Raw genomic sequence first — 57,671 nt, 5'->3', positions numbered from 1 at the left:
AGCGCGCGGTGCCGAGCGCCTGCCGCAACTCGGCGCGCGCCGCTTCGCCGCGCGCGCCCGCCGCGTCGAGCATCGCGGCCCAGCCGGCCGGGTCGCCGTCCGTATCGGCGAAAGTGGGAAACGTCGACGTCGCGCAGACGTCCCAATCACGCACCGCGCCGAGCAATCCGCCCAACCAGCGCAGGTCGGCGGAAAACGCCTCCTTCCATCCGGCATCCGCATACCGCGGAAACAGCCGCGCAAGCGTGTGCAGCCGGCGCAGCGCGACACGCATCTGGTGCACATATTCGGGGTCACTGCTCGCGCGCACCCCCGCTTCGTTGCCGAACCATTGTTCGGTCACGTTGCAGCCAAGCGCGAAGACCGCCGCACGCTGCGCGCGCATTCTCGACAAATCGACCGGTTTCGCTTTGAGCGGCGCACCGAGGATATTGGGCGCGTCGGCAGCGCATGCGCGATCGAGCACGCTCGCGAGCGCGGGAAACGCCGGCCACGCACCGCTCAATTCGCGCGCCGCGCGGAACAGCGCCCGCAATGCGGCGATGCGGGCCTCGGGCGTGCGCGGGTCGGCAACCGAAAGACGCAGCTCGCAAATGCGGTGTAGTGCGGGGACGATGCTGGCCGTGCCGGCCGCCGACGAGACGCAATGAGCGGCAATCGCGCCGCCAGCGGCGGCACGGCTCACGCTCCCATTCGCGGCCGCGCCGGCGTGGCGGACTCCGTCAGCCTTGGCCTTTTTCCCCGACGGCCCGGCAGCGGCAAAAGTCGCGGAGTCAGCAGCCGCGCCGGCATCGGAACTCGCGGCATCCGCCGACGTAGCCGCACGGGGCGGCGCGCCTGCGTCGGCGGCAATCGTCCCAGTCCGTGCACCATCAACCGCGCGAAGGCCGGCGGCAACAGCCCTGGCGGCAACGTCGCCGCCAAACGGCAGCGCACGCACATTGGCAGCGGCGGCAACGCCGGGCGCGCTCGCCAACGTGACGTCATCGAGCGTCAGTTCCACTTCGACGCCGTGCGCATCGAGCCAGCGCCCGCGCCGACGATCGACGACAAGCTGCTGCCCGCGCGCGGGAGCGGGAGCGGGAGCGGGAGCGGGAGCGGAAGCGGAAGCGGGAGCGGGAGCGGGAGCGGAAGCGGAAGCGGAAGCGGGAGCGGGAGCGGAAGCGGAAGCGGAAGCGGCAGTATCACGCTCTTTCGCCGATGCGTCGGCCCGCACCGCATCCGCCGGCACAGCCGTCTCCGCGGGCTGCATCGCGGGCGCGGCGACGTGCACGTTCTTGCAAGCGCCATCGAATTGCTCGCGCACCGTCACGCCAGGCGCGAGCGCATGACTACGAACGGCAAGCACGCGCCGCGCTTGCGCGGTGGTCTCGGTCCAGGTTTGCCAATGCCAGCCATCTCCGGATTCGGGTTCGGCTTCATCGAAACAGCATGGCTCGATCGTCACGCGCTCGTGGCCGCGACGCATTTTTACCGTCGAACAGAGCCGCCACGCCTTTGCCAGCTCCGCGACGAAATCCCGCGCGGCGCGTGAGCGCGCATCACGCCCGGTTTGCCCGGCTTGAGGCTGGAAGTGCAAAACGATTTCCAGAACACGCACCATGAAGTAAAGCTCCGGAGTTGGCTGAGCCGGCCCCGCGCATTGCATGCGCGCCGTGCCCCCCGATGCTCTACATAGTACACGGCCCCTTTTGCGGCCGATGTGGCTGAACGCCGCTCAACAGCCGCCATCCGTCGTTTATGTCGCCGTCCGCCGCATGCCTGCGGCGTTGAGCGCAGCGGCAACGCGGAGCGCAGCCGGGCCGCCGAGCACGCCCCGCCTGCGCAGCGGGACTGAACGCCACGCCCCGCGCCCGGATTTCCGGGCGTTCAACCCGGCGCACCCTGCGATCGTTCGGCGGGCAGAGGTCAGCCCTTAAATCGCGTATTGCGCGATTCCGTTTCCGAACGACCAATTTTCTTTCAGCACCTCGACAAGATTGATAAACACATCCTCACGGCGCACGCCGGGCGATTCGGCGAGCTGATCGGCAATCAGCCGGTACAGCTCGCGCTTCTGGGCAAGCGTGCGCGTATTGTTCGCGGTGATCTGGATCATCACCAGATCGTCGCTGCGCGCGATGCCGAGATAGTCGCGGCCGTAGAAGAAATTATCGGCGCCGTGCTCAGTGATGGTCATGAAAATGTCGTCGACGGGCACGTTGAACGCCTGCTGCAGCGCACGATGAACGCCGGCCGACAACGCCTGCCGATATTCGGCGGATTTGCCTTCGCGCAATGCGATCCGGGTGAACGGCATGGTCTTCCTCCTGGTGGAATGAACATGCATGCAGCTTAGATTCAGTTATCTATAATGAACAGATATCAATCCATATTTCATCTATTTTCATTTTAAATGAAACCGCTCGATCTCGACGCCGTCCGTGCATTCGTGCTGGTCGCCGATCTCGCCAGCTTCACGCGCGCCGCCGATGCGCTCGGCACCACGCAATCGGCCGTGAGCCTGAAGCTCAAGCGGCTCGAATCGCAGTTGGGGCAGCAGCTCGTCGAGCGCACGCCGCGGCGGGTCATGCTGTCGGCCGAAGGCGCGGCATTCCTGCCCGCCGCGCGCGATCTGCTCGACGCGCACGAGCGCGCGCTCGGCACGCTGTCGGCCGGCCCGCGGCGGCTGTCGATCGGCGTGAGCGAACACGTCGCGGTGCCGGATCTGCCGGCCGTTCTCAGCAGCCTGCACCGGCACGATCCGGGGCTCGTGCTGGCGATGCATGTCGGTATGTCGGCGGGGCTGCTTGCGCAATACGACGAACGCCGCCTCGACGCCGTGTTCGTTCGCCACGAACCCGGCGAAGATCCGCCGCGCGACGATGCGACAACGCTCTTCACCGAGCCGCTCGCGTGGCTCACCGCGCCCGGCTGGGTGCCGCGCGCGGGCGAGCCTCTGCCGCTCGCCGTGCTGGCCGGCCCGTGCGGCGTGCGTGCCGCCGCGTTGCGCGCGCTCGAACGGGCCGGAATTGCGTGGAGCGAGCGTTTCACGGGCGGCGGCGTCGCGGCTGTTGCGGCGGCGGCCGCCGCAGGTCTGGCCGTGTGCCCGCTCGCGCGCCGCGTCGCGCCGCGCGAGCTGGTCGACGTCGGCGCGCGCCTGGGGCTGCCCGCGCTGCCGGATTCGCAGATCGCGCTCTATTCGCGGGTGCGCGACGCCCGCTCAAAAGACACGCTACGCCGCTTTGCCGGCAGCCTCGCAGGCCCGGCGCAAACGGCCGGACACCGGTAGACTGTCGGATTTCGCCGACCTGTTCGACGCCTGTCATTCGCCTTCCACCGTTGACTGCATGAATCTCGACACCCGCAAACATCTCCGCGCCAATCTGCTGATGCTCCTCGCCGCCGCGATCTGGGGATCGGCATTCGTCGCGCAACGGCTGAGCCTCGACGTGATCGGCCCGTTCCTGTTTACCGGGCTGCGGTTTTTGCTCGGCGCGGCGGTGCTCGTGCCGCTCCTGCGATTCAACGGCGCGGCGCGCTCGCAGTGCGCGGCGATCGCGCGCGATCGCACGCTGATGCTGCCAGGGCTGGTGCTCGGCGCACTGCTCGCGGTGTCGATCTCGTTGCAGCAGGTCGGCCTGCAGTACACGAGGATCGCAAACGCAGGCTTCATCACGTCGCTCTATGTCGTGCTCGTGCCGGTCATCGGCGTATTCTTTCAGCACCGCACCAGCATCGGCACCTGGCTCGGCGCGCTGCTCGCCGCGATCGGCCTCTATTTCCTGAGCGTCGACGAGCGTTTCTCGATCCTGTACGGCGATTGGTTCCAGCTCGGCAGCGCGATCGTGATCGCGATGCATGTCATGGCGGTCGGCCGCTTCGCGCGCCGGCACGATCCGCTCGTGCTGTCGTTCATGCAATTCGCCGTGTGCGGCACGCTGTGCCTGCTGCTCGGGCTCGCGATCGAGCCCGTCAGCGTCACGGCGCTCGAGCACGCGCTGCCGACGGTGCTGTACGGCGGGCTGCTGTCGGTCGGCGTCGGCTATACGCTGCAAGTCGTCGCGCAACGCGACGCGGCGCCCGCGCACGCGGCCGTCATTTTCAGCATGGAAGGCGTATTCGCCGCGATCGCCGGCTGGGCCGTGCTTGGCGAAACGCTGTCGGTACGTGCGCTGCTCGGCTGCGCACTGATGCTCGGGGGGCTGCTCGTCTGCCAATTGCTGCCCGATCACGCGCGCCGCCGCGCCGGCGACAAAGACAACGACGTGCTGGCCGCCTGAGGCGCAAGCCGCTCCCTATAATGTCGTTTCCTTTGTCTTCCTGACTATTTCGCGAAGGGAAACACCGTGACTCCGTCCGTCGTCGACCCGGCCAAGCCTGGCGCCGCGCTGCTGCACGAGCGGGCCGCGCGCTTTGCCGCCGAAGTGGCCCTGTTCGTGCGCGATCATGCGCTGTCGATCGCGTCGCACGATCTGCGCAGTCCGCTCAACGCGATGCAAAGCTGGGCATATGTGCTGGAACGCCGGCTCACGCCGGGCGACGACAGCCTGCAACGCGCGCTCGCCGGTATTCGGGCCGGCATCGAGCAGCAGACGGCGCTGCTGGAAACGATCGTCGATGCGCCGCGCGCCGAAACCCGCACGCTCGCGCTCAAGCGCGCGAGCACGCCGATCGCCGCGCTCGTCGCCGAATGCGTCGCGCTCGCGCGCGCTGCACTCGGCGATGCGCGCGGTACGGCGATCGTAATCGCGTCGCGCGTGCAGCCGGATAAGGCGCTCGACTGCGATCGCGAACGGATCGCCCAGGCGCTGTGGACCATGCTGACGTTCGCGATCGACGCGAGCGCGCCCGGCGGCGAAGTCACGCTTGCATGGGAAACCGGCGCGGACGTGATGCGTTTCGCCGTGACGTTCGCCGCCCAGCCGCACGTGCTGACTGACGCAACGCTGCCGCACGCGTTCGAGGCGTTCGCGCGGCGCGACGCGCTCGCCGAGCGCCACGGCAAGCGCCCCGCAGCCGTGTTCGCGCTATGCGACCGGGTTGCGCGCGCGCACGGCGGCGCGTTCGCGTCCGATGCGCTCGCGAGCGGCATGCAGACGAGCATCGCGCTGACCCTGCCCGCACCGTATAAATAACCACGCCATCCGCGCCACGAAGCTGCAGCATGTTGACTGGCAATCATTACATTTTCCTTTCCAGCCTTATACTGACGCTTCGTTCATTTATGGAGTCCCTTCGTTGATTCAGATCGTCGCGCTCGCCGGCGCGCTGCTTCTTGTGGCCCTCAACGGCTTCTTCGTCGCCGCCGAATTCGGTCTCGTGAAACTGCGCGCTACGCGTGTCAAAACCCTTGCCCGCCAGCACGGCATGCGCGGACGCATCCTGAAAGTCGTCCACTCGCGGCTCGACGCGTATCTGTCCGCGTGCCAGCTCGGCATCACGCTCGCGTCGCTGGGCCTCGGCTGGGTCGGCGAGCCCGCGTTCGCACAATTGCTCGAACCGGTGCTCGCGCTTGCCGGCATCGAATCGCAGCGGATCGTGAGCCTGATCTCGCTCGTCTTCGCGTTCTCGGTGATCTCGTTCCTGCACATCGTCGTCGGCGAACTCGCGCCGAAATCGATGGCGATCCGGCAGGCCGAGAAGACCGGCCTCTGGGTCGCGCTCCCGCTGTATGCGTTCTATTGGGCGATGTACCCGGCAATCTGGGTGCTCAACGCCAGCGCGAACGCGGTGCTGCGGCTCGCGGGCCTGTCCGCGAGCCACGACAGCGACACGCATTATTCGACCGACGAACTGAAGCTGATCCTCAAGAGCCGCCGCAACGCGAGCGGCGCATCGAAATCGCCGAAACTTGCGTACAGCTCCGACGAATGGAACACGCTCGCGCACTCGCTCGATTTTTCGTCGATGACCGTATCGGACCTGATGCGCCCGGCTCACGAGATGATTGGTCTGCGCCGCGACGTGCCGCTCGCGGCCAACATGGAAGTCGTCGCGCGGCACCGCTTCAGCCGCTATCCGCTGTTCGACAACGGCGCGCGTGAACGCGTGAGCGGCCTCATTCATCTGAAGGATCTGCTGCTTGCGCGGCACGCGAACGCGTCGCTCGACGATCTGTCCGCCTACGTGCGCCCTGTCCAGTACGTGAAGCCCGATACACCCGCGCTCGACCTGTTCCGGCGCTTCCGCAAAGGCGCGCCGCACTTCGCGCTCGTCGGCGAGCGGCACTCGAAGCCGATTGGCTTTCTGACGCTCGACAATCTGCTCGGCGCGCTCGTCGGACAGATTCACGACGAATTCCGCCAAGGCGACGCCGAGTGGAATCGCCTCGACGACGGCACCTTGATCGGCAAGGGCAGCCTGCCCGTCGTGTCGCTCGAGCAGGCGCTCGGCATCGACATCGACGAGGGCCGCGCCGAATCGGTCGGCGGGCTTGTGATCCAGGCGCTCAACGATCTGCCGGCCGAAGGCCAGCGCGTGTCGTTCGAACGCTTCGATATCGTCGTGAAGAAAATGAGCGGGCCGCGAATCGTGCTCGTGCGCGTGTATCCGAAGGTGCTCAAGGATGCGGACGAATGAGCGGGCAGGCTCGACGCGACGCCGCGCCCTCGCGCTTGGGCCGGTCGCGCCGCCGAGTGCGGGCGGTATGAGCGCGCCGCGCGCATCGCGGGCGCATGCCGGATGTATGACGCATTCGTTGTATCCGGTTCGCCGAGCGTGGCGGTTTCGCGGCGAAGCATGGCGGCCCGCGCCAGCCCGTTATCGCCACGAACCGGCCAGAGGATGACGCAATGCCCTCCCCGCTCGTGCTGCCGCCGCACTATCTGATCACGCCCGAGCCCGCGTCTGATTCGGACGCGGATCTCGCAGCGTTCGTCGAGCGGCTGTCGGCCGCGCTCGCGGCGGGTTGCTCGCTTGTCCAGCTACGCGCGAAAACGCTCGATGCCGCCGCTTACGCGGCGCTCGCCGTCGAGGCGATCGCACGCTGCCGCACGAGCGGCGCGCGGTTGATCGTCAACGGGCCGCTGGATGGCGACGCCGCGCTCGCGCTCGGTGCGAGCGGCGTGCATCTGGGCAGCGTCGCATTGCGCGCGGCGCGTGCACGCCCCATCGCGTCAGACGGTTTGCTCTCGGCCGCGTGCCATTCACTCGACGATCTGCGGCACGCGCAGCGTATCGGCGTGGATTTCGCGACGCTGTCGCCCGTCCTGCCGACGCTCACGCACCCCGGCGCACCGACGCTCGGCTGGCCTCGCTTCGCAGACTATGCGGCACAAACGCGTATGCCGGTCTACGCGCTCGGCGGCATGACGCGCGAACATTTGCCTTTGGCCCGCGCGCATCGTGCGCACGGTATCGCGGGAATTCGCGGGTTTTGGTGATCGAGCCGGCCGCGTCGACTGATCCGCGCATCACATGCCGCGCAGCGAGGCAGGCGCGACGTCCGCGTACTGCCGCGCATCGTGCGTCAGCGCGTAACGGTTGACGTCGCCCGTCAGCCACGCGACGAGCGCATACGGCGGCAATTCGCCGTCCGCAACCCGATCCCGCGCCCGCGCAGGCGTCTCGAACACGATCCGCCCTGCCGGCGCGTTGCGAAACGGCAGCGGCCGCGGCGACAGGTTCAGCGCAATGCTGAGCGTCTCGCCGTCGCCGAGCCGCCAAGCCGCGATCAGCGCATCGGCCTCGGCACCGTCGGCCGTGCGCAGCATGTCGGTGCTGCGCGGACGCACGTCGACGAGCCGCGGCGCGATCAGCTTCGCGCGCACCGCAAGCGCCGATTGCACGAAGTGGCGGCGCGACGGGTCGCCTGCCACGCCATCGAAGATCAGCGGAATCTGCGGCGTCAGCAACGACAACGCAAGCGCGACGAGATCCGCCTCGCGCACGCTGCGCACGATGCCGTCGGACAGCACGAGCGACGTCAGCGGCAACGCGATGTCCGCCATTGCGCCGTCGCAGCCGGCCGCGCGCGTGCGTTGGAACACCGCGCCGCCCGCCGTCAGCGCACGCGCGAGCGCATGAATCGACTGATGCGTCGATACGCCGTCGCCATGCGCGCGTTCGCGGCGGCCCGTGAGCCGGTACAGCGCGCGTTCGCCGCAACCGTTCCATTGCGCGTCGAAATGCGTATCGGCAAGATGCGACGGATGCCGTTCGCTGCCGAGCACGAGATGCACGATCCGGTCAGCCGGCAATGCCGCGCGCACCCGGTCGGCAATTTCGCGCAGCCAGACGTTGCCGATACGGTCCGCTTCGCGAATACGCAGCCCGTCGAGGCGATATTCATCGAGCCAAAACAACGCGTTGTCGCAGAAAAAATCGCACACCTGAGGATGATCGAGCGCGAGCGGCGGCGCTTGCAGCGGATCGTCGCGCGTATGGAAAAACGGCTGCGCGTATGCGCGCAACGCGTCGGTGCCGCAGCCAAAGCGGGCGTAATCGAGATCGAGCAGCACCGCGAGGCCGTAGCCGTGCGCATCGTCGATCAGGCGCTTCAGCGCGTCATGGCCGCCATGCGCGGCACACGGAGCGAACGGCAAACTGTCGTCGCGCGCGTGGGGCGCGGCGAGCAGCTCCAGCGCCGTCACGCCAAGCTGCGCGAGCTGCGGCAAGCGGCGGCGTATACCGTCATAGCCGCCTGCCGCGCCAGGTTGAACCGCGTAAAGCGCGATCTCCTCCCAGGGCCGGCCGCGCCAGAACGTGTGACGCCACGTGAACGCGCGCGGATCGACCACCTCGCTCGGGCCTTCGATGCCGTCCGGTTGCGAGCGCGACGCGGGATCGGGAATGATCAGCGTATCGTCGAGCCGGTAACGATAGCGCGCATGTGCGCCGCAATCGGCAAACGTCTCGAACCAGCCGTTGCCCGCGGGCGTCATCGGCTGCTCGCCGGCATCGCCGTCGGAGGTTTCGATCAATAGCGTGACGGCCGCGTATGCGGGCGCCCAGATACGGAAATGCGTGCGAGTGGTGGCGCAAGCCGCGCCGCACGGCTGCGCGCCGAATGGCAGGCAGTGCGAATAATGACGCGCATACGGATCGTGAGGGCATTCGGACATGACGCACTCCTCCTGCGTTCAGAGGCATGGCGAAACGCCGCGTGCGGCGCGCATGCATGTAACGCTTCAGTCCGACGAAGAAGGGCATTCAGTATGCGCCGATTCGCACACCGAAGCGAGCGCCGGAGCGCTGTTTTAAACATGGAACGACCCCGAAAGCGCGGGATTCGGCTTGGTCTGCTGGCTAATCTCACCCGACAGCCGGCATTCGCGAACCGGGCAAACCGACCGTTGGCCGCTTCGCCAGGCCCGCGCATCGCGAAGCCGACGAATCAGAACGAAAACGGCCAGCCCGCGTGAATCCGGCAGCGCGACCGGTCGGTGCAGCAAAACCCGCGACGGCGGCCATTACGCGACTCCGCAATGCGCCACCGGGATGACGCAGGCACGCTTGCCGTTCCCGCGGAACGCGAGCGCGAATGCGCGGGCACGGGCTGCGCGGCGTCGAAGCTCGGTCAGTAGTCCGATAAGACACAGCGTGCGCGGCGATGCGCGTAGCCAGCCGGCCGCATCGCCGCGCCCAGCCGACGCCCCGCTCGACGCGCGGCGACGCCCGGTTCCATCGCAGGCCGATCGCGCCGGACGTGCGCGTGCGCCATCGCTTCTCCACGCGCTCGCGGCCAACTTGCGCGTCCGCCTGCACTCGATCAGCCGAGCAGCCCCGCCGCGACGTTCACCGACAAACCTAGCACCGCCATATTGAAATAGAACGACAAGATGGACTGCGCGAGCGCCGCGCGCCGAATCGACCGGCCGCGCAGCGACACGTCCGACGTCTGCGACGCGACTGCGATCGTGAACGAAAAATACAGGAAATCCCAATAATCCGGCTCGTGATGACTGTCAGGATACGACAGCGCCCGCTCGTCCTGCGGCGATTGATAGTAGAGCCGCGCGTAGTGCAGCGTGAAGATCGTCGGAATCAGAAACCACGCGCCGAACATCGTCGCGCCCGTCACCGCGTAATGCACGAGTCCCGAGCGAAAGCCAATGCCTTTCACGCTGACGAGTTCGACCACGATCGCCGCGATGCTCGCGACCGTCGCGACGCAAATGATGGTCAGCAAGATCGTTGCTTTCTCGTCGTCGCGCATGGCGATCTTGCGCACCTGATCGTGATGCGCGCGGATCATCTGCGTCCAGATCAGCGCGAGATACAGCCAGACCGTGCAGTCCCAGCCGATCAGCGCGCGCACGAAAGGCCGCAAAGGCCCCGGCAGCAGCAGGTCAACCGCGATGCCCGCGGCGAGCGCGAGCATCATGCGCGGACGGTTGCGTAGTACTTGCGGGTAGAGCGTCATAGTCGTGGAGAATTAACGTTCGAAAGTGGAATGAAAGACCGTGTCTGCGGCGTTGCGCAACGCTGCGATTATTGTGTCCCCGCAACGGCTGCGCCAAGCGCGACTGTGCCCTAAGATGGGCGGATGGATACTGCCCCGCTGATTTTTCATCACGAAGCCAACCGCGCAGGCCGCGATTTCGTCGTCGGCGATCTGCACGGCTGCGTCGATCCGCTGCGCGTGCTGCTGCGCAATGTGTGTTTCGATCCGGTGCGCGACCGGCTGTTCTCGGTCGGCGATCTGATCGATCGCGGCGAGCAATCCGAGCAAGCGCTCGCGCTGCTCGAGCGCCCGTGGTTTTTTTGCGTGCTCGGCAATCATGAGGACGTACTGTGCTCGGTCGCAACCGGCTCACTGCCGATGAGCGTCTGGCAGCGCATTGGCGGCAGTTGGGCGGCCGGGTTGCCCGACGCCACGCTCGCGCGCTATCAGCGGCGGCTGCGCGAATTGCCGCTCGTGCGCACCGTCGGCGAAGGCGACACGCGCTTCAACGTGCTGCACGCCGAGTTTCTCGGCAGCGACGCCGAACTCGATCGCGGCGAATACGCCCCGGACGTGGCGACGCGGCTGCTATGGGGCCGCGAGCTTGCGTATGGACGCGCCGATCCGGCGCGGCAAGCCGGGCTGTCCACGACCTATTGCGGACATACGCCCATGCACGATATCGTGCGCATCGGCGCACAAACGTTTATCGATACCGGCGCGTTCGACCCGTCGGGCCGGCTCACGCTGCTCGACACGAAAAGTGGCGAACATTGGTCGCTGTCGGTCGCGGCCGCGCGACGTCAACGCGCTGCTGAGATTGCGCTGCCGTAGCGCGGCGGCGGGCCGGGCCGCACGATGCCGTCAGCCAACCTGATTCAGCTCGAACACGGCATCGACGGTCGCGCCATTCCAGTTGTATTCGAGGTATGCGGCGTGATGGCAATCGCGCAGCAGCGTTGTCCTGAACGCCGCCAGGCATTCGCCGCCGGGATCGCGCACCGACGGATAGACGATGCCCGCACCGCCCGCGTTTCGCACCGCGCGGCCAAGCGCCCGGCCCGCGGCATAGTCGTCCGGATCGAGCAGCGCCGGATCGCGTGCGCGCCAGGCCCGCACGTCGGCCACGTCGCCTTGCGCGGCCACCGTATAGAGCCGCATCTGCTGACGCATCGGCGGCTCCCTGGTCGCCGCGAGAAATAATGACGTGTGGTAGCGCGTCTCGGCAATTGCCGTGGTCCGCGAGCGCGCACAATAGAACACGCCGTAGCTGCCATCCGAGAAACGGCTGCCGTCCGGGTTCAAGTGCGTAAACGCTGCCATGATCGGCCCGTAGCCGGGGCCGAAGCGGCGCTCGCCGGGCGGCACGAGTTCGAGCGTGCCGACCTCGGCGCGCACGCGGTCGTTGGTCAACGCCTCCAGCGCGTAGAGCGCGTCGAAATCCTCGGCCGATGCAACGCGGTCGAACAGATTGATCGCGGGAAAGCGCGTGGGGATCACGCGGTAGGCGGGCGTCCAGCTCAGCAGCGTGGTGGGCCAAGGGGGCTGCACTCCGGAGACAGTCACGCCCATCCGCCTCGCGCCGCATCGAGATATTGCCGAACCGCGACGAGATCGCTGATGTTCCCCGCAAGCATCCGGTCGATCGCGCGCTTACCGTGGAACGGCGCGGCATCGTTCGGCCGCTTGACCCATGCGTCAGCCGCGGCGGATTGCGGCAGCAGAATCTGCAGCGCCTTGTAGATGCCGAGCACGAGCGACAGGCGCTCGAGCGTATCGTGCGTAAGACGCGCGGTGTGCGGCGACGCCTTCCATTTGAAGAACGTCGAGCGGCCAGGCGAGCCGAGCAGCACGATCTGCTCGTCGGTCGACAGATCCCAGTCTCGAGCAATATTGAAAAAGGCGCGCAAGCCGGCTGCCGACATTTGCGCCACCGTGGCCTCGGGAGGATTCGGAAGCGGATTCGCAGCGGAACGGGGCATGACAGTTAGTCTCAAAAAAGATTCACTAACAAGATTAGTCCATTTTGAGATCTTTGCAAGAAAAATGGTCGCCGCCCCTTCAAAATCGGAGGGAGAAAAATAGAGCCAGTTCGGGAGCGGGATACGCGACCGCTATTGCGATCGCACAAATCGGTTCGCGCAAACAAACCGCGCGAACCGCCTGGACGAAATCGAAATCGAATGAGATGAAATTGAACAGATACCCAGAGCCGATCAAGCCGGCCGCGCCGCATCAATAGCGGCGACCGGCGGCGAAAAGCTCCGCGCGTCGCGTGCGCGCACCCTCGCCGCAATCTCATCGACGCGCGACAACTGATGACGGTTGTCGAAATCCCACGGATGAAAATCGGGCCTGAAGAAACTCAGCCACTCGCGCGCGATATTCGGAAACATCCCGTGGCGCGGGCCGTACAGCAGCTTGACCACGCGCCACAGACCGCGCACGCTTTTGTCCGACGTGCGATCCCAGCGAATCAGCTGCGAATGTATCAGGAACACGTTCGGCCAGAACGTCAGCGTCGTCACCAAATACGTGCCGACGCGAATCAAATAGCGCGCCGGCCCCGGCTTCATCACGGCGTTCCAGACGTCGAACGACACCGCCTTATGCTCGGTTTCTTCGAGCGCGTGCCACAGCCACATCTGAGCGTAGCTTTCGTGCGAGCCGGCCAGCGCAGACGGCTGGGTCAGCAGCCAATTGGCCAACATCGCCGTGTAGTGCTCGAGCGCAACCGTATGAGCGAGTTGCACCGAATGCGGCAGTACTTTCTTCATCCAGCGAGTCACGCTCCACACGCGCTTGTCGATGCGTCGCGCCGGCAGCCGGTTCGCCTGCATCAGTTCGTTGTACTCGACATGCTCGCGCGTATGCATGGCCTCCTGGCCGATAAAGCCGAGCACTTGTTTTTTCAGCACCGGATCTTCAATGCGGTCGCGGTAATTGCGCACGGAATCCATGAAGAAGCGCTCGCCAGCCGGGAACAGCAGCGACAACGCATTGAAGAAGTGCGAGACTTGCGGACCCTGTCCGTGCCAATTCTTCGCGCGCTCGACCGGCAAATTGAAGTGCAGATCGCGGCGAACAGGCATCGCGAACACGGCGTCCGCGGAAGTTACTGAATGCTCCATCGCTGTCTCCTATTTTGCTTGCTCTTTCAGCAGAATGGACGCGCCGGATTCGGCCCTGCGTCCGGCGCTCGTATGCCCACGCGCGGCTTCGTCGCAGCACGGCAGCACAACCGCCAACTACAGCAAACACGACAATTGTTACATCATTAAATGTAACAATATGGCGTGAAAGCGCGAATCCGCAAGACACTCGTTAGTAGCTGTCTTCCAAACGCCGCCGTCGGCATGACGCACCGGCAAATCCAGCCAGCCCGCCACGGCTCCCCTACAATAGCGGGTCATTTCATTTCAATTCAGGAGCATCTCATGGCAGTCGTCACCACCGCATCGGGCCTCCAGTACGAAGACCTGACCGAAGGCTCCGGCGCACAAGCCCAAGCGGGCCAAACGGTGAGCGTCCATTACACCGGCTGGCTCACCGATGGTCAGAAATTCGATTCGAGCAAGGACCGCAACGATCCGTTCGCATTCGTGCTGGGTGGCGGAATGGTGATCAAGGGCTGGGATGAAGGCGTGCAGGGGATGAAAGTGGGCGGCGTGCGGCGTCTGACGATTCCGCCGCAACTCGGCTACGGCGCGCGCGGCGCCGGCGGCGTGATTCCGCCTAACGCGACGCTGGTGTTCGAAGTCGAATTGCTCGACGTCTGACCCGGTGTGACCAGGCGGCCCCGCCCAAACGATATGGTGCCGGGCCGCCGATACCGGGCCGCGCGAGCGCTCGCCCACACCGCCGGCCCCGTCATCGCCCATCCTGCCGCCCTGTGACATTTCGCCAGATCATGACCCGCCCTGCTTCTCCGACCTTGTCGCTGCGCCGTTACGGCGCGGTGCAGGAATCGGACGTACACGACTTCCATCAGATCGTGCTGGGCGTCGAAGGCACGATGACGATGACCGTCGACGGCGGGCAGGCGCAGATCGACCGCCGCCGCGCATGGCTGATCCCAGCCGGCTCGCGGCACGAATATGCGGGGCTCGGCGAAAACCGCCAGCTCGTGCTCGATCTGCCGCTCGGCTCGCTCGCGATACCCGAGCGGCTGTTCGAGCGAGCGAAAACCATATCGATCGAACCGGCACTCACATTGCTCGTCGCCGAACTTGCTTCGCGCACCGTGCTCGATTCGCAAGCCGATGCGATAGGCGTGCGACGCTCGCACTGGCAAGCGGCCGCGCAACTATGCGGTGCGCTCGTCAACGACAACCGCGTGCCGCTCTCACCGGCCACTGGCCTCGATTTCACCCGAATCGACCGCTGGCTGCGAGCACGCGTGGCTGAGCCGCTGCGCGTCGCCGATCTCGCCGCGCATTGCGGCTTCGGCATGCGGCGCTTTCACCAACTCTTCTGCGACGCGTTCGGTGAAACGCCGCATCGGTATCTACAACGGCTAAGGCTCGACGCCGCAATCGTATTGTTGGGCAACTCCCAATATTCACTTAGCGAAATTGCCGGCGAAGTCGGCTTCGCCGACCAAAGCGCATTTACGCACGCGTTCACCAAACGGTTCGGACTCGCGCCGGGACAGTGGCGCGGCCGCCGATGAGCTTGCATGCAGATGCCGGCGCGCTGGCCAAGTTGCGGGCACAGGGTTCGCCGGCGTAACCGTTTCGGAAGCCGAATCTCCCTCTCTGCACGCCCTCCACGCTTCAAATGCCCTCCGTGCGAATGCGCTCGCACGGCCGATCGCACAGCGTCATCACCGTTAGCGACGCGCGTCTTCCATGCCGCCCCACCCCGCCGATGCATCAGCCCCCGGAGCGAATCGCTTCCTGATAAACCGCGGCCACCCGCTGCGCAATCACCGCATTGTCGAAATGATCGATCGCATAGCGCCGGCAAGCATCGGCATCCGGCAATGCGAGCGAACCCGATAGTACGTCGATCAGCCCGCCCGCAATCGCGCCGGCGCCGGTCTGCGGCAGTACGAGCGACTCGGACAGCCCGGCCACCGCCTCCGGCAATCCGCCAACGGGTGTGACGAGTACCGGCGTACCGGATGCAAGCGATTCGACCGTGATGAGACCAAACCCTTCGAGCGCGACAGTCGGCACGATGCTGAGCATTGCCGCGCGATACAGCGTCGCCAGATGGTTATCCGGGACGAAGCCGAGCAGCTTCACGTTGCCGTTGACGCCGGCTTCGTCGATCCGCGCTTGAAGCTCGCCTGCAAGCAACCCTCTGCCTGCGATCAATAGCAACACGTCCGGATGGCGACGCTTGACAATCCGCATCGCATCGATCAAATCCTCGAGCCCCATGCGCCGCACGAGCCTTCGCACCGCGAGCACGATCGGCCGGTCCTGCGGCAATTGCAGCTTGTGGCGCGCATCGGCTCGCGTCATCGGCAAATCGAACCGCGCCGCGTCGACGCACCCTGGCACGACGCGCACGCGCGCCGGATCGATCCCGTAGCATGACGTCAGGATCTCTCCGAACGCGCGCGACAACACGATCAAATGCGACGAGCGCGCATAGACCGCCCGCTCGAGCCGGTACTTGAGTTTTCGCCCGATCCTATGCGCGCCCTCCACGCGGCTCTCGTCGGCCCATGGCCCCTGAAAATGCGACACCTGCGGAATGCCGCGCGTCACGTCGAGACCGGGAAACGTATACAGCGCAAAGTGCGACGAAACGACATCGGGCCGCTCCGCGCGAATCACGTCGCGCAACGCCCGGCGAGCCGCAACCATCCGGCGCGGCAGCGACTGCGTCGCCAGCCCGAAACCGCGAATCGCGCCGCCCGTGTCGGCCGCCACGCGCGGCGAGCCCGCGACGACGCCGCACACGGCAACACCCGCCGCCGGCAGCGCGCCGATGAGCGAGTAATACATCCGGTCGAGCCCACCCGCTCGCTCGGGAAACCAATGCATGCCAATCTGCAGTGACTTGATCGCAGTGAGCTTGTGGGTCGGACTCATCGTGACGGCTCCTGTGTAGCTGCATGTTCGGTACTGCCGAGCAACGGCCGGGATCACGGCCGCGACGACTGATATAACCGCCGGTACAGCGCGACGTACTGCGCACCCATGCGCGCCCAGCCGAATCCTTCCATCAACGTGCGCGCGGCACGGCCCATCGCGCGGCAGACGTCGCGCCGGCCAGCGAGGCGGCCGATCGCGCCGGCCAGCGCGTGCGGATCATCGGGATCGTCGAGCACGATTCCGCATTCCGGTGTGATGATTTCCGCGCCGCCCGCGGTATGGGCGGTCACGACAGGCAGGCTCGCGGCCATCGCCTCCAGCAGCGACAAGCTCATTGCTTCGTATCGCGAAGGAAACACATACGCATCGACCGACGACATCAGCGCCGGCATGTCTTTCACGAGTCCGAGAAAATGCACGCGAGAATCAAGCTTCAACACGCGCGCCTCGCCCGGATACGGACTGCCGGGCAAATGGCCGGCAACGGCAAGATGCACGCTCGAAGGCAATTGCGCGAGTGCCTTCAGCACGGTACCAAGATTCTTGCGCGGGGTGCGTAGATCGCCCACGAACAGCAACATGAACACATTGTCCGGCAGTCCGAACGTCGCGCGCGTGGGCGCCGCGCTCGCGAAAGCGCGGGTATCGACGCCGTTGTAGATCACGGCGATCCGCCCGCCGTCGATACCAATCCGCTCGATCTCGCCGGCAACCTTGCGCGAGACCGCGACGATCGCGCGCGAACGCCGGTATGCCCAACGCTCGAGCCTCGTATTCACACACGTATAGACGTACTGATATGCGGACCACCATCCCTTCGTCAATCCAAATGGGTAGTAGCGGCTTGCGAACCAGCCAGCGTGTACGAAGTGTGCGGTATTCACATCCGCGCGTATCCATGAAATGAAGCCGTTCACGTGCAGAACGTCATAGGCGTTGCGATGATTGCGCAGCCACCACGCGCTCTTGATCGCGAACACCTGCTGCTCTACGAGTTTCGACGGGCAGAAGCGGCCCGCTCTCACCGCAATCCAACGCACACGTGTGTCGGTAAGCAACTCTGGCGCGACGTGCGACGCCACGAGCGTCACCTCGCAATTCTGCGCGAGCGCCGCCCGCGCGATTTCGTAATTGACGCGCCCCTGCCCATCGTTGTGGCGCACGACATGCGTGACGATCGCAATTCTCACTGACAATTCCCCGTAAAATGCGCGGCGCCTATCTTCTGTAGTTTTTGCCAATGCACCGCCGACAAGATCGAAAAGACACTCGTGTACAGCAACAAGCCACCCGTTCCGATAAACGAGTTGGTGAAAACAAGCATCGCGAAGATCGACAGGCACAGGCTCAAACACGCGGTGGCGAACTTGTCGCCGCGCAGCCTGAACGACGCGCGCACCGCTCGGACGAGAAGCCATACCAAGCCACACAGATAGAGCAGCGTGCCGGGCCAGCCGAGCACGAACGGCACATTCATCACGCCGCTGTCGAAGCTGCCGTACTTGCCGAGGCCGCCGCTGTCGCTCGACAGCTTCGTCGACGCGCCGGTCGCGCCGAGCCCTTCGCCCTCGACATCGGTAAACGCAGTCTGCGCAAACGCCGCAAAGAACTTGTTTCGATCGTCGTAGCTGCGATCGTCCTTCAGGCTCAAAATCGATTGCAGACGCTGCCCGAGCCGATCACCGATCGGGCCCGCCGTCAGAATCGGCAAGCACAGCGCACCCAGCACGATCGCGCCGCCGATGATCCGCATGCGCGCGCGATTGCTCGACTTCACGAGCTGGATCAGCAGCGCGATTGCCCAGCCGCCCCACGCCGAACGCACGAGACAAAGCATGAACGAAACAAATCCGGCTGCGCCAGCGATCCAACGCAAACGCTCGGTTGCGGCAAACATGAATACGAGCGCCCCCATCATGACGAACGCGAACGGGCCCGACGAATTCATTGTGCTGAACACGCGCACGCCATACGGCACTGGATCGCCCTGCGAGTTCATCTGCGAGCCGATCATCCATAACGCATCCCAGCTCGGCATCGCAAAGAATTGCACGGCGCCATAAATGCCCATCACGAGCATGCCCCAAATGAAGGTCGACAAAATCGTCGCGCGGTACAGCGGATAATTCCGCACATGCACGGTGATGTGAAATCCGATCAGCACCGGGTAAAGCCAGTTCGCGAGATCGTAGGTCGCGGCAAGCAGGCCGTTCGACACGATGCCGACAAAATATGCATAGGCGATGCCCAAAAGGATCAGCAGCACCGGCAAGCCGCGCCGCTCGGCCAACACCCGATGGTGGCGAACCAATCCGAAGCACGCGATCATCGTGACCGCGAGCGGCGCGATCTGAATCAAGCTCGTCGGCGCATACGCACCTCGCGACCAGTCTGCGAGCCGCCGTACCTCCGGGCTCAGAAACCATATCCACCAGATGAAACCGACATAACGCGCGGGACTCCTGAAATACAGCCACAGGCCAGCCGCCACCGCGATGCATGGAAAGGCGTATGTGAGCAGCGCGCCCTGTCTGGCCGCGATCAGCACTACCGTGGTCGCCCATAAACCAGTCTGCGCAACCCAATGCTCAGGATCGCCAAAAAATTTCCTCAGCCCCAAGCCACTGTCGCCAGCATGGACGGAAATCGTGCTTGCATGCATCGGTTGCGCCCTCATCCACTCGAACGCGTACTTGGCTTCGTCGACGCCAACGACGCTTCGTCGGCCGCATGCGCGCGGCGGCGCTTCATCAATTCGCGCGTGATCCGCACATGTTGTGCGGCAAATTGCCGAGTGGTCAGATTCCGCTGCACAATCCGTCGCGCGGCAGCTTGCGCGCATGCGAGCGCCTGTTCGGGTCGCGCGGCGAACGCGTCGGCCGCGCGCCGCAAAGCGGGCGCATCGAACGGCGGTACATAGACCGCGGTGTCAGCGGGAAAATAATCACGCAATCCGCCGACATCGGCGACGATCATTGGCTTGCCCAATGCCGCTGCCTCGAGCATCACCGTGATGCCCGACGCATGGAAATTCGGCCGCAGCGGTACAACGATCAGATCCGCCCAGTCATAAAGCTCGCGCTGCCCGGCGATCCCCGACACCGGCGCGATCATGATATTCGGCGCGTGTAGCGCACGCGATATCCGGCGCCGTGTTGCAAGACGCACCTTATATTTGTCATCGTCGCGGAACGCCGTGACGAAGGTTTTCCAATCGCGATCCCGATCATTGCCGATCGCCGCGATCCGCAGCGGCCAATGCGGCGTCCACGCGCCGGGAATGCACACCGGAAAGTCCCGCGTATCGAGCCCGTAATACACGTGTACCGCGTCGCGGTGGAGATAACGGCGGCACAATCCGCCGTTATCGCGCGCAAGCGTCGTCAGCACGTCCGCACGGCTCAGCAGCGCGCGATACAGCCAACGTCGGGCGCAGCCGTAATCCGGCCATCGATCGAACAACCAGACGCTCTGCGCGAGCAACAGCGGCCTCGCGCCACGCTTTCCCGAAAGCCGCAGCGTCAACGCCGCTGCGAGATGTTCTTGTTCAGTATGCGTCCAAATGACGTCGCTATTGAGAAGAGCCTCACGATTGCGCCACGCGTGAACCAAATCAAAACCGAGTGCGATCTTCAGCGCGCGCCGGCCGATGCCGGCGAGCAGCCCTTCCCGTGCATCGCGCGAATACGTCAGCGCGAATTCGTCCGATTCCGCGTGGTGATAGCCATATAGGCAGCCGATGCCGTCGCCGCGGCGATATGTGCGCGGATCGGCACCATAGAACAAATGAACGTGAACCCTCGTAGCCTTCATACTGCGGACTCCAGCCAGTTCGAATCGGTTCGGCATGCAAATCACTTCGACAGATATCCGGTCATGCCTGGCGCCGATGTGCAGACAGCGCCGCGCGCCGTGCGTCGCGTGCGCCCCGCCGCACTGCGCGCCAGTGCTCGCGCGTAATCGCGCCGTTGCTCGCCGCCAGTGTCAGCACGACATGCACGAGCCCCGGATATAAGCGCGTGCCGACGAACGTCCACCACCACCACGCGATCTCGCACCGCACGGGCGACAGATGCTCGCGCAAGGTCAAATGCAGGTTGTAGGCCGCGTTCGACAGCGCGGTTATCGATGCAGCGCCGCGCCGGTCGTCGTCGAAGCGCTCGGCCGGGTAATGATCCACGGCAATGGCCGGATCGTAGACGAGCTTCCAGCCCGCACGCTTCACGCACATACTGAACAACGTGTCGTTATGCGTCTGCGCACCGGCTCCGCGCAGACGCGTATCGAAGCGCAACCTGCCGATTGCCGCAACGCGATAGCTCATATTGGCCCCTTTCAGCGTATCGACTTCACGCGCCTGCCCGACACCGAGATGGTGATTGCCGACGATCTTGCCCAACATGGTCACCCGGCCCACCAGCGCATGCTTCCCATTGAGCAAACGCCCGTTCTCATACACCCAGTCCCGACCGCCAATCGCGCCGAGCCGCACATCGGAGGCAAACGCCGCGCCGATTCGCTCGAGCCAATCGGCGCGGGGCACGGCGTCGTCGTCGGTGATCGCGACTACGTCGCCATTTACGGCGTCGAGTCCGCGATTCAACGCCGCCACCTGCCCCGGCACGTCGATCGCGACGACGCGCAGCGCGAGCGCGCCGCGCACGAGCGGATCGGCGAGCCGCTCATGGGTTGCGGCGTCGTCGGAACGCGCGACGACGATCACCTCGTCAGGCGCCACGCGCTGCCGTTGTAACGCGATCAGGCAACGCGCAAGATCCGCGGGACGTCGATAAGTCGGCACGAGTACGGAGAGTTTCATCGTTATTTGGTTGATTGACGAACGAGCCGGTGTCATGGGCTCAGGTATTCGTGCATGGCCGCATAGCTTCGGCCGTAGCCGCGCGTGCGCGGCGGCACGCCGTTGAAGATTCCACCTTGCAGATACACACCCGCCGTGCGCAGCCGCTTGATCGCATCGCCGATTTCGGCTTCGGTGTGCATGCCGGAGCGCAGCACCAGGAAGGTCGCGCCTGCGAGTCCGCCAAGGATCGCGGCATCGGTGACGGTAAGGATTGGCGGTGAATCGACGAGCACCAAGTCGTATCGCTTCGCAATACCGTCGAGATATTGAGGCAGCCGTGGCGACATCAGAAGCTCGGACGGATTCGCCGGACAGGCGCCGGACGCAATGAACGACAGCCCCGGCACCGTCGTTTCACCAATTGCCTCCTCCAGCGCGGCCTGACCGCTCAGCAGTTCCGATAAACCGCCTGCCGGCCCGGCATCGAAATAGCGCTTGAGCATGCCGCGCCGCATATCGGCGTCGATCAGCAAAACCCGCTTACCCGAATGCGCGACGAGTGCGGCAAGATTGACGGCAAGAAAACTCTTGCCAATGCGGGGCGTCGGACCGGTCAGCACGACCACGCGGTTCTTCGTCTCCGTCAAGACGAACTGCATCGCCGTGCGCAGGCTGCGCAGACTTTCAACGCTCATATCCTTTGGCTTCACACACGCGAGGATCGGCCTCGGCACATGCCCAGCCGCATGGCTCGCCGATGTATCGAGACGCGCTTGCTCAGCGCTATGCGGCACGATGCCGTAGAGCGGCAAATTGAATATGCGTTCGACACGATCCGGGTCCTCGATACCATGCAACAGATTGCGACGCAGGAATACGACACCCGTGCCGACGATCAAACCAAGCAGCATCGCCGCTGAAAAGATCAGCGCCTTCTTCGGTTTGATCGGCTGGCCGGGACGCAGCGCAGCATCGACGAGCCGGATATTGCCTCCCATGCCCGCTTTTTGCACCGACAGTTCCTGCACGCGGTTCAGCAGTAGCACGTAAATATCCTCAGCAACTTTCGCATTGCGTTGCAATGCCACGGCCTTCGCTTCCGTCGAGGGCAGGCTGCGGAATTTGTGCTCGTACCTCGCGCGCTCGGCTTCGAGTTGACCGAGTTGCCGGCGCGCCGCGACGACGAGCGGATGCTCGTCCGTATAACGCTGCGCAAGCGACGCGAGCTGTAGCCGCTGAGCGGCGATCTGCTGCTCGTACAGAACGCTGCCTTCGAGATAGACTCTCGCCTCGTCACTCGCGTTGATTGATCCGGACCTGCGTTGATATTCGGTCAACTGCGCTTCCGTTCGTTCCAGATCTGCCTTCAGGCGCGGCTCCTCGCTTTTCAGAAACTCGAGCATCTTGGTCGCTTCCGCCTGTTTGCTCGTCACGTGTTGATGCAGATACGACTGTGCGAGCGCATTTGCGATCAGTGCCGTCTGTTCGGGGTCCTTGCCTTCGAGCGAGATCTGAATCACTCCCGTCTGCTTGCCCTGTTCGCTTACCTGAATACCGGACTGAAATCCGGTGATTGCATCGAGATCGTTCAGCCGAACCACGACGAACTGCGTGCCGGGCCGCGCGATAAGCTTCGTCACTTTCATCGTCACCGCAGCACCACGTTCGATTTTTCCGAGCTTGCCTCGCAGCAGCAGCCTGCCGTCCGGATCGGTAAGCGTAAAATCGTCTGCTGCCCCCGCCGTCAGCGTCAGCTTCCTGCCCTCGAACGCGGGCGCCACCATGATCGAATCGATCGCGGCCTCTTCGCCGCCCCATCCGTATGACGGCATGCCCAGCCACGGATTCGCCGGATGCCCCGGCGTCGCAAGCCGCACGGCGATTGCACCGAGGATCGGAAACGTCTTCGGCATCACCGACACATTCAGCTTGAACCGCTCGACAACCGGTGCGACGACGCCGCGGCTCTTGATGATCTCGATTTCGGCATCGGTCTGCGGCGTCGGCGGGCCGCTATTAATCACGGCGCCCGTCTGCGTCTGCGTGAGCGCCTGAGAAGTGCTGTCGCCCGATTCCACGCGCACGTGCACATCCGCCGAATACACCGGTTTCGCGACATAGCAGTAGAGGCCGGCGAACGCAACGACAACGAGCGCGATACCGAGCAGCAGCCAGATATCGTCTACGATCACCTGGAGCAGATGGCCGAGTACGACATCCTCCTCATCGGTCTTCACCGCGAGGCTGGCATACGGATGTGGCGCTTGCGTATTCACCATGCTTTCCCGTTTGAGGTTGACACGGACCGCACGGCAGCCCGGCGGCCGGTCAGTGCGTGATCTGCTTCATGTAATAAATCGACTGAATCGTCGGGAAGATTTGCTGCAACATGCGGTTGAAGTGCGCCGATCCGGCCGTGCCCACATAAACGACATCGAGCGGCTTCAACTGAAAGCGGCTCGAGAGCATCAGCGCATCGGGCTGTGTCATGTCGAGACGGAAAATGTCCGGCGTATTGGGCTTATCCTGCAGATCGCGCAGCACGTATATCTGGCGCGGGTTTGCATCGGTATCGAGGATTCCGCCGCCCGCCGTTAGCGCGTCAGCGATCGTCAATCGGCCTTTGAGCATTGGCACCGTAACGGGCATTCTCACTTCGCCCATCACGAACACGCGGCTGTCGGCGCGATCCGGTACGTTGACGACATCGCCCGCTTGCAACATCACGTTCTGCGTGACGTCGCCGCGGTCGAGCATTGCATTCGCATCGAGCTGATAGAACTTTCCGCCGCGCGTGAGACGCACGCGCTGCAGATCCGCTTCGGCAGTCGTGCCGCCCGAGCGTGTGAGCGCATCGACCAGCGTGAGAGGCACATCCGTCATAGCGAGAGGGCCGGGGGTCTTCACCTCGCCCGTCACCTGTATTTTCTGACTGCGATACGACAGCACGCGCACATCAATCTGAGGGTTCCTCACATAGCGTGCGAGCCGCGCGGCCAGTTCGTCGCGCACCTGGCCGACCGGCTTGCCCGCGACCATCAGGCGGCCGACGAACGGAAAATAGATCGTGCCGTCGGAGCCGACCGTTTGCCCGTAAGGATCGGCCTGGCCCGGCAGCGCAGTCGTATAAGGCTGCTGCAGCGCGCCAGCAATCGTCTGCGTGGTGTTACCGCCGCTGGAGAACGACTGACCTTGCGGCGTCGTCAGTTCGGGATGATCCCAGACCGTAACGCCGAGAATGTCCTGCGGCTGGATTCGGTACACGTATTGCGATGCATCGGCGTAGCGCGCCGGCGGCAGCGGCTGATCGGTGCGTTGCGCTTCTGCCTGCGACACGATCAACTCGGCGGTGACGAGCCGCACGCGGTAGTGCATATCCGGTTGCTTGTCGTTGTCGTCCAGCCGCGACGTATTCAGATAATGACCTGGCGCGGTCGAGCATGCCTGCAACAGCGACGCGAGCGCGACGACAAGCACCATCGGTCTAAGCGAGCGATTCATCATGGTTTTTGCAGCCATCCTCCTTGGGCCAGGCATTCGATCAATTGGCAGCGCTCGCGCGCCGGCGATCTCCGCCCTCCCTTACCTACAAGGTCACTTTGCCGCCTGACAACGGTTGCGCCGATTCGAAATAGCGGGACATGGTCTACGCCATGCGTTCAAACTCCGATGCGCGCAGCCAGTGAAAATCCGCCGCCCGACGCGACGGCGCGCGACAGCGCGCCAGTGCGCCCGATCGCGTGATATTCGATGCCCAGTTCGCGCATCGCGAGCGGTTCATACAGATTGCGTCCGTCGAAAATCACCGGTGTTTTCCAACGCTTGCGGAGTGCATCGAAATCCGGGTTCTTGAACACTTTCCACTCAGTGACAATCACGAGCGCGTCCGCGTCCTGTGCGACCTCGCTCTCGTCGTCGACGAACGTAAGACGCGCAAGCGCCTGCGGCCATGCGTGCAAATCGAGCGCGAGCACGCGCTCAGCTTCGGCTCGTGCAATCGGATCGTAGGCGGTGACGTGCGCGCCATGCGTAAGCAGTTCGGCGATCAGCATGCGGCTCGGTGCATCCCGCATATCATCGGTGTTCGGCTTGAACGCGAGTCCCCAAACGCCGAAGCGGCGGCCCGCCAGGTCTTCGCCGAAGCGCGCGATTACCATCTTCGCGAGCCTGCGCTTCTGCTCGTCATTGACCTTCGATACCGCCTTCAGTACGCGCAACGGCTGCCCACGCTCGTCCGCGGCGCGAATCAATGCTTCGATATCCTTCGGAAAGCATGAACCGCCATAGCCGCAGCCCGCATACAGGAAGTGATAGCCGATCCGGGGATCTGAACCGATTCCTCGCCGAACCGCTTCGATATCCACGCCGAAATGGTCCGCGAGATTCGCCATCTCGTTGATCAACGAGATGCGCGCCGCCAGCATCGCATTCGCCGCATACTTCGTGAACTCGGCCGAACGCACGCTCATGTACAGCGTGCGCTCATGATTGCGGTTAAACGGCGCATAGAGTTTTTTCATCAGCTCACGTGCGCATTCGCCCGGCACATCGTCGTCCACGCCAATCACGATCCGTTGCGGCCGCGTAAAATCCTCGAGTGCCGCGCCTTCCTTCAGAAACTCCGGATTCGACACCACCGAAAACATCGCCCCGTCCTCGCCGCGCTTGCGCAGTTCCTCCGTAACCACGGCATGCACACGCTCGGCAGTGCCAACGGGCACTGTCGACTTGTCGACGATGACCTTGAAGCCCGTCATATGACGGCCGATGTTGCGCGCGGCTGCCAGCACGTATTGAAGATCGGCCGAACCGTCTTCGTCGGCAGGCGTGCCGACCGCGATGAACAGCACGTCGCCATGCCCAACCGCCGCCTCGATGTCAGTCGAAAACCGCAGGCGGCCCGCCGCGCGATTGCGTGCAATGATCTGCGCGAGCCCCGGTTCGTGGATCGGCACGCCACCGCTGTTCAGGATGCCGATTTTGCGAGGATCGACATCGAGACAAAAAACATCATGGCCGATATCGGCAAAACACGCACCCGTGACAAGCCCTACATATCCACTGCCGATGATTGTCAGATTCATCCGTCGAACCTCTTAGCCAGTGAGCCGTAAAATTTGCCGCGCTCAATACGCGTTGCTACAGGTAAAGCCCTTCCATAACGTCAGCGCGACGATCTTGATGTCGAGCCAAAGCGACCAGTTCTGCATGTAGTACAAATCCAGCTTCACGCGGGCGGCCATCTGCTCGATGCGAGCCGTTTCGCCGCGAAAACCGTTGATCTGCGCCCACCCCGTGATGCCCGGCTTGATCCGGTAGCGAAACATGTAGCCGTTCACGAGATCCTTGTAGATATCGTCGTGTTCCAGCGCGTGCGGGCGCGGGCCGACCACCGACATCTCACCCTTCAGCACATTGATGAACTGCGGCAATTCGTCGAGACTCGTGCGGCGCAGGAACCGGCCAACGGGCGTCACGCGCGAATCGTTCTTCGCGGCCTGCGTGATTTTCCCGGCCTTTTCCTGATGAACCTTCATCGAGCGAAACTTATAGATTTCGAACTCGCCTCCGTCGACTCCCTTGCGCTTTTGCCGGAAAAACACGGGCCCGGGCGAAGTCGACTTGACGAGCGCAGCAATCATCAGCATCACCGGCGCGAGCAATACGAGCGCTGCGAACGCAAACATCCGGTCGAACACGAACTTCGGCAGAATCCGCATGTCGGTGATCGGCGATGCGGCAAGGTTGATCGCCGGCACGCCAAGCAACTCGACCACGTCCTGATTGAAAAGCGATACGCTACGCACATCAGGAATGAAACGAATGTTGACGAAATCGTGGCGAAACTCGGTCACGATCCGTTGAATCTGCGGCTCCTCCGACAGTGGCAGCACGAGCCATAGCTCGCGAATCTCGCGGCCCCGCACGCGCCGCACCAGCTCGGCAAAGCAGCGCTCGATCACGATGCCGTCCGGACCAAACGGCATCGGGCAATTTTTCGCATCGGCGGCATCTCCCGATGCGTCATAGATACAGACAGGCTTGAAGCCCGCATCCGGACGCGCACACATATACGCAATGAGACGCTTCGTCGCGGCCGCATGCACGCTACCGACGATCGCCACCGCTTTGTGGTTGTAACCACCGCGCCGCAATCGCCGCAGCACCGCATACACGCACGCCTTCGATGCGACCAGCAATGCAATCGTCGCAACCGCCCAATAACCGAGCCATAAATACGAAAATTCGCTCGCGTGATGCACGCTGAAACTCATTAAAATGCCCGCTCCTTCGACGACGAGCCAAGCAACCGGCACGCGCCACATCAGACCGAACATCGGCATGCCGCGCCAGGATTGATAAATGCCGAACGCGGGAAAAAGCACCACAACGAGCATGCAGTCGAACACCAGCATTGTTTGCTGGAGATCATCGAGCCACATGCACTCCCGCCGGTACAGCAGCGCGGCGATCAACGCGCCCGCGACCGCCATCGCGATATCGATCACTCTGGCCTGTACGCTCAACATGGTTACGTCCTCGCGCTGCCGAACAGCATCTGGTCAAAACAGTGCACGACGCTATTGAACCCTCAATAAAATTCCCGCTGCAAGGGCAGAATTATTAAAAAAATAAGTCGCTAGTTTTTAAAAATTTTTCATGTCGATATTTTTTATGTCTTTATCTTTGACAAAACCGACCGAATCCGAGATTTCTTGTCAATCCCAAGGTCGCATTAATTCCATAAAATTCAAAGCATTTATTTTTTATATCATTGCGCTCAACATGGTCGGACCCGACGCCGACCCGTGGGATGCGTTCCGGCAGCTCAGCAGCAAAGACGGCAACATCGCACGCGGCCACCTGTGCATCGGGCACGCCTCATCGACATTCGCGCATTCGGACGAACGCCTGTTCGCATGTGTCTGCACACGCAATCGAGTCGTGGTCGAAATCTCCGACGCGATTCTCGTCGCCAGTAGCACACATCTGTAGGAGGCCAAGAAAATCGCCAGCCGCCTGAAGGGCGAGTCTGGCGCGCAAGCATTAGCTCACCGCAAAGTTCACCGTCCGTGGCAATGCTGCGATTGGGTCGATAGCGGCTGACGTTTTCGGTGCAAGCGAGTCGTCGTCAAGCCGGGCGCTCGGCTGCCGTTGTAAATGCATCACCCTCGCACCGAACACTGGCTCGTCGTGCGCAACACCGCCGCACATCGCGCGTGGCGATGAAACGTTTTTCAACCGATCCGATATTCGGCATATTCATGCCGATCAAGTTGGATTTTCGGCGCATCGTCGCGATTATCCGCCGGGCGGCACCACTCGGCCGCAAGGTGTGTAATCTTGGATTCGGCCGAAGCGATCCCGGATAACTCCGCGATCGTCGCCACCGTCTGGTCCGCAGCGCAAGCAACTTCGGTCTTCGCCTTCTCGACCGGCGTAGCGTTTCCCGATGGGCAATGCCGGTCAATCCAACCGCGCGCCCAATCGAGGGCATAATGCTGCGCCGATTCCGCGTCGGTGAAGCGCGGCCCAATAAGCCCCGAGCGTTCGACTCGGCGATCTACCTGCACGATCTCGGCCCACGCGCGATACATCAGGTTTCGCACCGGCCGTGCGCCTCCGTACACGGTATAGCCGCGATAAGTTTCGGTCTGCTGCGAAACGCGCGTCGCGTCATGGAACGACGTCTGGTGAGTTCTACGATGTCCAGGTCGGCCATCGTGCATTACCGTCGCGCGTGCGGCGGCAACGCTGCGGTCATTTCGTGAATCGTTGTCGCGATCATCGTCACTCACGAAGCGCCTGACGCTCACGGCTACCTCGGTAGCCGCCATACCCGTTTGAGCGAGCGGCAAACGCCACGACTGCGGATTTTGCCAAAACACACCGCGCAGCCGGTCGCAATCGGCCGCCGCCTCAGGTGGTGCCCGGCGCACCGCCGCACCCGGCGCGGGCGGCGGTGGCACATACGCGAACCTGCGGCCGCTCTCGTCGGAGAGCACCTTCACCATTTCCGCAAGCAAACCGCTCGCGAGCCAATCCTCAAAGCGCCGCCGGCACGTCGGGCCGGACGGATAGCGGCTAGGCAATTTCGACCATGGTTCACCAGTCGTGAGAATCCACAACACGGCATTCGCGACAATTCGATTCTCAGCACGCGGCCTGCCTCGCCGATTCAGCCGGACGGGTTCATCCACAATCAATGTCGAGAGACGGGCCCACTCGGCATCATTTAGCTCATCGAAGAACATAGGTTTCTCCACGCAGCCAGGCCGGGCTGCGATTGGCCGCAGACCGCAAGCACCCCGTGCCTGCCGCTGTAACCAGGTTGCACATGAACGCCAGGGTTGTGCGCGCCGGCACGTCAAGCACTGGCACAATGCCGGCATTTTCACCTCCGATGCACAAGCCTCTGTCTCCCTCGATGCAATTCTTTTTATGCATGGAGCATATCATCACCCAGTTTTATAGCAATATATAGCTTGCTCGACATTACCCATCCAAACAACAATCAAAATCATGAAGAAGTGGTTGATTAATATTTTTATTTTTACATACACTCCCAAATGATACCGCTCTAAAAAAATAAATACGAAATTAAGCACCACACTGAAGATAGCATCGGTCACAAACCCTGGTCGCACTCGGAATCAATTTTCCGATTTATGCAACAGCGGTAAATTCATAAAATCAGGTGATATTTTTTATGGATCGGCAACCGAATAATTTCCGCAACCCATTATCTTCGCTTCATGCGATATCAGAACCACTTAACTTCGATCAATGATATGTCACGTTGACCGTGCAGGATGGAATTTTGGCACTCAATCGGGATCGCTCGCGAGCGACGGCGTCTGAGTCGATCGGTGCGGCTTCGCTGAACCTTAATCACACGAAAAGCACGGCGGATGTTTTCTTGTTCGCGCACCACGCACCTGGCACGGCACGTGATACGGCACTGTGCCAAGCTCATTCTTGAAATCGGTTTTCAATAAGCCGTCGCGATGGTACGCAACTATCTATTCGAATGGGCTCCAGAACGCATCGGCAAGCGTGTGTATGTCAGGATCATCGGGAAACATCGGCGGCAATTCGCTCTTGTACATCAGCACGTAGCCCGCGCGCGGATAATCGGCAAGCGCAGGAATGTTCACCGCTTTCTTCTTCGCGACGATTTCGAGATTTACCTGTTCGAGTGGGCAACGATATTCCGCAACACGTGCCGCTCTTGATGAGTTCATATGGAATGCCGTTGTGTTCGAGCAGGGTAAGCAAAATCATGACCGATGCCAGGCTCGTTGCAGATCACGTAACAAGCCGCATGGTGCCCCCAGACTGCCTTCTCGGTGAGACATCGCAGGCTCCATCATGTCGCAGCCGCAACGCGCCGAACAGCAAATCCGTCGCCGGATCGCCGACTGTCTCCAGATATTCGAGATAGCGGCGCGCATGGCTGGTCTCGCCTTCGGCGGTCGAACGAAACAACGCAGCGACATCGCTCTGCCCGTCGCCGTCCGCTTTAGCCGAGAAATACAGATAGCGGCGATTTGCCAGTGACTCGTCCGCGAACGCTCTGCTCGGTCTCGCTGCCCTCGAGCTGTGCCATTTACGCCTCTCCGGATCGAGTGCCCACGCACGCGGCGCCGGACGGGAACGAAGACGGGAATGAATATTGTGGGGAATGATCGATGCACGTCAGCGATAGCCGTCCGCCAGCGTGCATTCCAATCTAGACGGTCGCACGCGTGCTCCCAATAGGCTTTCTTAAAGCCGGTGATAGTGCGGCAAGCGTGGTGGAGGTGGCTTGAGATAGCAGAGCCGCAGCGATGACCACGATATCCGCGTAACGGCGGAAATGGCCATGTTGAAAATGGACAAATTCGCGGGTTTGGGCGCGCAACGGCAACCTGGTACCGCTCGCGCAAACATCGGCCGCGCTGCCGATTCGTGCCGCCGATTCGCACGACGCGCGCCACTGTCATGCGGCGCGCGTCCCATCGGCAGCGGGTCAGCGCGGTGCGGCAGGAAGCGGCCACACATCACCGCCCTTTTCGCCTGTCGGCACGCTCGGCAACAGTTGCCGATTGATACTGAGCGAGCGCGGCCGGTTGAAGTATTTCTCGAGCAATGCATCGAGAATGGCTACGGTTTCGACATCGGGCACACCGTCGTAGCGAGACGGCCGGAAGTGCATCTGGAACGCCGACACGACGTTGACCGTTTGCGCATCGAGCAGGCCGGTTTGCGGCGTGTCGTAGCCGTATGCAAGCAGCTTCGATTGCAAGCTCGCGATATCGCCCGCGAACGGCCTGCTGCTCCGGTAATATGCGACGGCCTCGGCCTGCGGCCACGCACCGATACGGAATTCGTCGTAAAGCCGCTTCCACGGAAACAGCGGGCCCGGATCGGTCTTGCGGCCAGGCGCGACGTCCGAATGACCGACGACCTTGTGCGGCAAAATCTGGTGCCGCGCGACCACGTCCGCGGCAAGCCTGCCGAACACGGCCACCTGTGCATCCGGATACGGATACCAGCGCCGGTTCATCAGCGGCAGCGTTTCATCCTCCGGCGGAAAGCCAAGATTGACGATCTCGATGCCAACCGAGCCCGCGTTGAGCATCCGGTCGCCTTGCCAGTAACTGAGCCCCGCATGCCATGCGCGGCACGCTTCGGGCACGAGTTCGAATACCTTGAAACGCCGGCCGTTGTCCGGCGCGTCGGGCACGAGATAGTGCGCGCTGACCTGCTTGTTCTGATCCGTCAAGGATGCCAACGAATCCGCCAATGTCTGTGCGGTATAGTGCAGCACCAGCGTCCGAACACGCGAATCCTGATTCGGCGATTTGATCGACTTGTCGATCGTGTAGCTAGCGTTGCTGGTAGCCCCGCCCGCCGACGCAGAATTCTCTGCATGTGCATTCGAGATCACGCCGTCGCCACATCCCACGAGCGACGGCAATGCCAATACTCCCGCCGGCAATGCCGACGAACGCGCGAGAAACCCGCGCCTGCCTTCATTGATGATTTTCGTTTCCTCTTCGGCCATACCCTTTCCGTTCAAGTCGTCACCTGCGATTGATGGTCGGCGCATTGCGCCGGGCGAATGACATGCGCAAGAAAGTGTCGCGCGACTCTCTGAGTCGTTAGCTCAACGTAAGTTCAAGTTCGTTGCGCGGCTCGTTTACGCATCGCAGATACATCGAGGGATAGGACGGATAACGGAGGATGCCCCTGTGCCGGCCGGCGCGAAATCCCGCGCGATGCGCGCCGTCATTCTGCCGCGCGTGCAAGCAACAGCTCGCGCTCGCGCGCATTGCGCGTCAGCTCGGCTGCGCGGCGAAATTCCGCTTGCGCCTCATCGCGGCGGCCGAGCTTCGCAAGCAGATCGCCGCGCACGCTCGGCAACCAGTGATAGCGCGCGAGCGCCGGGTCCGCAACGAGCGCGTCGACAATCTCGAGCCCCGCGGCCGGCCCGAAAGCCATGCTGAGCGCCACGGCCCGATTCAATTCGACGACCGGCGAAGGCGCGACTTGCGCGAGCGCGTCGTAGAGCGCGACGATCTCCATCCAATCGGTTTGCGCCGCGCTGTGCGCCCGCGCATGGCATGCGGCCAGCGCCGCCTGCAACGCATAGCGGCCGCGCGCGCCGCCCAACGCTTCGGCACGCGCGAGCGCGGCAAAACCGCGGCGGATCAGCAGCGGGTCCCAGCGGCTGCGATCCTGATCGAGCAGCAGCACCGGACGCCCTTGTGCATCGGTACGCGCATGCATGCGCGACGCCTGAAGTTCCATCAATGCAACGAGCGCGTGAACCTCGCTCTCGTGCGACGCGAGTTCGGCGAGCACGCGAGCGAGCCTCAGCGCCTCGTCGGTCAGCGCGGGCCGCATCCAATCGTCGCCCGCCGTCGCCGAATAACCCTCGTTGAAGATGAGATAAATCACTTCGAGCACCGAAGCAAGCCGTGCCGCGCGTTCGGGCGCCCGCGGCACCTCGAACGGCACCTTCGCGGCGGCCAACGTTCGCTTGGCACGCACGATGCGCTGCGCGATCGTCGGCTCGGGCGCCAGGAATGCGCGCGCAATCTCGCCCGTCGTCAGTCCGCCGAGCAGGCGCAGCGTCAGCGCCACGCGCGCGTCGGTGGACAGCACCGGATGGCATGACGTGAACACGAGCCGCAGCAGGTCGTCGCCGATGTCGTCGTCGCGCATGGCCTCGAACACGTCGGCCACGTCGAGTGCGACGTGCGCGCCGAGCGCATCGAGTTCGAGACCGAGTTGCTCCTGCTTGCGCGCATGCAGCGCGCTTTGCCGCAAATGGTCGAGCGCGCGGCGCTTCGCGGCCGTCATCAGCCACGCTCCCGGCTTGTCGGGCACACCCTCGCGCGGCCAATGCTCCAGCGCCGCGACCAGCGCATCCTGCGCAAGCTCCTCGGCAACACCAACGTCACGCACGAGCCGTGCGACATGCGCGATGATCCGCGCGGACTCGATCCGCCAGACAGCGTCGATGGCGCGATGAACGGCAGCCGCGGTCATGTGCGCCCTTCGGCGAGCCTCGTTGCACTCACCGGCCCGGTGTAGAGCAGGGCCTGCCCACGCCGCGCGCCACCGTGCACAGCCGGGCCGCTGCCAAAGTCGCGTGAGCGCACCGCCGAGCAACGCGGTAACGCTTCAACGAATGCAACCATGTTCATCACCTGCTCCCCCGCCCATCGAATTTGCGTTGCACTCACGTCAGCCGAGCTTGCTTTCGAGCTCACGGCACCGTTCGAGCGCGGCGCTCGGCTCGAAATCGTCGAGTTCAAAAATCTGCCGCACCTCGATCTCGCCGTCTTCGTCGGCGCCGAACGGCGCAGGAAAGCGGCGCGTCCATTCGAGCGCCTCGTCGCGCGAGCGCACCTGAATCAGCGTATAGCCTGCGATCAGCTCCTTCGTTTCGGCGAATGGCCCGTCGATGACCGAGCGCTTGCCGCCCGAATAGCGGATACGCCACCCTTTGGACGACGGCTGCAACCCCGACGCGTCAAGCAGCACGCCCGCCTTCGCCAATTCCTCGTGATAGCTCGCCATCGCGGCGATCAGCGATTCGTCGGGCACCGCGCCGGATTCGCTCGTCGCATTGGCTTTCACCATGATCATGAAACGCATCGCACTCTCCTTGCTATCGTGAACGGGCACCGGAAGCGGCGTCCTATCGCTACGACGTGCGAGGCAATGTCCGATCGACACGTGACGCACCGAATCAGGGAAAACCCGAGTTTTGTCCACGCCGGCGGCAAGCGGACGCAGCATAAAGAAGCGATCTCACCGTTTGGCTCGGCCAAGCGCGCGGCGAACGCCGCCCACCGCGCCAGTCACAAAAAGCACGGTCCGATCTCCCGCACCTCCACCGTGCACCATTCGGCAGCCGGACACTCCTTCGCAATCGCAAGCGCCTCGCCTTGCGTTTGAACATCGAGCAGAAAGAAGCCGCCGATCATTTCCTTGGCTTCGGCAAACGGCCCATCGACGACATGCACCTCGCCGTTGCGCGTCTGCACTCGCGGCGAATCGTCATCCGATGCCAACGATTCGGCCAGGCGCAGCACCCCACGCGAGCTTAGTGCGTCCGCCCAGTGGCGCATCCGTGCATATAACGCCTCGCCTTCTTCACGCGTGCGCGCCGCACGCTGGCCGCGCGGCTCGACGATCAATAGCAGATAACTCATCAGTATCTTCCTCCTAACGATCCGACAGAGCGTATCGCACTGGCTAGGCGACACGCGTCAGCCCAGGCTGGCGGCGCGTGCAACCCACCACCAGCCTATTCTGAACGGGTGGCGCATGTCGGTCCATCCATGAAAATCGGCCAAATTACACGGTCCTGTCCAACTTTTACCAAAAACTGTCAACATGCACCGCTAAGCTTTCGTCATCCTCACCACCAGGACCTTCCGTCATGCGCACTCCAACGCCTTTGATTTCCGCCCTGTCGCTTCTGCCCGCCGTCGCAGCCATTGCGTGCTCGCCGGCGCTCGCGGCCACCGCCGCGCCCGTCAGTCCGACCTGCGGCGGCGGCGCAACGCCAATCGCCGACATTCAAGGCCCCGGCACGTCATCGCCGCTCGCTGGCCAGAACGTATCGATCGAAGCCGTGGTCACCGCCGATTTCGGTGGCCCCGACGGCTTCGGCGGCTTCTTCGTCCAGCAAGCCGATCCGCAACGACGCAACCAGCCCGGCGTCTCCGAAGGGCTTTTCGTCTATGCGCCGAAAGCACGCGCGCAGGCCGGCGATCTCGTGCATGTGACAGGCAAGGTCGAGGAGAAGTACGGGCAAACGCAGCTTACGCTCGCGGGCGGTATCGCGGTCTGCGCGAGCGGCCAGTCGGTCACGCCCGCGACGCTCACGCTGCCGGTCGACACCCCGAACACGTTCGCCGCGTATGAAGGGATGCTGGTGCGGCTGCCGCAAACGCTAACCGTCACCGATGTCTACGAACTCGGCCGCTACGGCAGCATGCTGCTCAGCAACGGCCGCCTGCGCACGCCGACGAGCGTGGCGCCGCCCGCTCAAGCGCAGGCGCAAGCCGACGCGAACGCGCGCAACCGGCTGATCCTCGACGACGGCTCGAACAAGCAGAACCCGCCAACCGTGCCGTATCCGGCGCCCGCGCTCTCCGCCGCCAATACGCTGCGCACGGGCTACACGGTCAGCAACGTCGAAGGCGTGCTCGAAATGCGCTACGGCGCATGGCGTCTGCAGCCCGTGCCCGGCACGAGCGCGCCGGCATTCAACACGCGCGGCAATCCGCGCACCGCGGCGCCCGCACGCGATCCGCATTCGAACCTGCGGGTTGCGTCGTTCAATGTGCTCAATTATTTCAACGGCAACGGCCTGGGCGGCGGCTTCGACGATCCTGCCAATCGCGGCGCGAAGAACTATCAGGAATTCCTCCGTCAGGATGCAAAGATCGTCAGCGCGCTGAAGGCGCTCGACGCCGATGTGATCGGCCTGATGGAAATCCAGAACAACGGCTACGGAGACTTGAGCGCGGTGCGCCAGCTCGCGGCAAAGCTTGGCGACAGCTGGCGCGTCGTCGATCCGGGCACGGCCAGGCTCGGCGGCGACGCGATTGCGGTCGCGCTGATCTACGACAGCCGCAAGGTCGAGCCGATCGGCCGCGCAGCCACGCTTGCGATCGACGACAAGAACCGGCAGCCGCTTGCGCAAACGTTCCGGCGCGTGGGCGGCAAGCAAGCGCTGACGGTCGTGGTCAATCATCTGAAATCGAAGAACTGCCCGGACGCGGCGGCCGACGATCTCGATCAAGGCGACGGTCAAGGCTGCTGGAACGCGACGCGCACGCGCGCGGCAGCGAAGCTCGCCGACTGGCTCGCCAACACGCCCACCGGCGTATCGGGCCAAGGCGTGCTGCTGATCGGAGATCTCAACAGCTACGCGTATGAAGACCCGATCCGCCTGCTCGAATCGCGCGGCTACCGGAATCTCGTGTCGCGCTGGATAGGCGCCGACGCGTATAGCTACGTGTACAACGGCGAAGCAGGCTATATCGACCATGCGCTCGCGACGCTGCCGCTCGCGGCGCACGTGAAGGCCGTGCACGAGTGGCACATCAACGCGGACGAGCCGGTCGCGTTGCAGTACCCGCTCGCGTACAAGACAGCCGAGCAGCAACGCACGTATTACGCCCCCGACGCATATCGCTCGTCGGATCACGATCCTGTGCTGGTCGACATCGCGCTGCCGGGCGGCCGCTGATTGATTGCCGAGCGAACGCACACCGTCGTGCGGCGGCATGCGAGTCAACGTGGTGCCTGCGTTTTCGGCTCAAGCAATGCTTCGCATGTTCATTGCCGGATCGCCCCCGCGCACTCCGGCAATGAAGAGCGCCATGACTTGCGCGCGCACCCGCGCCGCCTTGCTCAGGCCCGCATCGCCGCGCAAACGACGGCGCTTCGTTCTCAGCACTACCCAGCGCGCCATCAAACAACGCCGGACCCCGACGAAGCCGCAAGGCTTCGTCGATTCGTTCGCGGCACAGCGCCGATCAATCCCGTATCCCCCTGCCGACGCTGACAGCCCATTTGCGCAACGCCATTTTTACCGGCGCAAGCAAATAATTCGGAAAATTTTCCATTTTCTCGTCGAAGGTCATTCGCCTGAAATCCCCGCGCGCCTTTACCAGGCAACGCAGCGGAACGATCTGCCACGGTTACGGGCACAGGATTTGCGGAACTCTGCCTGCCAAAGCCGATCGCATTGAGTGCAAGGCTTGGTTGTCCCGACTGTTCATTCATCACTCAGGAGAACGATTTTTATGGCACTGACCGATCACATCGAGCACAAACTGGACCGCGGTTTCTCCGAGGCGCGCCGCACCGGACGCCGCGTAGCGCGCCGCACCCGTTCGGCGGCGCGCGATCTGCATGCCGATGTCAACGACGATCTGCGCTCGTTGATCGACGAACTCGAGCACTTGCTGAAGGAAAAGGACGACGGTGACATCGCGGCGCTGCGCGAGCGCCTTCATCAGCGAATCGAGGCCGCGCGCAGCGCACTCGAGGATGCGTCCGACGACGCGCTCGACCGCCTGCGGGCATCGACCGAGCGTGCCGCGCAAGCCGTGCGCGACAACCCGTGGCAAACCGCCGGCATCCTCGCGGGCGTCGCGTTCGTCGCGGGGCTGCTGCTTGCCCGGCGTTGATCTGATGTCGGCAAACGCATCCGGCATTTCATTTCGTTTGTACTATCGGAGACGAAGCAATGCGTAAAACACTTGCGATAAAAGCGGCCACGACGGTCATGCTCGGCAGCTTGGCGCTCGCCGGCTGCACCACCACGCCCGACAAGCCGTCGACGTCGGCATCCGACGCATCGACACGCGAAGCGATCGACTCACGCGTGAACGCGACGCTCTCACGCCTGTACTCGACCGTGCCCGGCTCGCGCGAGCTGGTCGCGAAAGCACGCGGCGTGCTTGTGTTCCCGAGCGTGCTGCAAGCCGGCTTCATCGTCGGCGGGCAGAGCGGCAATGGCGCGTTGCGCGTCGGCGGCGCGACGGTCGGCTACTATAATACGTCGTCGATCTCGGTCGGTTTGCAGGCGGGCGCGCAGTCGAAAGCGATCGTCTTCCTCTTCATGACTCAGGACGCGCTCGACAAATTCCGCAGCTCGGACGGCTGGGCCGCCGGCGCCGATGCGTCGGTCGCGCTCGTGAAGATGGGCGCAAACGGCGCGGTCGATTCGTCGAGCGCGACCTCGCCCGTCGAAGTGATCGTGCTGACGAACGCCGGCTTGATGGGCGATTTGTCGGTAAACGGCACTAAAGTGACGCGTCTGAAACTCTGACATCCGGCCATTACCAAACGGCTGCCCATGCCCCAAGCAGGCGCGGCAGCCGTTTGGCGTCACGTCGCACCGTGTCGCACCCGCTGCGGCCGGCCGCGATGCGGCGGCACTCCTTTTCCGTTTTCCATCGGAGCCCGAACGATGCGCGTTCGGCGCGCGGCATTCCTAATGCCGTGCGCGCCCAGTCGCAGGCATAATCGGGGCGGCGCGGCTTTGCCGATCCGATCAACCTACCTCCCCGAGCACACCATGGATAGCGGGAACGATCATCAAAAATTCTTCCATCTGCTGCTGTTCGTCGTCACCGTCGGCCTCTGCTGGATCCTGCTGCCGTTTTTCGGTGCGATCTTCTGGGGCACCATTCTCGCCATCCTGTTCCAGCCGGTGCAGCGCTGGCTCGCAGCGCGTCTTGGCAAGCGGCGCAACCTCGCGGCGCTCATCACGCTTTCGCTGATCATCCTGATCGTCATTCTGCCGCTCGTGTTCGTCACGGGCACACTCGTGCAGGAAATCGCATATGCGTACCAGCAGATCAAGGCGATGCAGCCGAACATGACGCAGTATTTCCACGACATCATGCATGCGTTGCCGAACTCCGTGCAGCGCGTACTGCGCAATTACGGGCTGACCGATATCGCCGGCATCCAGAAAAAACTCACTGACGGCGCGGCGGCAATCAGCCAGTTCGTCGCGTCGCAGGCACTCAGCATCGGACAGAACACGTTTCAATTCGTCGTCAGCTTCGGCGTGATGCTTTATCTCGTTTTCTTCCTGCTGCGCGACGGCGGCGAGATCGGCCGCCGCGTGCGGCGCGCGCTGCCGCTCAACGACGAGCACAAGCAGCATCTGCTGACGAAGTTCACGACCGTCGTGCGCGCGACCGTGAAAGGCAACATCGCGGTCGCGGCCGTGCAAGGCGCGCTCGGCGGTCTTATCTTCTGGATTCTCGGGATCCAGGGCGTGATTTTGTGGGGCTCGCTGATGGCGTTCCTGTCGCTGCTGCCCGCGATCGGCGCGGGGCTCGTCTGGGTGCCGGCCGCCGCTTATTTCGCAGTGACGGGGCAAATCTGGAAATGCGTGATCCTCGTCGCGTTCTGCGTCGGCGTGATCGGCCTCGTCGACAATCTGCTGCGGCCGATCCTGGTTGGCAAGGACACGAAAATGCCCGACTGGGTCGTGCTGATCTCGACGCTCGGCGGCATGGCGCTCTTCGGCATCAACGGCTTCGTGATCGGACCGCTCGTTGCCGCGCTGTTCATGGCAAGCTGGGACATCTACGCGCGCACCGAACAGGGCGACGAATCATAGGCACTGCTGCCGGCCCGCGGCGAGCGCTGCGGGCGACGTGCGCCGCATGAAATCGCGCATCGCGCGAGCGGCGGCAAAAAGCCGGATTGCACGGCATCGGCGCGACGCACGGCCGTCGGCACCAGCCCGCCCGCCATCCTGGCCGTGCCTGCCCGCCGACTTGCGCACGCGCCCGGCCGCTCAGAACGTCGAGCGCATCCCGACCATCACGCTGCGTTCGCCTTGCGGTGCGATATCGCGCACGACCGAACTCGCGTAGCGAATGTCCTGATTGGTCAGGTTGTCACCACGCAAGTACGCAAGCCAGTTCGTCGTACCGACACGGAATTTATACGTCAACACCACGCCCAACGACGTGTAGCCGTCGGTCGGCAAATCGTTCTGCGGCACGCGATGCTGCGCCCACGCGTGCGTAAGCTGCGCGCGCGCGCCGAACGGCCCGTAGCCATAATCGGCCGCGAGCGTCGCGCGCAGCGGCGCGATACGCGGCAGCGGCTCGCCGGTATCGGCGTTGCGCGCGCGCGTGTAATCGGCCGTTGCCTCGATATCGACGCGATGCCCGCGCTTGTCGAACACGCGCCACTTGCCGTCGAGTTCGACGCCGTAAAATTCCGCACGCACGCCGCGATAAACGGCTTCGTTCAACGCACCGTCTGCGCCGGGCGGCACCGGCTCGTCGCCGTCGTCGACGACGCGGCCCGTGTTGTATTCGGCCAGATAATTTTTGAAACGGCTATAGAACACGCCAATGCTGCCTTTGTTTGGACCGCTCGCGTAGCGCAGCGACAGGTCGGTCGAGATCGCTTTTTCCTTCTGCGCATCCGGATTGCCGATCAGGAACTGCCCCGTCGCGCCGTGCGGACCGTTCGAGTACAGCTCGTAGAACGTGGGCGCGCGCTCCGTATATGAGACGTTGCCCGCAAGCACCCACGCCGGCGCGAGTTGATACAACGCGCCCGCCGATACGCTGCCCGCATTGAACGAACGCGAACGCGCAGACGCGAAACGGGTGCCGTCGACGACGGCGGGATCGAGGCTCACGTGTTCGTAGCGCACGCCGGCGGAGAACTTCAGCGCGCTCGTCGCCTGCCATTGCTCGAGGCCGAACAGCGCGACGCTCGTGGTGCGCGTGGTCGGCGCGAGCGCCTCGTCGCCGAGCGCCGAGAACGTGTTCTGGCCGACCTGCACGCCGAGCGCGCCCTCGAACGGACCGAACTTGCGATGCCGTGCCTCGATGCGCGCCTCGTAGCCGTGATTCTTGAACGTCGTGCCAGTCACGCCGCCCTCGATTTCCTTGTGCTCGTAGTCGGTGTACGCGAAATCGAATTTCAATTGAGAGAACGGGCCGCTCAGGTTACGCACCTGCGATGCGATCGCCACGCGCTGCTGGCGCATCTTGAGCCGCACGTCGCTTTCCGCGACCGAGCCGTAGTTCGACTCGTAGCCGCTATACGACGCGCCGACGTAACCGTCGGCCCACGTGTACGAACCGCCCGCCGCGCCGCCGTAACGGCGGCCGTCGCTGTTCGGCAGACGGCCGGACGGCTCGTCCGCGTCCGGGCCGTCGAGCGCGCGCTGGCGGGCCGAATGGGCAAAACCGGGAATGCGCAGGTCGCTCGTCTGGCGATCGAACGCATCCGCGTGAAACGCAAAGCGGCCGTTGCCGCCTTCGACGAGCGCCGCGCCCGAGCGCGCGTTGTTCGCGCCGCCATAGCTGGCATCGAGCGCGCCGGACACGCCTTTGACCGGCTCGCGCGGAATCCGGTTATCGATCGTGTTGACGACGCCGCCGACCGCATTGCCGCCATACAGCAGCGCGGCCGGCCCGCGCACGATCTCGATGCGCTCGATCGACAACGGGTCCTCCGGAACGGCGTGGTCGTATGACAGCGACGACGCGTCATATGCCGCGACGCCGTTTTGCAGCAGACGAATCCGGTCGCCGTCCATCCCGCGGATGATCGGACGGCCGACCATCGGCCCGTAGGTCGTCGTCGACACGCCGGGCAAACCATTGAGCGTATCGCCCAGCGAATCGGTGCGGCGCAGCGTCAGCGCGTCGCCGGACAACGACGCAGTGGGCGAGCTCAGCGCAGCGGAGCCAAGCGGATTCGCGGTCACGAAGATTGGCGGCAGTGTTGTAGCGGGCGCGTCGGCGGACGCGGGGGCGGTGCCCGACGCGGCGCTCTGACCGTGCGCGAGGCCGGCGGCAAGCAGCAGCGGCAGCGGACGAAGCGGCGAAAACCTGCGCACGAAGGGCGGAACGATACGGAATGAGTCTGCTGGATTCATCGATAGCGAGTGGAAGGTGAGACAGAGATTCGCCGGCTGCCTCGCACCGGAAACGATATGATATAACGTATCAATATCCCATTGGAACAACGACACTGAACGAAATAGGCTACTTGTCGGCTCTCGCCGACATAGCGCAATGCCCGCTCCGCAGCACGGAATTGAATCCAATAAGCTACATTGGCTCTATTTCAGAAACAAAAATATTACGTTAAGCTTTCATGACTGTGAGCCGCCCATCGGCTGGCTGAATCGCCCCGCCAGCGGCGGTACGGCATTGCCTGTCGTTGCCGGCTCGCGCGCGGGCTTCCGGCTTATGCCTCGCTGTTTGCCGGCGCGGCGCCATGTTCCTTCCGCGTAACCCCAACGCCACGCCGTGCGCACGCCGAAGGTGCCGCCGGTGCGGCGATTGGCGCGCTCGCGGCATCGCGGCAGGTTGCGACATTGCAATGCACAACAAACGTTCCGATTGCGCAACTAAACGGACCATGGCTGGAATCTCCATGCAATTCCTGCGCCGCAACAACGAATTTGCCTCCACGCACGCTCAAAGCACGCACGCATTGTTTTGAGTACGATCAATAGCCCTAAGCAGTGCGCGCGACGAAAGCGTCAATGATTCGGCCACGTTGATTGTGGCTGCTTGGTTTTTGACAATTCCGGCGCGCGCAAGCATCATTCGCGGTTTTTCGCCGATTGCCCGCGATACGCCGAACCTCGGACGCATCGCGAATATCGCCGGTATCGCGGCGCGCCACGGCGATTCGTGGCGCCAGGCGGAGCCGTTGCCGCCCCTGTGATCGTTCAACGGCCTATCACAATCGAAATAGAGGAATCCAATGCGAGGAGAAACGCTCATCGAACCCGCGCAAACCCGCGCGAATCCGTCTGCGGCGCAAAAGCGGCGCGTGCGTCATTGGTCGAAGGCCGCGGCGGGCGCAGCACTGGCGCTCGGCGCGGCAAGCGCGCATGCGTATGACTTCACCAATAGCCCTTATCTGCTGGGCGACTGGAACGGTATGCGCACGCGGCTCGCCGATAAGGGCATCAACTTCAGCGCCAGCTACACCGGCGAGCTCGCGCACAACTTCAGCGGCGGCACCGATCATCTGACGCGCTACACCGACCAGTGGGCGATCGGCACGAATCTCGATCTGAACAAGCTGATCGGCTGGAAAGGCGCGCAGTTCCAGTTCACGATGACCGATCGCAACGGCCGCGATCTCGGCGCGGACGCGCACATCGGCAACAACATGCTGATCCAGGAAGTCTACGGCCGCGGCCAAACCTGGCACCTGACGCAATTTTGGATCAACCAGAAGCTGTTCGACGACCGCCTGCAAATCAAGCTCGGCCGGCTCACGCTCGGTGAGGATTTCGCGAGCTTCTCGTGCGATTTCGAGAACTTGACCTTTTGCGGCTCGCAACCGGGCAACCTTGTCGGCGGCTACTGGCTGAACTGGCCGACGAGCGTCTGGGCCGCGCGCGTCAAATTCCAGCCCGTCCAGCAATTCTACGGACAGATCGGCATCTACCAGGTCAACCCGAACTATGTCAGCGACAGCTACGCGCGCCACAACGGCTGGAAGCCCGGCTTCCCGGACGGCACGACGGGCGCGCTCATCCCGGTCGAATTCGGCTGGCTGCCGAGCCTCGGCGGCATGCCCGGCTCGTACAAGCTCGGCTTCTGGTACAACACGTCCTCTGGCGACGATCTGTTCGACGACATCAACCACGACCCGCGCGGCCTCACCGGCCTGCCCGCGCTCAAGCGCAGCGGCCAGTACGGCGTGTACGTCAACATCCAGCAGCAGATCACGGGCTCGCCGGGCGGCCAGGGCGCGACAGTATTCCTGAACATCACGCAGGCCGACCGGAACACGGCCGCCGTCGACGGCCAGATCGCGGCGGGCGTGCAATACAAGGGGCCGTTCAACCGCCTGCGCGATTCGGTCGGCTTCGCGATCGGCGCAACGCACAACAACGGCCGCTACGCCGATTACGTGCGACAGAACAACCTGCGCACCGGCGGCACGACGATCGCCGGCAGCGGCTATGAATACGTGAGCGAGCTGTATTACACGTGGTCGCCGGCCGCGTCGATGTATTTCCGCCCGAATCTGCAATACATCCTTCATCCGGGCGGCACGTCGAAAAACAAGAACGCATTCGTGATCGGCCTGAAGACCGGCCTCACGTTCTGATCGATCCGCACGCGGCGCGCTCGACCGGCGTGCCGCGCGCGGATCAAACCGCGCACAGGCCGCCGTCGATCACCAGCTCCGCGCCGGTGACGTAGCGGCTCTCGTCGGATGCGAGATAGACGGCCGCGTATGCAACGTCGTCCGGCTCGCCGAGCCGGCGCATCGGTACGCCGCGCGCGAGCCGGCGAACCGCCTCTTTCTCGCCCAACTGGCGAACGATCGGCGCGACGATGCCCGTCAGAATGAACGACGGATGGATCGAATTACAGCGCACATCGGTCTGCCGGCGCGCGCAATCGACCGCGATCGACTTCGTCAGCGACGCAACCGCCGCCTTCGACGCGTTGTAGACGGTGTAGTCGGGCTCCGTCTTGAACGCCGCCACCGACGAAATGTTGACGATCGACGCGGGCGCGCCCGCCTCCAGATATCGCAGCGCATGCTTGGTGCCGAGCGCGATGCTTTCGACGTTGATCGCCATCACGCGCCGCCACTCGTCGCGTTCGATCTGCCCGATCGCGCCGACCGAGCCGACCCCCGCGTTGTGCACCAGCACCGACAAGCCGCCCATCACGTCGCTCGCCCGCGCCAGATGCGCCGGCCATTGCGCATCGTCGGCGACGTCCTGCACGGCCGACCACGCGATCTGCCCGCCCGCTGCGGCGTTCAACTCGGCGGCAAGCGCGTCGAGCACGCGCGCATCGACAATGTCGGTCAGAAACAGTTTCGCGCCCTGCTCGGCCATCCGGCGCGCGATCGCGCGGCCCAAGCCGCCCGCCGCACCGGTGATGAATGCGCGCTTGCCGGCCAGGCGCGGGTTCGGATGTATCGTCATCGGTCACTCCTTTGATTCGTCGTCGACAAAACAAAACGCGGAACGCGGCGTTCATACGCGAGCGACCATCCGACGCACGCGCGCGAACCCGTTTATCCTGATGCACATGGCCGATGCCCCGGCCACAACCGATTCCTTTTTCGTGAGAGCCGCCATGTCGTTCTTCCATGCCACCGCCGAAATGGCGCCCGATGCAGCGAACTACGTCGTCGATCTGCAAGCCGGCTCGCACCGCCTGCAAGGCGACGAGCATACGCGCGAAGGCGGCAACGACGCCGGCCCGGCGCCCTACGAGTTCGTGCTGTCCGGGCTCGTCGCCTGCACCGTCGCGACGCTGCGGATGTACATGCAACGCAAGAGCTGGCCCGACGCGCGGCTCAGCGCGCGCGCCGAGCTGCACGTCGAGCGCGACGGCACGCAGTACGTGCGGCGCACGATCACCGTCGACGGGCCGCTCGACGACGCGCAATGCCAGCGGTTGCTGGAAATCAGCGAGAAAACGCCCGTCACGCTCTTCATCAAGCGCGGCACGCGGATCGACACGGCGCTCAAATGACGCGCGTCACAACCCGAGCGCGGATAGATCGAGCTTGCCGTCCTTGACGGGCGGGCACCAGAAAAACGAGCCCGTGATCGGCTGCGTGAAGCGGAACAGACCGTCATGCACGCCGTCGGTCGCGCCGATCATCCGGCGCATCTGCACCTCGAACGCGCGCAACGAGTGCCCGAACGCGACGAAATAAAGGCCCCCGCGGCGCTCGTCCGCCCACGGCGACGAACGCCTCAGCACCACCGCCTGCGGCGTGAAGCTTTCCTGCTCGGTGCGCTTCACGTGCGCGTAGTCGGGCGCGCCGTCGAGTTCCTCGTTGTCTTGCTTGCGGCGACCGATGATCCGATCCATTTCGTCGCCTGGAATCGCACGCATCTTGTCGAAGTCGTGCACCCACTGCTGGACTGCGACGAAGCTCGCGCCGTCGAGTCCCGCGCCTTTGCCGGACACGAACGCGGCCTCGAGCGCCTCGTCGCCTTGCGGATTCTCGGTGCCGTCCTCGTAGCCGGACAAATCGCGATCGTCCGCGTAGCGAAACGCGTTGACCGCACTATCGAGCGCGAACGCGGGCGCGGCGAGCCGCTCGATGTCGAGCGAGCGCAGCAACGCGGCACCCGCGTCGTCGGCCCGCAGCCACACCCACAACGCGGCGGGGGTCGACGGCACCGGCGCGCCCGGCACCGACAGCGCAGGAAACTCCTTCAGTCCATCGATCTTCTTGTCGAGCGCCTGCACGAGCGATGGCCCGATGCCGATCACGGTATCGCTCCCGTCGACCGCGTCGCGCAACGCCGCCAGCACGCGCGGCGCCGCCTGCACGTCGGCGATCCGGAAAGACAGGTAGCGGCTCGCGGCCGGAATCGGCGCCAGAATGCCTTGCTGAAAGTCGCTCATCGTTTCGTCAATGCTCCGTTCTGTCAGGGACGCCGGATTGTCCCATAACGCGGAGTAAATGGCGGCGTATCGATTCGGCAACAATCGCATGAACCGGACATTGCAGCGATACGCAAGCATCGTTAGAATCGTTGCCACGAGCAGCATTTCCGCTCGATCTCTTCTCTTTCCTCAATCACGCAAAGGAGGTGCCAAATGTCGTCACGCATGCATGCCGCCTCCGGTTTCGCAGTCCTTCGGCGCGCGCCGTTCTTCCGCTGAGTGCCGTTCACGCGGCGCCGCATCGGGCTCGCGCCGTTTCCGGATAGTTTTCGTTTTTTCGCAATCCATCCGCGCAATAGCGCGGGGTCCGGCTTTCGCTTTCAAACAATTCATCGACAAGTCCCGGCTCGTCACGAGCGGCCGGGCTCTGACAAATGGTCCAGAAAACAAGGAACCCTGGCGGGCGGGCGTTTACCGACGTGCTCGCATTCACTTTCCGGCATTGGCGCACGCAACCCGTGCGCATCGCCGCCATCATGCTGCTCGCACTCGCCGGCGCGCTCGGCGACGTGCTGATCCCGCTCTTCGCGGGCCGGCTCGTCGATGCACTGTCGCATGGCGCATCGGCTGCGGGCAAGGCCGCGGCGTGGCGCGACGCGCTGCACGCGTTCGGGATGCTGATCGGAATCGGCATGGCGGGTACGTTGGTGCGGCAGGCGGTGTTCATGAACATCATCGTGCTCACGCTCAAGATGATGAGCAAAATCGCAGCCGACGCGTTTCACCGCGTACAGCGCTTCTCGACCGACTGGCACGCGAACAGCTTCGCCGGCTCGACGGTGCGCAAGGTCACGCGCGGCATGTGGGCGGTCGACCTGCTGAACGATACGCTGCTCGTCGCGCTGCTGCCTTCCGTGGCGATCCTCGTCGGCGCGACGCTGCTGCTCGGCGCGCACTGGCCGGTGATGGGCGTGGTGGTCGGCGGCGGCTCGATCGCGTTCATCGCGGTGACGGCGACGATGGCAACACGCTTCGTCGCGCCCGCCGCCCGGCTGAGCAACATGTGGGACACCCGCATGGGCGGCGCACTCGCCGACGCGATCAGCTGCAACGCCGTCGTCAAGGCGTTCGGCGCGGAAGCGCGCGAGGAAACGCGGCTCGATCGCGTCGTGTCGAAATGGCGGGTGCGCACGCGCCGCACATGGCGGCGCGGCACGCTGAACGGCGGCGTGCAGGGCATGATGCTCGTCGCGATGCAAGCGGCGATTCTCGGCGCGGCGCTGTGGCTGTGGGCGAACGATCGCGCGAGCGTCGGCGACATCACGCTCGCACTGACGACGTTCCTGATGCTGCAAGGCTACCTGCGCGACATCGGCATGCACATCCGCAACGTGCAGCGCTCGGTCAACGACATGGAAGAACTCGTGTCGCTGGAGCAGCAGCCGCTCGGCATCGACGACAAGCCCGGCGCGAAACCGATCGCGATCGGACGCGGCGAAATCCGCTTCGAGCACGTGACGTTCCGCTACGGACAAAGCTCGCAACCGCTGTACAACGATTTCTCGATCCGGATCGCACCGGGCGAGCGCATCGGGCTCGTCGGGCATTCCGGCTCGGGCAAAACGTCGTTCATCAAGCTGATTCAGCGGCTTTACGATGTCGACAGCGGGCGCATCACGATCGACGGCCAGGATATCGCCGAGGTCACGCAGGCTTCGCTGCGCAGCCAGATTGCAATCGTCCAGCAGGAGCCCGTGCTGTTCCATCGCACGCTCGCGGAAAATATCGCGTATGCGCGGCCCACCGCGACGCGCGCCGAGATCGAGCGTGCGGCGCGGCTCGCGAGCGCGCACGACTTCATCGCGTCGCTGCCGCAGGGCTACGACACGCTCGTGGGTGAGCGCGGCATCAAGCTGTCGGGCGGCGAGCGGCAGCGCGTCGCGATCGCGCGCGCGTTCCTCGCCGATGCGCCGGTGCTGATCCTGGACGAGGCGACGTCGAACCTCGACAGCGAAAGCGAGGTGCTGATCCAGCAGGCCATGGAGCGGCTGATGGTCGGACGCACGACGCTGGTGGTCGCGCACCGGCTGTCGACGGTGCGCTCGCTCGACCGGCTGATCGTGCTCGACAAGGGCCGCGTGATCGAGGAAGGCAATCACGATACGTTGATCCGGCTCGAGGGCGGCATTTACCGGCGGCTGTTCGAGCGACAGGCGCTGGAACTCGCAAAGGGGCTGATCGAGCAGACGGGCGCGAACGCGGCCGATTGGCTGCGCAGCGAGCAGGACGGGCACGATACCCGCGTTGCGCCGGCACTGGGCGACGGCCGCGGCCAGAGCGGCGCGCCGAACGGCCGGACCGACGATTCCGAGGTTGCGCTCGGCAAGTGACGCCGCCGCAGGGCGCGGTGGTGCGTCAGCGCCATCGCGCCTTTCGTTTGCCGGTTACGGTATCGCGTGCTGGCGACGCGACGCGTTGCCGCGCGCTGCGATGTCGGCTACGAGGCAACGATGCCGCTTCCTGCGCACACTCGGCGTGACGCCGCGCGCTTATCGAGAGCGGCTTGCCGCGTCGCGGCGGCATCGGCGATAACGAGCGCCCGAGCCGCCACACTTGGCAGAAACTTCAAAAATGTGCGACTCTCACCCCATGCCTGCCCTCCGCCCGCTCCTCTTCCCGCACCTCTGGCGCCGCTCCTGAAGGAGCGGCATAGTCACACCCCGATTCACGCTGATCACGACCATGCCGCCGCACGCCGGCCGGCATCGCGGGTTATCGCATCGACGTCATCCGAATCCGGCCCGCGCGGCGGCGGCGCTTGACGGAGAAACCACCGATGCATACTCCCATTTCATCCACGCCGCGCCCGATCGCACTGACAGGCGATCGCCCGACTGGCCCGCTGCACCTCGGCCATTACGTCGGCTCGCTGAAAACGCGCATCGCGCTGCAAGAGACACACCGCCAATTCGTCCTCATCGCCGACACGCAAGCGCTGACCGACAACGCACACGATCCCGGCAAGGTTCGCCGCAATGTGCTCGAAGTCGCGCTCGACTATCTCGCCGTCGGCATCGATCCGGCCAAGAGTACGATCGCGGTGCAGTCGGGTTTGCCGGCGCTCGCCGAGCTGACCCTGCTTTATCTGAATTTCGTGACTGTCGCCCGCCTCGAACGCAACCCGACAATCAAGGACGAAATCCACGCGCGCGGCTTCGGCCGCGACATTCCGGCCGGCTTTCTCTGCTATCCGGTCGCGCAAGCGGCCGACATCACCGCGTTCAAAGCCGACACCGTGCCGGTCGGCGACGATCAGGCGCCGCTCATCGAGCAGACGAATGAAATCGTCCGGCGGATCAACCGGCAAGCGGGCACCGACGTGCTGCCCGAAGCCCATGCGCTGATCGCGCCGACAGGACGCCTGCCCGGCGTCGACGGCCGCGCGAAGATGAGCAAGTCGCAACACAATGCGATCGCGCTGTCGTCGTCGCCCGACGAGATCCGCCATGCGGTCATGCAGATGTACACCGATCCGCATCACCTGCGTGCGTCCGATCCGGGCACGGTCGAAGGCAACGTCGTGTTCACGTATCTCGACGCATTCGACGACGCGCCCGGCGAAATCGCGCAACTGAAGGCCGAGTATCGCGCAGGCGGCCTCGGCGACATGACGCTCAAGCGCCGGCTAAATGACAAACTACAGGCGCTGATCGCACCGATCCGCGAGCGGCGAGCGCAACTTGCGCGCAGGCCGGATGACGTGATCGAACTGCTGACAGACGGCACGCGACGCGCGAGCGGCGTGACGCAAAACACGCTCGACGAGATACGCGATGCGTTGGGCACATTCTCGTTGCGGCGCACCGCGCATTGAGCCTCGCGCAGCGCCGGGCGCGGCCGGCACGGCCGCGCCCATCGTGCGGCAACAGACTTTACACACTGTTACGCGCGGCAAGCATCCACGCGCGATCGCATTCCCTATACTGCCGACGTGCAATAACAATCACACGCTACGATGAACACGATGTCCGCTGAACAGAGGCCGGCTGACCAACGCCCGGCCTCGACGAAGATCGCGCTGCTCGTCTCGCTTGCCGTTTCGGCGGCGTTGTCGCTCAGCGCGTGCGTCGCGCCGAACGCGTATGGGCCATACGGTTCGCAATCGCAATATTACGGCGCGCCGGCTTACACGCAACAGCAGCCGGTCTATTCGCAGCCCGCCTATTCGCCACCGCCTTACGCACAGCCCGATTATTCGCAACCCGGATATGCGCCGCCGCAGCCGGCATATTCGCAGCCGCAATCGAGCTACGGCCAGCCCGTCTATCAAACACCCGGCTACGGAAGCCAGTACGGAACGATCGCCGGCATTCAGCCGATCGGCCGCGCCGCGAGCCCGTCGGGCGTCGCGGGTACGGTCGTCGGCGCGCTCGTCGGCGGCGTGCTCGGCAATCAGATCGGGCGGGGCCATGGGCGCGATGCCGCGACAGTCATCGGCGCGCTTGGCGGCGCAGTCGCGGGCAACCAGATCGGGCAACAAATGGGTGCACAGCCCGCCGCGTATCGCATCGACGTGCGGTTGAACGACGGTTCGATGCGCTCGTTCGATTTGCAAACGCCGGGCGACCTGCGTCCGGGCGATCGCGTCCGCCTCGACGGCAATCAAATTTCGCGGTACTGATCTTTTCGATTCGACGGCGGCCGCGCACGCGCGCCGTCTGCGGCAGCGTGCGCAGTTCCGCCGCCGGCTTTCCCAGCGCCCGCCTCTGCGCGCCATTCCCGCGCCTCGCAATCCCGCGCATCAGCCGCACCAAACACACATCTCCACACACAGCCGCGCATGCCGGATGTACCATTCGGCCCCGTATGCCGCATCGCGCATCGCAGATGCCGGCCTGCCACGCATGCGATCGGCACCGCTATCTGCTCGTGATAAACGCAGGCCATTCGTAAGCCTGGTCATCGAAAACCCGACCCATCACATGGCAGATGTGAAAGACAACGATTTTCCACGCACGCCGTCACGGCTCGAACGCTTCAGGCGCGTTTGGTTTGGCGCGCAGGGCCTGCGCTCAGGCTGGGCCGTATCGCTGTACTGCGCGATCGTCGCAGCGCTGGTGTTCGCGCTCGATTACGCAGGGCATCGGCTGCATCATCCCCTGCACCCTTACCATGACCTGACTACTTCCGGACAGATTCCCTTCGAACTCGCGCTGTGCGCAGCCGCGCTGATCGCCACCTACGCGATGGGCCGCGTCGATCGCCAATCGTGGCTCGACTACGGACTGCGCGCGCCGCATCGCGCATTGCATTTCGTGTGGGGCGCGCTGTGTGGTTTTGCGGCAATCGCCGCGATCATGGGGCTGCTCGTGCTTACCGGCGGCGCGACGATCCGATACTCCGGCGTGGGCGCCACCGCCGCACTCGAATCGGGCATCGTCTGGGCAGCCACGTTCGTGCTCGTCGCCTTCACGGAGGAAGTCGCGTATCGCGGGTATCCGTTTTTCAAGCTCGTGCGACAGACTCACCCAGTCGTCGCGGCGATGCTCACGTCGGTTGCCTTCGGGATCTCGCATGTGTCGAATCGTAACGAGAACATCGCGGGAATCGTGCCGATCGTGATCTACGGATTGGTCGCAAGCGTCGCAGTCTGGCGCACCGGCTCGCTGTGGTGGGTGATCGGCGAGCATGCGATGTGGGACTGGAGCGAATCGTTCCTGTTCGGCGCGGCCAATAGCGGACTCAGCTCACACGATACGCTGTTCACGAGCCGCGCCATCGGTCCGGTTTGGCTGAGCGGCGGCACCGTCGGCCCGGAAGCCAGCGCGTTGGTGTTTCCGTTACTCGCGGTGCTGGCGTATGCGGCGTGGCGTTTGCCGATGTGCGCGGACCCGGACCGCGCGTCGCTGCCGCACGCGCGCAAGCGGGCGATGTAGCGCACCCGCATCGACGCGGGCCTGCGACAAGGCGGACCGGTACTGGCGCGTCGTCGCGCGCTGCAAGCTCAACGAAATATGGAGTGACGGCAGCCCGGCGCGGCTCCTCCATCGCGGATGAGCCGCGATGACGCCGCGCGGGCGCGAATGCAGCGGAATCGGAATCGCCGTCGGCGCGGCTGCGCGCCAACGGCAAAACCGCGCGTCGCGGATGACGCGTGCGCGCCCCTCCGCAGCCGCGCCGAATCCATCGAGAAGCGCTGCGTTGACGCCGGATGCGAAGCCGGATGCCGGAGCCGCCTTAAAGCTCCGGCACGATGTGCGCGAACGCGACGGCTTCAGCCGACCTCAACGCCTATTCCAGCGCTCCTTGCGCTGCACGAGCGAGACAAGCTGATCGGCGATCCGATCGAGCGGCAGCACGGAAACCGCCGCGCCAATCGCGGCGGCGGCCTTCGGCATCCCGTACACGGCGCACGTCGCCTCGTCCTGCGCGATCGTGTAGTAGCCCTTGGTGCGCATCGACTTCAGCCCGAGCGCGCCGTCGCGCCCCATGCCCGTCAGCAGCACGCCGATTGCGTCGCCCTTCCAGTGATCAACGACGCTCTGAAAAAACACGTCAACTGACGGCCGGTACGGCGTCTCTTCCGGGTATCGCGTGTAGCCGAGCAGGCCACGCGGCGTCAGTTGCAGGTGGTCGTTCGTCGCGGCGAGCAACACCTCGCCGCGCTGCGGCGCGCTGCCTTGCCGCGCGATGTGCACCGGCAGCCGCGTGTAGCTGTCGAGCCACTGCGCCATCCCGATCGCGAACGCCTGGTCGACGTGCTGGACGATGACGATCGCCGCCGGAAAATTCTCGGGCAACCGCTTCAGCAGTTCCGTCAACGCGGTCGGGCCGCCCGCCGACGCGCCGATCGCCACCAGCGGCGGCAGCACACCTCGCGGCGGGGGCTCGACGATGGGCTGCGACACCGGCATTGCTGCGCGCGTCGCGAGCAGCCGACCGATCTGGTCGATCTTCGCGAGCAGCGGCTGCGACGGATCGGCGCCGCCACGCTCGCCAAGCGTCGGCGTATCGACGGCATCGAGCGCACCCGCGCCCATCGCCTCGTAGACATACGATGCATTCGCGCCGACGCTCGCGGTCACGATCAGGATCGCGCATGGCGAGCGCGCCATAATGCTGCGCGTGGCCGACACACCGTCGATGCGTGGCATCACGAGATCCATCAGCACCAGGTCGGGCGGTTGCGCGATGCAGAAATCGACCGCCTGCTCGCCGTCGGTCGCCACCCACAACACGCGATGCTCCTGGCGCAGCGCGATCGTGCGGCGCAATGCCTCGACGGCGAGCGGCAAATCGTTGACGATGCCGATATTCATGACTTCACGCGTCCCCAATCAGGTCATGCACGGCGTCGAGCAGCGCGTCGTCGTGAAAGCCGCTTTTCGCCAGATAATAGTCGGCGCCCGCTTCGAGCCCGCGCCGCCGGTCCTCGTCGCGATCCTTGTACGACACCACCATCACCGGCACGGCCTTCAGCAGCGGATCGCTCTTGATCAGCGTGACAAGCTCGATGCCGTCCATCCGTGGCATGTCGATGTCGGTGACGACGAGATCGAAGCTGTCGCCGCGCAACACGTTCCAGCCGTCCATTCCGTCGATCGCGATCGTCACGTCGTAGCCGCGCTTTTCCAGCAGCTTGCGTTCGAGTTCGCGCACGGTCAGCGAATCATCGATGACGAGCACCCGCTTGCGCCGCGCAGCCAGCCCTTCGCCGCCGTCGTGGTGTACCTTGGCGAGTTGCCCGCCTCGTACCAGCTTGTCGGTCGAGCGCATCAGATCCTCGACGTCGACGATCAGCACCGGATCGCCATTTTCCAGCAAAGCGCCCGCCGCGATATTCTGAATTTTGCCGAGCCGGCTATCGAGCGGCTGCACGACGAGCATCCGCTCGCCGATGAAGCGATCGACCGCGACACCGTATGTTTCCGGCTCGCCGCCCACGACGACGACGGCCGTCGTGGGCCGGCTCTCGTCGAGCGCGCCCGCATCGAGCAGCTGATGCGCGGTGACGAGGCCCACGCGGCGATCGTCGAGCGGGAAATGTTGCTGGCCTTCGAGCACGTCGATGTCCGCACGGTCAAGTTCGAGCGTGCGGCGCACCTGCACGAGCGGAAACGCGTAAGGCTCGCCGCCGACATCGACGATCAGGCTGCGAATCACCGACAACGTCAGAGGCAATTGCAGCACGAAGCGCATGCCTTGGCCGGGCTCGTTGAAGATCCGCACCGCGCCGCGCGCCGATTTCACCATCTCATGCACCGCGTCGAGCCCGACGCCGCGCCCGGATACGTCGGTCACCCGCTCGCGCATCGAGAAACCGGGCAGCAGCAGGAATTCGAGCAACTCCTGGTCGGACAGCCGTGCGGCCGTATCCTCGTCGGTCAGCCCGTGCTTGACGACCGCCGCGCGCACTGCGGCGAGATCGGCGCCCTGACCATCGTCGCTGACACTCACGAGCAGCGAGCCGGCGCTATGCCGCGCCTCGAGCGTGACGCTCGCCTCGGCCGGTTTGCCGCGCGCGAGCCGCACCTCGGGTGGCTCGATGCCGTGGTCGATCGCGTTGCGCAGCAAATGACCAAGTGGCGCGTCGAGCATGTCGAGAATGTCGCGGTCGACCTGCGTTGCTTCGCCGACGATCGAAAAACGCACGTGCTTGCCGAGCGAGCGTGCGAGATCGCGCACGACGCGCGGGTACGCGCGCGTCGCATCGCCGAACGGACGCATCCGGCATTGCAGCGCCTCGTCGTAGAGTTGTTCGGCAATGTGCGTGCTGCGCCGCTCATAGCGGTCGAACTCGTCGAGCCGCGCCGCAAGCGTGCGCTGCAGATCCGTGAACATTTGCCGCACGTCGCCGAACGCGCTGCGCAAGCGCGGATCGGTATCGTCCGAGAGCGCTTCGTACAACGTATCGAGTGCGCGCGCGGCGTCGCGCTGCGCGCGCTTCATGCGCAGCATCGCTTCCGAGAACGGCTTCAACCAGCGCGACTCCACCAGCGATTCGCCCGACAGACTCAGCAGACGATCGAGCGTATCGGCGCGCACGCGGCGCATTTGGCTCGATGCGCGGTCCGCGCCGGGCGCTTTGGACGTATCTTTCAACGGGTCTTTCGCGTCGTCTTTCGCCGGCTCCCTGGCGGGCTCCGTCGACCGATCCTTCACTGCGCGGGGCGCCGCGTGTTGCTCCATGGGCGGCTCATCCCGCAGCACGTCGGGGCGCGGCTCATGCAGCCCGGCTTCGGACTTCGGCGCTGCGGCGGCGCCCGCTGCAGCGCCGTTGCCCGCATCGGCCGCATCGAGCGCCGCGATGAACGCGCCGATATCGGCCTGCGTCACCGTTTGCGCCGTGAGCGGATCCCCCACGCGCACCAGCAGATCCACCCCCGTCAGCAGCGCGTCGACGTGACTCGGGCTCAGCGGCCGCCTGCCTTGCTGCACGGCGACGAAGCAATCCTCCATCCGCCCCGCGATATCGACGCCCTGCTGCACGCCGACGATGCGCGCCGCGCCTTTCAGCGAATGCGCGGCGCGCATGCACGCATCGAGCGCGGCCGCGTCCGGTACGCCGCGCTCGAGCGCGAGCAGCCGCTCGGACAGCGCCTGGGTCTGCGTCTGCGTCTCCTCGCGAAACAGCTCGAGCAACGACGCGCGGCCGAAATCGTCGTCGGCGCTCATCGCAGGCTCCGTGCCAGTGAATCGAACAGCCGGTCCTCGTCGAGCAGTCCGACCGTCTTGCCGCGCCAGCCGAACACGCCGCGCGAATGCGCGTCGCCCGCACGGGCGACGGTCGCGGGCGCCGGCATCCATTCCGACGCAGCAAAACGCAACACGCCCTCTACTTCGTCAACCGGGAACACGACGGGATCGCCCCGATGCGCGACGACCAGCATGCGCGTGAATCCCGCGCGCAGCGCAACGCCGCTCGCGGGCGTATCCAGGCCGAGCAGTTGCGCCAGCGATACCGCGACTCGCAGCGTGCCGCGCACGTTGGCAATGCCGAGCACCGCGCGATTGCGGCGATGCGGCAGCGGATGAATCTTGCGGGTGTCGACGATCTCGCACAGCACGCAGGTCGGCAGCGCAAGCCACTCGTGCGCGACGCGAAACACGAGTGCCGCATGCTTGGCATCGTCAATATCGTCGCGCGCCGCTTCGGCGGCCGTCTGCCCGGCGGCGAACCGGGACGCATCGGCCAGTTCCGCATCGGTGAGCGGGCGGTCGAGCAAGATTGCCGCATGGTGCGCATACACCGGGCAATTCAGACAGCGCCGATACTCGGCCAACCGCTCGCACGAACGATCGCCGCGCGTGCCGATGCGATTCCAGCATGCGTCGATCTCGACTGCGATCCGTGCTTGCTCAACGGCGCCGCGGCTCATGGGTTCCTCTCGGTTGACCGTCGTCATTCGTCAACTGCCCGACCGGCGGCACCGCTTCGGCCCGCGCCGCGCGACGCGCACGCTGCATCAGCCATTGCGCGCCAGCGTGATCGCCGCCGATGTCGAGCAGTGTCGCCAGATGCGTCAATGCTTCGTAATGCGACGGATCGAGATATAGCGCCTTGCGGTAATCGTCGACGGCTTTATCGCCATGACCCTGCGCATCGGCGATCAGACCGAGCAGATAGAACGCATCGGCACTCGGCCCGGCGGCATCGAGCGACGCCTGCACGGTCTGCCGCGCGGCGTCGAACTCGCCCGCGTCGGCAAGCCGCCGCGCGGCATCGAGCGACGCATCGGACGATGCCGCGTCGCCGGCGCCGCGCGCGGCAGCGGATGCGGGCGCGGCTATCGGGAAGGCGAGCGCGTCCGGCGCCAGAGGCGGCGGGACCGCACGCGACGCATTTGCATTCGCGGATGCTGGCGCGGCCGGCGCGGGCCACGCGGCATCGAACGCCTCCGTTGGGCCACGCTCCAGCCCGAAACGGGCAGGGTTATCCGATTCCGGCCACGCGATATCGGGCGTGCGTTCGAGCGATTCGAACACAGGCCACGACGCGGCGCCTGCCGTGCCTGCGCCGGAGGCATCCGGCGCAG

At 64.4% G+C, this 57,671-nt stretch carries 47 protein-coding genes and 3 pseudogenes (2 of these 50 cut by a window edge); 19 read left to right on the top strand and 31 right to left on the bottom strand.

Annotated elements, in window-relative coordinates; genetic code table 11:
• A protein-coding gene (locus BSIN_RS07130; protein ID WP_256583646.1) for a CHAD domain-containing protein crosses the window boundary here: on the bottom strand, positions 1-1,603 show its 5' portion. The gene continues 470 nt to the left of window position 1, outside the view; 1,603 of the gene's 2,073 nt are visible here — the first part of the coding sequence; its start codon is at positions 1,601-1,603; the stop codon falls past the left edge of the window.
• Between the two features lie 312 nt (positions 1,604-1,915).
• Positions 1,916-2,299 (bottom strand): tautomerase family protein, encoded by a 384-nt coding sequence (locus BSIN_RS07115; protein ID WP_089339964.1) that lies wholly within the window; start codon positions 2,297-2,299, stop codon positions 1,916-1,918.
• Positions 2,300-2,395: 96 nt separating this feature from the next.
• Here BSIN_RS07115 and BSIN_RS07110 point away from each other — a divergent pair, with 96 nt between their 5' ends.
• The 5 genes from BSIN_RS07110 to BSIN_RS07090 all read left to right on the top strand — a co-directional run bounded on the left by BSIN_RS07110 (position 2,396) and on the right by BSIN_RS07090 (position 7,364).
• A complete protein-coding gene (locus BSIN_RS07110) occupies positions 2,396-3,271 on the top strand; it encodes a LysR family transcriptional regulator (protein ID WP_089339963.1) in 876 nt (291 codons plus the stop codon).
• A gap of 58 nt (positions 3,272-3,329) precedes the next feature.
• Positions 3,330-4,262, top strand: a complete 933-nt coding sequence (locus tag BSIN_RS07105) for a DMT family transporter (RefSeq protein ID WP_089339962.1) — start codon at positions 3,330-3,332, stop codon at positions 4,260-4,262.
• A 66-nt stretch (positions 4,263-4,328) separates the two neighbouring features.
• Positions 4,329-5,117 (top strand): sensor histidine kinase, encoded by a 789-nt coding sequence (locus tag BSIN_RS07100; protein ID WP_089339961.1) that lies wholly within the window; start codon positions 4,329-4,331, stop codon positions 5,115-5,117.
• A 103-nt stretch (positions 5,118-5,220) separates the two neighbouring features.
• Positions 5,221-6,561: a hemolysin family protein gene (locus BSIN_RS07095; protein ID WP_089339960.1), complete on the top strand. Its 1,341-nt coding sequence runs from the start codon at positions 5,221-5,223 to the stop codon at positions 6,559-6,561.
• Positions 6,562-6,773: 212 nt separating this feature from the next.
• Positions 6,774-7,364, top strand: a complete 591-nt coding sequence (locus tag BSIN_RS07090) for a thiamine phosphate synthase (RefSeq protein ID WP_069235538.1) — start codon at positions 6,774-6,776, stop codon at positions 7,362-7,364.
• Between the two features lie 30 nt (positions 7,365-7,394).
• Here the strand turns inward: BSIN_RS07090 and BSIN_RS07085 are convergent, their stop codons facing one another.
• The gene (locus tag BSIN_RS07085; RefSeq protein WP_089339959.1) at positions 7,395-9,044 is read right to left on the bottom strand and encodes a DUF3459 domain-containing protein; all 1,650 of its coding nucleotides are present in this window, start codon (positions 9,042-9,044) and stop codon (positions 7,395-7,397) included.
• A gap of 647 nt (positions 9,045-9,691) precedes the next feature.
• A complete protein-coding gene (locus BSIN_RS07080) occupies positions 9,692-10,345 on the bottom strand; it encodes a DUF1345 domain-containing protein (protein WP_089339958.1) in 654 nt (217 codons plus the stop codon).
• 123 nt (positions 10,346-10,468) lie between these two features.
• Between BSIN_RS07080 and BSIN_RS07075 the strand changes: the two genes are divergently transcribed.
• The gene (locus tag BSIN_RS07075) at positions 10,469-11,200 is read left to right on the top strand and encodes a metallophosphoesterase (RefSeq protein WP_089339957.1); all 732 of its coding nucleotides are present in this window, start codon (positions 10,469-10,471) and stop codon (positions 11,198-11,200) included.
• 30 nt (positions 11,201-11,230) lie between these two features.
• Here the strand turns inward: BSIN_RS07075 and BSIN_RS07070 are convergent, their stop codons facing one another.
• The 3 genes from BSIN_RS07070 to BSIN_RS07060 all read right to left on the bottom strand — a co-directional run bounded on the left by BSIN_RS07070 (position 11,231) and on the right by BSIN_RS07060 (position 13,497).
• Entirely contained in the window at positions 11,231-11,938 is a 708-nt protein-coding gene (locus BSIN_RS07070; protein ID WP_089339956.1) for an RES family NAD+ phosphorylase, read from the bottom strand.
• On the bottom strand, positions 11,929-12,348 hold the full coding sequence (locus BSIN_RS07065; RefSeq protein WP_059515176.1) for an MbcA/ParS/Xre antitoxin family protein: 420 nt from the start codon (positions 12,346-12,348) through the stop codon (positions 11,929-11,931). Before BSIN_RS07065 ends, BSIN_RS07070 begins: the two co-directional genes overlap by 10 nt.
• A gap of 234 nt (positions 12,349-12,582) precedes the next feature.
• On the bottom strand, positions 12,583-13,497 hold the full coding sequence (locus BSIN_RS07060; protein ID WP_059515178.1) for a metal-dependent hydrolase: 915 nt from the start codon (positions 13,495-13,497) through the stop codon (positions 12,583-12,585).
• Positions 13,498-13,803: 306 nt separating this feature from the next.
• Here BSIN_RS07060 and BSIN_RS07055 point away from each other — a divergent pair, with 306 nt between their 5' ends.
• Positions 13,804-14,145, top strand: a complete 342-nt coding sequence (locus BSIN_RS07055; RefSeq protein ID WP_069235533.1) for an FKBP-type peptidyl-prolyl cis-trans isomerase — start codon at positions 13,804-13,806, stop codon at positions 14,143-14,145.
• 131 nt (positions 14,146-14,276) lie between these two features.
• Positions 14,277-15,038: an AraC family transcriptional regulator gene (locus BSIN_RS07050; RefSeq protein ID WP_089339955.1), complete on the top strand. Its 762-nt coding sequence runs from the start codon at positions 14,277-14,279 to the stop codon at positions 15,036-15,038.
• 202 nt (positions 15,039-15,240) lie between these two features.
• Here the strand turns inward: BSIN_RS07050 and BSIN_RS07045 are convergent, their stop codons facing one another.
• The 9 genes from BSIN_RS07045 to BSIN_RS07005 form a co-directional block, all read right to left on the bottom strand.
• Positions 15,241-16,413: a glycosyltransferase family 4 protein gene (locus BSIN_RS07045; protein ID WP_089339954.1), complete on the bottom strand. Its 1,173-nt coding sequence runs from the start codon at positions 16,411-16,413 to the stop codon at positions 15,241-15,243.
• Positions 16,414-16,466: 53 nt separating this feature from the next.
• On the bottom strand, positions 16,467-17,606 hold the full coding sequence (locus BSIN_RS07040; RefSeq protein ID WP_089339953.1) for a glycosyltransferase family 4 protein: 1,140 nt from the start codon (positions 17,604-17,606) through the stop codon (positions 16,467-16,469).
• Positions 17,603-19,078 carry a glucose-6-phosphate isomerase gene (locus BSIN_RS07035; protein WP_173678642.1) on the bottom strand — a complete coding sequence of 492 codons (1,476 nt, stop codon included), beginning with the start codon at positions 19,076-19,078 and terminating at the stop codon, positions 17,603-17,605. The genes BSIN_RS07040 and BSIN_RS07035 overlap by 4 nt, the downstream gene beginning before the upstream one ends.
• An 11-nt stretch (positions 19,079-19,089) precedes the next feature.
• Positions 19,090-20,229: a glycosyltransferase gene (locus BSIN_RS07030; RefSeq protein WP_089339951.1), complete on the bottom strand. Its 1,140-nt coding sequence runs from the start codon at positions 20,227-20,229 to the stop codon at positions 19,090-19,092.
• A 61-nt stretch (positions 20,230-20,290) separates the two neighbouring features.
• Complete coding sequence (locus BSIN_RS07025) at positions 20,291-21,235, bottom strand: glycosyltransferase family 2 protein (RefSeq protein ID WP_089339950.1); 945 nt, start codon at positions 21,233-21,235, stop codon at positions 20,291-20,293.
• Positions 21,236-21,267: 32 nt separating this feature from the next.
• Positions 21,268-23,496: a polysaccharide biosynthesis tyrosine autokinase gene (locus tag BSIN_RS07020; RefSeq protein ID WP_089339949.1), complete on the bottom strand. Its 2,229-nt coding sequence runs from the start codon at positions 23,494-23,496 to the stop codon at positions 21,268-21,270.
• Between the two features lie 49 nt (positions 23,497-23,545).
• Complete coding sequence (locus BSIN_RS07015) at positions 23,546-24,721, bottom strand: polysaccharide biosynthesis/export family protein (protein WP_089340001.1); 1,176 nt, start codon at positions 24,719-24,721, stop codon at positions 23,546-23,548.
• A gap of 155 nt (positions 24,722-24,876) precedes the next feature.
• The gene (locus BSIN_RS07010; RefSeq protein WP_089339948.1) at positions 24,877-26,301 is read right to left on the bottom strand and encodes a UDP-glucose dehydrogenase family protein; all 1,425 of its coding nucleotides are present in this window, start codon (positions 26,299-26,301) and stop codon (positions 24,877-24,879) included.
• A 42-nt stretch (positions 26,302-26,343) separates the two neighbouring features.
• On the bottom strand, positions 26,344-27,747 hold the full coding sequence (locus tag BSIN_RS07005; protein ID WP_089339947.1) for an undecaprenyl-phosphate glucose phosphotransferase: 1,404 nt from the start codon (positions 27,745-27,747) through the stop codon (positions 26,344-26,346).
• Positions 27,748-28,021: 274 nt separating this feature from the next.
• On the opposite strand from BSIN_RS07005, the pseudogene BSIN_RS26420 reads away from it, so the two are divergent.
• Positions 28,022-28,454 (top strand): annotated as a pseudogene (locus BSIN_RS26420) (mannose-1-phosphate guanylyltransferase/mannose-6-phosphate isomerase); the annotation flags it as partial.
• A 1-nt stretch (position 28,455) separates the two neighbouring features.
• Here the strand turns inward: BSIN_RS26420 and BSIN_RS06995 are convergent.
• From BSIN_RS06995 to BSIN_RS06965, 7 genes and pseudogenes are all read right to left on the bottom strand, one after another.
• Positions 28,456-29,472, bottom strand: coding sequence for a DUF6566 family protein (locus tag BSIN_RS06995; RefSeq protein WP_089339945.1), 1,017 nt, complete (start codon positions 29,470-29,472; stop codon positions 28,456-28,458).
• Positions 29,473-30,150: 678 nt separating this feature from the next.
• A pseudogene (locus tag BSIN_RS06990) lies at positions 30,151-30,545 on the bottom strand (Fe-S oxidoreductase); the annotation flags it as partial.
• A 53-nt stretch (positions 30,546-30,598) separates the two neighbouring features.
• A pseudogene (locus BSIN_RS06985) lies at positions 30,599-30,827 on the bottom strand (ferritin family protein); the annotation flags it as partial.
• A 402-nt stretch (positions 30,828-31,229) separates the two neighbouring features.
• Complete coding sequence (locus BSIN_RS06980; protein WP_089339944.1) at positions 31,230-32,267, bottom strand: N-acetylmuramoyl-L-alanine amidase; 1,038 nt, start codon at positions 32,265-32,267, stop codon at positions 31,230-31,232.
• Between the two features lie 224 nt (positions 32,268-32,491).
• On the bottom strand, positions 32,492-33,757 hold the full coding sequence (locus BSIN_RS06975; protein ID WP_089339943.1) for an RNA polymerase sigma factor: 1,266 nt from the start codon (positions 33,755-33,757) through the stop codon (positions 32,492-32,494).
• 198 nt (positions 33,758-33,955) lie between these two features.
• A complete protein-coding gene (locus BSIN_RS06970) occupies positions 33,956-34,369 on the bottom strand; it encodes a YciI family protein (protein WP_089339942.1) in 414 nt (137 codons plus the stop codon).
• A 206-nt stretch (positions 34,370-34,575) separates the two neighbouring features.
• The gene (locus BSIN_RS06965; protein ID WP_059515214.1) at positions 34,576-34,929 is read right to left on the bottom strand and encodes a YciI family protein; all 354 of its coding nucleotides are present in this window, start codon (positions 34,927-34,929) and stop codon (positions 34,576-34,578) included.
• Positions 34,930-35,159: 230 nt separating this feature from the next.
• On the opposite strand from BSIN_RS06965, the gene BSIN_RS06960 reads away from it, so the two are divergent.
• The 4 genes from BSIN_RS06960 (at position 35,160) to BSIN_RS06945 (ending at position 39,878) form a co-directional block, all read left to right on the top strand.
• On the top strand, positions 35,160-36,980 hold the full coding sequence (locus BSIN_RS06960) for an ExeM/NucH family extracellular endonuclease (RefSeq protein WP_089339941.1): 1,821 nt from the start codon (positions 35,160-35,162) through the stop codon (positions 36,978-36,980).
• 559 nt (positions 36,981-37,539) lie between these two features.
• Positions 37,540-37,926, top strand: coding sequence for an ElaB/YgaM/YqjD family protein (locus BSIN_RS06955; RefSeq protein ID WP_089339940.1), 387 nt, complete (start codon positions 37,540-37,542; stop codon positions 37,924-37,926).
• A gap of 59 nt (positions 37,927-37,985) precedes the next feature.
• Positions 37,986-38,570: a BPSL1445 family SYLF domain-containing lipoprotein gene (locus BSIN_RS06950; protein ID WP_089339939.1), complete on the top strand. Its 585-nt coding sequence runs from the start codon at positions 37,986-37,988 to the stop codon at positions 38,568-38,570.
• A gap of 249 nt (positions 38,571-38,819) precedes the next feature.
• A complete protein-coding gene (locus BSIN_RS06945; RefSeq protein ID WP_059515222.1) occupies positions 38,820-39,878 on the top strand; it encodes an AI-2E family transporter in 1,059 nt (352 codons plus the stop codon).
• A 180-nt stretch (positions 39,879-40,058) separates the two neighbouring features.
• Here the strand turns inward: BSIN_RS06945 and BSIN_RS06940 are convergent, their stop codons facing one another.
• Positions 40,059-42,104, bottom strand: coding sequence for a TonB-dependent receptor (locus BSIN_RS06940; protein ID WP_173678644.1), 2,046 nt, complete (start codon positions 42,102-42,104; stop codon positions 40,059-40,061).
• A 613-nt stretch (positions 42,105-42,717) separates the two neighbouring features.
• Positions 42,718-43,029, bottom strand: a complete 312-nt coding sequence (locus BSIN_RS25180) for a hypothetical protein (RefSeq protein ID WP_125910403.1) — start codon at positions 43,027-43,029, stop codon at positions 42,718-42,720.
• Between BSIN_RS25180 and BSIN_RS06935 the strand changes: the two genes are divergently transcribed.
• On the top strand, positions 43,010-44,374 hold the full coding sequence (locus BSIN_RS06935) for a carbohydrate porin (protein WP_089339937.1): 1,365 nt from the start codon (positions 43,010-43,012) through the stop codon (positions 44,372-44,374). The genes BSIN_RS25180 and BSIN_RS06935 overlap by 20 nt on opposite strands.
• A 43-nt stretch (positions 44,375-44,417) precedes the next feature.
• On the opposite strand, the gene BSIN_RS06930 is transcribed toward BSIN_RS06935, so the two are convergent.
• Complete coding sequence (locus tag BSIN_RS06930) at positions 44,418-45,209, bottom strand: SDR family oxidoreductase (protein ID WP_069235514.1); 792 nt, start codon at positions 45,207-45,209, stop codon at positions 44,418-44,420.
• 154 nt (positions 45,210-45,363) lie between these two features.
• On the opposite strand from BSIN_RS06930, the gene BSIN_RS06925 reads away from it, so the two are divergent.
• A complete protein-coding gene (locus tag BSIN_RS06925) occupies positions 45,364-45,765 on the top strand; it encodes an OsmC family protein (protein ID WP_089339936.1) in 402 nt (133 codons plus the stop codon).
• Positions 45,766-45,771: 6 nt separating this feature from the next.
• On the opposite strand, the gene BSIN_RS06920 is transcribed toward BSIN_RS06925, so the two are convergent.
• Positions 45,772-46,653 carry a Dyp-type peroxidase gene (locus BSIN_RS06920; protein WP_089340000.1) on the bottom strand — a complete coding sequence of 294 codons (882 nt, stop codon included), beginning with the start codon at positions 46,651-46,653 and terminating at the stop codon, positions 45,772-45,774.
• Between the two features lie 416 nt (positions 46,654-47,069).
• On the opposite strand from BSIN_RS06920, the gene BSIN_RS06915 reads away from it, so the two are divergent.
• From BSIN_RS06915 to BSIN_RS06900, 4 genes are all read left to right on the top strand, one after another.
• The gene (locus BSIN_RS06915) at positions 47,070-49,025 is read left to right on the top strand and encodes an ABC transporter ATP-binding protein (protein WP_089339935.1); all 1,956 of its coding nucleotides are present in this window, start codon (positions 47,070-47,072) and stop codon (positions 49,023-49,025) included.
• Positions 49,026-49,471: 446 nt separating this feature from the next.
• Positions 49,472-50,509, top strand: a complete 1,038-nt coding sequence (gene trpS, locus BSIN_RS06910; RefSeq protein WP_089339934.1) for a tryptophan--tRNA ligase — start codon at positions 49,472-49,474, stop codon at positions 50,507-50,509.
• 141 nt (positions 50,510-50,650) lie between these two features.
• The gene (locus BSIN_RS06905; RefSeq protein WP_059515236.1) at positions 50,651-51,316 is read left to right on the top strand and encodes an outer membrane lipoprotein; all 666 of its coding nucleotides are present in this window, start codon (positions 50,651-50,653) and stop codon (positions 51,314-51,316) included.
• 301 nt (positions 51,317-51,617) lie between these two features.
• Positions 51,618-52,571, top strand: a complete 954-nt coding sequence (locus BSIN_RS06900) for a CPBP family intramembrane glutamic endopeptidase (protein WP_089339933.1) — start codon at positions 51,618-51,620, stop codon at positions 52,569-52,571.
• A gap of 348 nt (positions 52,572-52,919) precedes the next feature.
• Here BSIN_RS06900 and BSIN_RS06895 read toward each other — a convergent pair whose 3' ends face one another.
• The 4 genes in view from BSIN_RS06895 to BSIN_RS06880 are tightly spaced (at most 4 nt apart) and all read right to left on the bottom strand, a layout consistent with a single transcriptional unit that may run on beyond the window.
• Positions 52,920-53,954 carry a chemotaxis response regulator protein-glutamate methylesterase gene (locus tag BSIN_RS06895; RefSeq protein ID WP_059515240.1) on the bottom strand — a complete coding sequence of 345 codons (1,035 nt, stop codon included), beginning with the start codon at positions 53,952-53,954 and terminating at the stop codon, positions 52,920-52,922.
• Positions 53,955-53,958: 4 nt separating this feature from the next.
• Positions 53,959-56,310, bottom strand: a complete 2,352-nt coding sequence (locus BSIN_RS06890; protein ID WP_089339932.1) for a hybrid sensor histidine kinase/response regulator — start codon at positions 56,308-56,310, stop codon at positions 53,959-53,961.
• Complete coding sequence (locus BSIN_RS06885; protein ID WP_059515244.1) at positions 56,307-57,014, bottom strand: chemotaxis protein CheW; 708 nt, start codon at positions 57,012-57,014, stop codon at positions 56,307-56,309. Before BSIN_RS06885 ends, BSIN_RS06890 begins: the two co-directional genes overlap by 4 nt.
• On the bottom strand, positions 56,995-57,671 hold the end of the coding sequence (locus BSIN_RS06880; protein WP_089339931.1) for a CheR family methyltransferase. The gene runs 1,015 nt beyond the window's last position; only the last 677 of its 1,692 coding nucleotides appear in the window; its start codon lies beyond the right edge, outside the window — the gene reads right to left on this strand; the stop codon is at positions 56,995-56,997. The genes BSIN_RS06885 and BSIN_RS06880 overlap by 20 nt, the downstream gene beginning before the upstream one ends.

It is taken from the genome of Burkholderia singularis, assembly GCF_900176645.1.
Lineage (GTDB): Bacteria > Pseudomonadota > Gammaproteobacteria > Burkholderiales > Burkholderiaceae > Burkholderia > Burkholderia singularis.
This window is presented reverse-complemented; position numbering and strand designations above follow the sequence as displayed.

Excerpts from the sequence above, each read along its gene's own strand:
- BSIN_RS07010 (WP_089339948.1), bottom strand. The coding sequence starts at position 26,301 with ATGAATCTGACAATCATCGGCAGTGGATATGTAGGGCTTGTCACGGGT.
- BSIN_RS07030 (WP_089339951.1), bottom strand. The coding sequence starts at position 20,229 with ATGAAGGCTACGAGGGTTCACGTTCATTTGTTCTATGGTGCCGATCCG.
- BSIN_RS07070 (WP_089339956.1), bottom strand. The coding sequence starts at position 11,938 with ATGGGCGTGACTGTCTCCGGAGTGCAGCCCCCTTGGCCCACCACGCTG.
- BSIN_RS06920 (WP_089340000.1), bottom strand. The coding sequence starts at position 46,653 with ATGAGCGACTTTCAGCAAGGCATTCTGGCGCCGATTCCGGCCGCGAGC.
- BSIN_RS07045 (WP_089339954.1), bottom strand. The coding sequence starts at position 16,413 with ATGAGTCCGACCCACAAGCTCACTGCGATCAAGTCACTGCAGATTGGC.
- BSIN_RS07065 (WP_059515176.1), bottom strand. The coding sequence starts at position 12,348 with ATGCCCCGTTCCGCTGCGAATCCGCTTCCGAATCCTCCCGAGGCCACG.
- BSIN_RS06965 (WP_059515214.1), bottom strand. The coding sequence starts at position 34,929 with ATGAGTTATCTGCTATTGATCGTCGAGCCGCGCGGCCAGCGTGCGGCG.
- BSIN_RS06905 (WP_059515236.1), top strand. The coding sequence starts at position 50,651 with ATGAACACGATGTCCGCTGAACAGAGGCCGGCTGACCAACGCCCGGCC.
- BSIN_RS07085 (WP_089339959.1), bottom strand. The coding sequence starts at position 9,044 with ATGTCCGAATGCCCTCACGATCCGTATGCGCGTCATTATTCGCACTGC.
- BSIN_RS06945 (WP_059515222.1), top strand. The coding sequence starts at position 38,820 with ATGGATAGCGGGAACGATCATCAAAAATTCTTCCATCTGCTGCTGTTC.
- BSIN_RS07110 (WP_089339963.1), top strand. The coding sequence starts at position 2,396 with ATGAAACCGCTCGATCTCGACGCCGTCCGTGCATTCGTGCTGGTCGCC.
- BSIN_RS07075 (WP_089339957.1), top strand. The coding sequence starts at position 10,469 with ATGGATACTGCCCCGCTGATTTTTCATCACGAAGCCAACCGCGCAGGC.
- BSIN_RS07050 (WP_089339955.1), top strand. The coding sequence starts at position 14,277 with ATGACCCGCCCTGCTTCTCCGACCTTGTCGCTGCGCCGTTACGGCGCG.
- BSIN_RS07115 (WP_089339964.1), bottom strand. The coding sequence starts at position 2,299 with ATGCCGTTCACCCGGATCGCATTGCGCGAAGGCAAATCCGCCGAATAT.
- BSIN_RS06925 (WP_089339936.1), top strand. The coding sequence starts at position 45,364 with ATGTCGTTCTTCCATGCCACCGCCGAAATGGCGCCCGATGCAGCGAAC.
- BSIN_RS07105 (WP_089339962.1), top strand. The coding sequence starts at position 3,330 with ATGAATCTCGACACCCGCAAACATCTCCGCGCCAATCTGCTGATGCTC.
- BSIN_RS06885 (WP_059515244.1), bottom strand. The coding sequence starts at position 57,014 with ATGAGCCGCGGCGCCGTTGAGCAAGCACGGATCGCAGTCGAGATCGAC.
- BSIN_RS06980 (WP_089339944.1), bottom strand. The coding sequence starts at position 32,267 with ATGGCCGAAGAGGAAACGAAAATCATCAATGAAGGCAGGCGCGGGTTT.
- BSIN_RS06890 (WP_089339932.1), bottom strand. The coding sequence starts at position 56,310 with ATGAGCGCCGACGACGATTTCGGCCGCGCGTCGTTGCTCGAGCTGTTT.
- BSIN_RS06960 (WP_089339941.1), top strand. The coding sequence starts at position 35,160 with ATGCGCACTCCAACGCCTTTGATTTCCGCCCTGTCGCTTCTGCCCGCC.
- BSIN_RS06915 (WP_089339935.1), top strand. The coding sequence starts at position 47,070 with ATGGTCCAGAAAACAAGGAACCCTGGCGGGCGGGCGTTTACCGACGTG.
- BSIN_RS07035 (WP_173678642.1), bottom strand. The coding sequence starts at position 19,078 with ATGCATGCAAGCACGATTTCCGTCCATGCTGGCGACAGTGGCTTGGGG.
- BSIN_RS25180 (WP_125910403.1), bottom strand. The coding sequence starts at position 43,029 with ATGAGCGTTTCTCCTCGCATTGGATTCCTCTATTTCGATTGTGATAGG.
- BSIN_RS06950 (WP_089339939.1), top strand. The coding sequence starts at position 37,986 with ATGCGTAAAACACTTGCGATAAAAGCGGCCACGACGGTCATGCTCGGC.
- BSIN_RS06895 (WP_059515240.1), bottom strand. The coding sequence starts at position 53,954 with ATGAATATCGGCATCGTCAACGATTTGCCGCTCGCCGTCGAGGCATTG.
- BSIN_RS06935 (WP_089339937.1), top strand. The coding sequence starts at position 43,010 with ATGCGAGGAGAAACGCTCATCGAACCCGCGCAAACCCGCGCGAATCCG.
- BSIN_RS06995 (WP_089339945.1), bottom strand. The coding sequence starts at position 29,472 with ATGTTCTTCGATGAGCTAAATGATGCCGAGTGGGCCCGTCTCTCGACA.
- BSIN_RS06970 (WP_089339942.1), bottom strand. The coding sequence starts at position 34,369 with ATGCGTTTCATGATCATGGTGAAAGCCAATGCGACGAGCGAATCCGGC.
- BSIN_RS06930 (WP_069235514.1), bottom strand. The coding sequence starts at position 45,209 with ATGACGATACATCCGAACCCGCGCCTGGCCGGCAAGCGCGCATTCATC.
- BSIN_RS06955 (WP_089339940.1), top strand. The coding sequence starts at position 37,540 with ATGGCACTGACCGATCACATCGAGCACAAACTGGACCGCGGTTTCTCC.
- BSIN_RS07005 (WP_089339947.1), bottom strand. The coding sequence starts at position 27,747 with ATGTTGAGCGTACAGGCCAGAGTGATCGATATCGCGATGGCGGTCGCG.
- BSIN_RS07055 (WP_069235533.1), top strand. The coding sequence starts at position 13,804 with ATGGCAGTCGTCACCACCGCATCGGGCCTCCAGTACGAAGACCTGACC.
- trpS (WP_089339934.1), top strand. The coding sequence starts at position 49,472 with ATGCATACTCCCATTTCATCCACGCCGCGCCCGATCGCACTGACAGGC.
- BSIN_RS07080 (WP_089339958.1), bottom strand. The coding sequence starts at position 10,345 with ATGACGCTCTACCCGCAAGTACTACGCAACCGTCCGCGCATGATGCTC.
- BSIN_RS06900 (WP_089339933.1), top strand. The coding sequence starts at position 51,618 with ATGGCAGATGTGAAAGACAACGATTTTCCACGCACGCCGTCACGGCTC.
- BSIN_RS07025 (WP_089339950.1), bottom strand. The coding sequence starts at position 21,235 with ATGAAACTCTCCGTACTCGTGCCGACTTATCGACGTCCCGCGGATCTT.
- BSIN_RS07060 (WP_059515178.1), bottom strand. The coding sequence starts at position 13,497 with ATGGAGCATTCAGTAACTTCCGCGGACGCCGTGTTCGCGATGCCTGTT.
- BSIN_RS07020 (WP_089339949.1), bottom strand. The coding sequence starts at position 23,496 with ATGGTGAATACGCAAGCGCCACATCCGTATGCCAGCCTCGCGGTGAAG.
- BSIN_RS07090 (WP_069235538.1), top strand. The coding sequence starts at position 6,774 with ATGCCCTCCCCGCTCGTGCTGCCGCCGCACTATCTGATCACGCCCGAG.
- BSIN_RS07015 (WP_089340001.1), bottom strand. The coding sequence starts at position 24,721 with ATGATGAATCGCTCGCTTAGACCGATGGTGCTTGTCGTCGCGCTCGCG.
- BSIN_RS06975 (WP_089339943.1), bottom strand. The coding sequence starts at position 33,757 with ATGACCGCGGCTGCCGTTCATCGCGCCATCGACGCTGTCTGGCGGATC.